The 56,831-nt window shown below is 71.3% G+C and carries 55 protein-coding genes, 2 tRNA genes and 1 pseudogene (2 of these 58 only partly in view); 29 read left to right on the forward strand and 29 right to left on the reverse strand.

Annotation, left to right across the window (positions count from 1 at the left end; genetic code table 11):
* From AWC30_RS07610 to metG, 4 genes are all read right to left on the reverse strand, one after another.
* On the reverse strand, window positions 1-1,130 hold the 5' portion of the coding sequence (locus AWC30_RS07610) for an aminodeoxychorismate synthase component I (protein ID WP_085109587.1). The gene continues 106 nt to the left of window position 1, outside the view; the window shows 1,130 of its 1,236 coding nt (coding positions 1-1,130); the start codon lies at window positions 1,128-1,130; its stop codon lies off the left edge, out of view.
* Window positions 1,131-1,186: 56 nt separating this feature from the next.
* Window positions 1,187-2,299, reverse strand: coding sequence for an NDMA-dependent alcohol dehydrogenase (locus AWC30_RS07615; protein ID WP_085109588.1), 1,113 nt, complete (start codon window positions 2,297-2,299; stop codon window positions 1,187-1,189).
* A gap of 36 nt (window positions 2,300-2,335) precedes the next feature.
* Window positions 2,336-3,889 carry a flavin-containing monooxygenase gene (locus tag AWC30_RS07620; protein WP_085109589.1) on the reverse strand — a complete coding sequence of 518 codons (1,554 nt, stop codon included), beginning with the start codon at window positions 3,887-3,889 and terminating at the stop codon, window positions 2,336-2,338.
* Window positions 3,890-4,011: 122 nt separating this feature from the next.
* A complete protein-coding gene (metG, locus tag AWC30_RS07625; RefSeq protein ID WP_085109590.1) occupies window positions 4,012-5,568 on the reverse strand; it encodes a methionine--tRNA ligase in 1,557 nt (518 codons plus the stop codon).
* A gap of 25 nt (window positions 5,569-5,593) precedes the next feature.
* Between metG and AWC30_RS07630 the strand changes: the two genes are divergently transcribed.
* From AWC30_RS07630 to AWC30_RS07650, 5 genes are all read left to right on the forward strand, one after another.
* A complete protein-coding gene (locus AWC30_RS07630) occupies window positions 5,594-6,451 on the forward strand; it encodes a TatD family hydrolase (protein ID WP_234807980.1) in 858 nt (285 codons plus the stop codon).
* Between the two features lie 132 nt (window positions 6,452-6,583).
* The gene (locus AWC30_RS07635) at window positions 6,584-7,702 is read left to right on the forward strand and encodes a resuscitation-promoting factor (protein ID WP_085109592.1); all 1,119 of its coding nucleotides are present in this window, start codon (window positions 6,584-6,586) and stop codon (window positions 7,700-7,702) included.
* Window positions 7,675-8,577, forward strand: coding sequence for a 16S rRNA (adenine(1518)-N(6)/adenine(1519)-N(6))-dimethyltransferase RsmA (rsmA, locus tag AWC30_RS07640; RefSeq protein ID WP_085109713.1), 903 nt, complete (start codon window positions 7,675-7,677; stop codon window positions 8,575-8,577). Before AWC30_RS07635 ends, rsmA begins: the two co-directional genes overlap by 28 nt.
* Window positions 8,578-8,598: 21 nt before the next feature.
* Window positions 8,599-9,561, forward strand: coding sequence for a 4-(cytidine 5'-diphospho)-2-C-methyl-D-erythritol kinase (locus tag AWC30_RS07645; protein WP_165756459.1), 963 nt, complete (start codon window positions 8,599-8,601; stop codon window positions 9,559-9,561).
* A gap of 249 nt (window positions 9,562-9,810) precedes the next feature.
* Window positions 9,811-11,448, forward strand: coding sequence for a fatty acyl-AMP ligase (locus AWC30_RS07650; protein WP_085109714.1), 1,638 nt, complete (start codon window positions 9,811-9,813; stop codon window positions 11,446-11,448).
* 171 nt (window positions 11,449-11,619) lie between these two features.
* On the opposite strand, the gene pth is transcribed toward AWC30_RS07650, so the two are convergent.
* The 9 genes from pth to AWC30_RS07695 form a co-directional block, all read right to left on the reverse strand.
* A complete protein-coding gene (pth, locus tag AWC30_RS07655; protein WP_085109594.1) occupies window positions 11,620-12,198 on the reverse strand; it encodes an aminoacyl-tRNA hydrolase in 579 nt (192 codons plus the stop codon).
* A 13-nt stretch (window positions 12,199-12,211) separates the two neighbouring features.
* Window positions 12,212-12,877, reverse strand: a complete 666-nt coding sequence (locus tag AWC30_RS07660) for a 50S ribosomal protein L25/general stress protein Ctc (RefSeq protein ID WP_085109595.1) — start codon at window positions 12,875-12,877, stop codon at window positions 12,212-12,214.
* Window positions 12,878-13,022: 145 nt separating this feature from the next.
* Window positions 13,023-13,895, reverse strand: coding sequence for an oxidoreductase (locus AWC30_RS07665; protein WP_085109596.1), 873 nt, complete (start codon window positions 13,893-13,895; stop codon window positions 13,023-13,025).
* Window positions 13,896-13,935: 40 nt separating this feature from the next.
* Entirely contained in the window at window positions 13,936-14,592 is a 657-nt protein-coding gene (locus AWC30_RS07670; RefSeq protein ID WP_109561973.1) for an LpqN/LpqT family lipoprotein, read from the reverse strand.
* The gene (gene arsC, locus AWC30_RS07675) at window positions 14,589-14,960 is read right to left on the reverse strand and encodes an arsenate reductase (glutaredoxin) (protein WP_085109597.1); all 372 of its coding nucleotides are present in this window, start codon (window positions 14,958-14,960) and stop codon (window positions 14,589-14,591) included. The genes AWC30_RS07670 and arsC overlap by 4 nt, the downstream gene beginning before the upstream one ends.
* A complete protein-coding gene (locus AWC30_RS07680; protein ID WP_085109598.1) occupies window positions 14,961-15,941 on the reverse strand; it encodes a ribose-phosphate diphosphokinase in 981 nt (326 codons plus the stop codon).
* Window positions 15,942-16,041: 100 nt separating this feature from the next.
* Window positions 16,042-17,493 carry a bifunctional UDP-N-acetylglucosamine diphosphorylase/glucosamine-1-phosphate N-acetyltransferase GlmU gene (gene glmU, locus AWC30_RS07685; RefSeq protein ID WP_085109599.1) on the reverse strand — a complete coding sequence of 484 codons (1,452 nt, stop codon included), beginning with the start codon at window positions 17,491-17,493 and terminating at the stop codon, window positions 16,042-16,044.
* Between the two features lie 83 nt (window positions 17,494-17,576).
* Window positions 17,577-18,242 carry a chymotrypsin family serine protease gene (locus AWC30_RS07690; RefSeq protein WP_085109600.1) on the reverse strand — a complete coding sequence of 222 codons (666 nt, stop codon included), beginning with the start codon at window positions 18,240-18,242 and terminating at the stop codon, window positions 17,577-17,579.
* Window positions 18,243-18,336: 94 nt separating this feature from the next.
* Window positions 18,337-18,408: transfer RNA gene (locus AWC30_RS07695), tRNA-Gln, on the reverse strand.
* 82 nt (window positions 18,409-18,490) lie between these two features.
* Between AWC30_RS07695 and AWC30_RS07700 the strand changes: the two genes are divergently transcribed.
* The 3 genes from AWC30_RS07700 to AWC30_RS07710 all read left to right on the forward strand — a co-directional run bounded on the left by AWC30_RS07700 (window position 18,491) and on the right by AWC30_RS07710 (window position 23,743).
* Window positions 18,491-19,084 (forward strand): TetR/AcrR family transcriptional regulator, encoded by a 594-nt coding sequence (locus AWC30_RS07700; protein WP_234807990.1) that lies wholly within the window; start codon window positions 18,491-18,493, stop codon window positions 19,082-19,084.
* A gap of 88 nt (window positions 19,085-19,172) precedes the next feature.
* Complete coding sequence (mfd, locus tag AWC30_RS07705; protein WP_085109716.1) at window positions 19,173-22,814, forward strand: transcription-repair coupling factor; 3,642 nt, start codon at window positions 19,173-19,175, stop codon at window positions 22,812-22,814.
* A complete protein-coding gene (locus AWC30_RS07710; RefSeq protein ID WP_085109602.1) occupies window positions 22,811-23,743 on the forward strand; it encodes a nucleoside triphosphate pyrophosphohydrolase in 933 nt (310 codons plus the stop codon). The genes mfd and AWC30_RS07710 overlap by 4 nt, the downstream gene beginning before the upstream one ends.
* Here the strand turns inward: AWC30_RS07710 and AWC30_RS07715 are convergent.
* On the reverse strand, window positions 23,697-24,524 hold the full coding sequence (locus AWC30_RS07715) for an FTR1 family protein (protein ID WP_085109603.1): 828 nt from the start codon (window positions 24,522-24,524) through the stop codon (window positions 23,697-23,699). The two genes, AWC30_RS07710 and AWC30_RS07715, sit on opposite strands and share 47 nt — an antisense overlap.
* A 194-nt stretch (window positions 24,525-24,718) precedes the next feature.
* Between AWC30_RS07715 and AWC30_RS07720 the strand changes: the two genes are divergently transcribed.
* The 8 genes from AWC30_RS07720 (at window position 24,719) to AWC30_RS07755 (ending at window position 31,944) form a co-directional block, all read left to right on the forward strand.
* Complete coding sequence (locus AWC30_RS07720; protein WP_085109717.1) at window positions 24,719-25,432, forward strand: lytic transglycosylase domain-containing protein; 714 nt, start codon at window positions 24,719-24,721, stop codon at window positions 25,430-25,432.
* Between the two features lie 85 nt (window positions 25,433-25,517).
* Window positions 25,518-26,804: a phosphopyruvate hydratase gene (eno, locus tag AWC30_RS07725; protein WP_085109604.1), complete on the forward strand. Its 1,287-nt coding sequence runs from the start codon at window positions 25,518-25,520 to the stop codon at window positions 26,802-26,804.
* Window positions 26,805-26,811: 7 nt separating this feature from the next.
* A complete protein-coding gene (locus AWC30_RS07730) occupies window positions 26,812-27,456 on the forward strand; it encodes an FtsB family cell division protein (RefSeq protein ID WP_085109605.1) in 645 nt (214 codons plus the stop codon).
* The gene (locus AWC30_RS07735; protein WP_085109606.1) at window positions 27,449-27,940 is read left to right on the forward strand and encodes a DUF501 domain-containing protein; all 492 of its coding nucleotides are present in this window, start codon (window positions 27,449-27,451) and stop codon (window positions 27,938-27,940) included. The genes AWC30_RS07730 and AWC30_RS07735 overlap by 8 nt, the downstream gene beginning before the upstream one ends.
* Window positions 27,937-28,884: a Ppx/GppA phosphatase family protein gene (locus AWC30_RS07740; RefSeq protein WP_109561982.1), complete on the forward strand. Its 948-nt coding sequence runs from the start codon at window positions 27,937-27,939 to the stop codon at window positions 28,882-28,884. Before AWC30_RS07735 ends, AWC30_RS07740 begins: the two co-directional genes overlap by 4 nt.
* 85 nt (window positions 28,885-28,969) lie before the next feature.
* Window positions 28,970-29,806 carry a 1-acyl-sn-glycerol-3-phosphate acyltransferase gene (locus AWC30_RS07745; protein WP_109561974.1) on the forward strand — a complete coding sequence of 279 codons (837 nt, stop codon included), beginning with the start codon at window positions 28,970-28,972 and terminating at the stop codon, window positions 29,804-29,806.
* Complete coding sequence (locus tag AWC30_RS07750) at window positions 29,806-30,243, forward strand: SRPBCC family protein (RefSeq protein WP_085109608.1); 438 nt, start codon at window positions 29,806-29,808, stop codon at window positions 30,241-30,243. Before AWC30_RS07745 ends, AWC30_RS07750 begins: the two co-directional genes overlap by 1 nt.
* A 153-nt stretch (window positions 30,244-30,396) precedes the next feature.
* Window positions 30,397-31,944, forward strand: coding sequence for an HNH endonuclease signature motif containing protein (locus AWC30_RS07755; protein WP_109561976.1), 1,548 nt, complete (start codon window positions 30,397-30,399; stop codon window positions 31,942-31,944).
* 8 nt (window positions 31,945-31,952) lie between these two features.
* Here the strand turns inward: AWC30_RS07755 and AWC30_RS07760 are convergent, their stop codons facing one another.
* From AWC30_RS07760 to AWC30_RS07790, 7 genes and pseudogenes are all read right to left on the reverse strand, one after another.
* A complete protein-coding gene (locus AWC30_RS07760; protein ID WP_085109610.1) occupies window positions 31,953-32,633 on the reverse strand; it encodes a response regulator in 681 nt (226 codons plus the stop codon).
* A pseudogene (locus AWC30_RS07765) lies at window positions 32,630-34,441 on the reverse strand (ATP-binding protein); the annotation flags it as partial. The gene AWC30_RS07760 and the pseudogene AWC30_RS07765, both read right to left, overlap by 4 nt.
* A 131-nt stretch (window positions 34,442-34,572) precedes the next feature.
* A complete protein-coding gene (locus AWC30_RS07770) occupies window positions 34,573-34,857 on the reverse strand; it encodes a WXG100 family type VII secretion target (RefSeq protein WP_085109612.1) in 285 nt (94 codons plus the stop codon).
* A 31-nt stretch (window positions 34,858-34,888) separates the two neighbouring features.
* Window positions 34,889-35,185, reverse strand: coding sequence for a WXG100 family type VII secretion target (locus AWC30_RS07775; protein WP_085107179.1), 297 nt, complete (start codon window positions 35,183-35,185; stop codon window positions 34,889-34,891).
* Between the two features lie 83 nt (window positions 35,186-35,268).
* Window positions 35,269-36,408: a PPE family protein gene (locus AWC30_RS07780; protein WP_085109613.1), complete on the reverse strand. Its 1,140-nt coding sequence runs from the start codon at window positions 36,406-36,408 to the stop codon at window positions 35,269-35,271.
* A gap of 44 nt (window positions 36,409-36,452) precedes the next feature.
* On the reverse strand, window positions 36,453-36,752 hold the full coding sequence (locus tag AWC30_RS07785; protein WP_085109719.1) for a PE family protein: 300 nt from the start codon (window positions 36,750-36,752) through the stop codon (window positions 36,453-36,455).
* A 156-nt stretch (window positions 36,753-36,908) separates the two neighbouring features.
* Window positions 36,909-38,150 (reverse strand): PPE family protein, encoded by a 1,242-nt coding sequence (locus AWC30_RS07790; RefSeq protein WP_234807983.1) that lies wholly within the window; start codon window positions 38,148-38,150, stop codon window positions 36,909-36,911.
* Between the two features lie 396 nt (window positions 38,151-38,546).
* Here AWC30_RS07790 and AWC30_RS07795 point away from each other — a divergent pair, with 396 nt between their 5' ends.
* The 5 genes from AWC30_RS07795 to AWC30_RS07815 all read left to right on the forward strand — a co-directional run bounded on the left by AWC30_RS07795 (window position 38,547) and on the right by AWC30_RS07815 (window position 42,465).
* The gene (locus tag AWC30_RS07795) at window positions 38,547-38,861 is read left to right on the forward strand and encodes a DUF732 domain-containing protein (RefSeq protein WP_085109614.1); all 315 of its coding nucleotides are present in this window, start codon (window positions 38,547-38,549) and stop codon (window positions 38,859-38,861) included.
* 86 nt (window positions 38,862-38,947) lie between these two features.
* Window positions 38,948-39,021: transfer RNA gene (locus tag AWC30_RS07800), tRNA-Leu, on the forward strand.
* 351 nt (window positions 39,022-39,372) lie between these two features.
* Window positions 39,373-40,461, forward strand: coding sequence for a YncE family protein (locus AWC30_RS07805; protein ID WP_085109615.1), 1,089 nt, complete (start codon window positions 39,373-39,375; stop codon window positions 40,459-40,461).
* Window positions 40,462-40,525: 64 nt separating this feature from the next.
* Entirely contained in the window at window positions 40,526-41,584 is a 1,059-nt protein-coding gene (locus AWC30_RS07810) for an NAD(P)H-dependent amine dehydrogenase family protein (protein ID WP_085109616.1), read from the forward strand.
* Window positions 41,585-41,610: 26 nt separating this feature from the next.
* Complete coding sequence (locus AWC30_RS07815) at window positions 41,611-42,465, forward strand: patatin-like phospholipase family protein (protein ID WP_085109617.1); 855 nt, start codon at window positions 41,611-41,613, stop codon at window positions 42,463-42,465.
* 23 nt (window positions 42,466-42,488) lie between these two features.
* On the opposite strand, the gene AWC30_RS07820 is transcribed toward AWC30_RS07815, so the two are convergent.
* Both AWC30_RS07820 and lpqV read right to left on the reverse strand, forming a co-directional pair.
* Window positions 42,489-43,550, reverse strand: coding sequence for a patatin-like phospholipase family protein (locus AWC30_RS07820; protein ID WP_085109618.1), 1,062 nt, complete (start codon window positions 43,548-43,550; stop codon window positions 42,489-42,491).
* A 53-nt stretch (window positions 43,551-43,603) separates the two neighbouring features.
* A complete protein-coding gene (gene lpqV, locus AWC30_RS07825) occupies window positions 43,604-43,960 on the reverse strand; it encodes a lipoprotein LpqV (protein ID WP_234807984.1) in 357 nt (118 codons plus the stop codon).
* A 161-nt stretch (window positions 43,961-44,121) separates the two neighbouring features.
* Between lpqV and AWC30_RS07830 the strand changes: the two genes are divergently transcribed.
* Both AWC30_RS07830 and AWC30_RS07835 read left to right on the forward strand, forming a co-directional pair.
* Window positions 44,122-44,610 carry a cysteine dioxygenase gene (locus tag AWC30_RS07830; RefSeq protein WP_085109619.1) on the forward strand — a complete coding sequence of 163 codons (489 nt, stop codon included), beginning with the start codon at window positions 44,122-44,124 and terminating at the stop codon, window positions 44,608-44,610.
* Window positions 44,607-44,999, forward strand: a complete 393-nt coding sequence (locus tag AWC30_RS07835; RefSeq protein ID WP_085109620.1) for a rhodanese-like domain-containing protein — start codon at window positions 44,607-44,609, stop codon at window positions 44,997-44,999. The genes AWC30_RS07830 and AWC30_RS07835 overlap by 4 nt, the downstream gene beginning before the upstream one ends.
* Before the next feature lie 34 nt (window positions 45,000-45,033).
* Here AWC30_RS07835 and AWC30_RS07840 read toward each other — a convergent pair whose 3' ends face one another.
* Genes AWC30_RS07840 through AWC30_RS07855 form a run of 4 tightly spaced genes read right to left on the reverse strand, consistent with a single transcriptional unit; the run spans window position 45,034 to window position 48,962 of the window.
* Entirely contained in the window at window positions 45,034-45,456 is a 423-nt protein-coding gene (locus tag AWC30_RS07840; RefSeq protein WP_133053672.1) for a hypothetical protein, read from the reverse strand.
* 10 nt (window positions 45,457-45,466) lie between these two features.
* On the reverse strand, window positions 45,467-47,128 hold the full coding sequence (locus AWC30_RS07845; protein WP_085109622.1) for an alpha/beta hydrolase: 1,662 nt from the start codon (window positions 47,126-47,128) through the stop codon (window positions 45,467-45,469).
* A 4-nt stretch (window positions 47,129-47,132) separates the two neighbouring features.
* Complete coding sequence (locus AWC30_RS07850; protein ID WP_085109623.1) at window positions 47,133-47,918, reverse strand: enoyl-CoA hydratase; 786 nt, start codon at window positions 47,916-47,918, stop codon at window positions 47,133-47,135.
* A 9-nt stretch (window positions 47,919-47,927) separates the two neighbouring features.
* Complete coding sequence (locus AWC30_RS07855; RefSeq protein WP_085109624.1) at window positions 47,928-48,962, reverse strand: enoyl-CoA hydratase/isomerase family protein; 1,035 nt, start codon at window positions 48,960-48,962, stop codon at window positions 47,928-47,930.
* Window positions 48,963-49,108: 146 nt separating this feature from the next.
* On the opposite strand from AWC30_RS07855, the gene AWC30_RS07860 reads away from it, so the two are divergent.
* Both AWC30_RS07860 and AWC30_RS07865 read left to right on the forward strand, forming a co-directional pair.
* Window positions 49,109-49,957: a Bax inhibitor-1/YccA family protein gene (locus tag AWC30_RS07860; protein WP_085109625.1), complete on the forward strand. Its 849-nt coding sequence runs from the start codon at window positions 49,109-49,111 to the stop codon at window positions 49,955-49,957.
* Window positions 49,958-50,078: 121 nt separating this feature from the next.
* Window positions 50,079-50,936 (forward strand): endonuclease domain-containing protein, encoded by an 858-nt coding sequence (locus AWC30_RS07865; protein ID WP_085109626.1) that lies wholly within the window; start codon window positions 50,079-50,081, stop codon window positions 50,934-50,936.
* Between the two features lie 71 nt (window positions 50,937-51,007).
* Here the strand turns inward: AWC30_RS07865 and AWC30_RS07870 are convergent, their stop codons facing one another.
* Both AWC30_RS07870 and AWC30_RS07875 read right to left on the reverse strand, forming a co-directional pair.
* On the reverse strand, window positions 51,008-52,225 hold the full coding sequence (locus AWC30_RS07870; protein ID WP_085109627.1) for an acetyl-CoA C-acetyltransferase: 1,218 nt from the start codon (window positions 52,223-52,225) through the stop codon (window positions 51,008-51,010).
* A gap of 54 nt (window positions 52,226-52,279) precedes the next feature.
* On the reverse strand, window positions 52,280-53,200 hold the full coding sequence (locus AWC30_RS07875) for an SGNH/GDSL hydrolase family protein (RefSeq protein WP_085109628.1): 921 nt from the start codon (window positions 53,198-53,200) through the stop codon (window positions 52,280-52,282).
* A 186-nt stretch (window positions 53,201-53,386) separates the two neighbouring features.
* Between AWC30_RS07875 and AWC30_RS07880 the strand changes: the two genes are divergently transcribed.
* The 4 genes from AWC30_RS07880 to AWC30_RS07895 all read left to right on the forward strand — a co-directional run.
* Window positions 53,387-54,418 (forward strand): alpha/beta hydrolase, encoded by a 1,032-nt coding sequence (locus AWC30_RS07880; RefSeq protein WP_085109629.1) that lies wholly within the window; start codon window positions 53,387-53,389, stop codon window positions 54,416-54,418.
* 33 nt (window positions 54,419-54,451) lie between these two features.
* Window positions 54,452-55,858, forward strand: a complete 1,407-nt coding sequence (locus AWC30_RS07885) for a cystathionine beta-synthase (protein WP_085109630.1) — start codon at window positions 54,452-54,454, stop codon at window positions 55,856-55,858.
* 78 nt (window positions 55,859-55,936) lie between these two features.
* Entirely contained in the window at window positions 55,937-56,473 is a 537-nt protein-coding gene (locus AWC30_RS07890; RefSeq protein ID WP_085109631.1) for an Rv1078 family RDD domain-containing protein, read from the forward strand.
* 35 nt (window positions 56,474-56,508) lie between these two features.
* Window positions 56,509-56,831, forward strand: the start of a protein-coding gene (locus tag AWC30_RS07895) for a cystathionine gamma-synthase (RefSeq protein ID WP_085109632.1). It continues 847 nt past the right edge of the window; only the first 323 of its 1,170 coding nucleotides appear in the window; it begins with the start codon at window positions 56,509-56,511; its stop codon lies beyond the right edge, outside the window.

The raw sequence follows: 56,831 nt of genomic DNA on the forward strand, positions 1-56,831 counted from the left end.
CCGACACCGAGCACCGCGGTGCCCGCGCGATCGAACTCGACGGTGCGGATGGCGACGTTGAGTTCGCAACCGGCCAGCGGCGAGGCGAACCCGACGGTGCCGCAGTACACGCCGCGGGTGTGCGGCTCCCAGTGGGAAAGCAGCCGGCGGGCACGGAGTTTCGGGGTTCCGGTGACCGAAGCCGGCGGGAAGGTCGCGTCGAGCAGGGCGGCCATCGGGGTCTCGGTGGGCACCCGGGCGCTCACCGTCGACACCAGATGCCACACCCCGGGCGCGGCGTGCACCGCCAGCAGTTCGGGCACGGTGACCGTGCCGGTGCGGGCCAGCCGTCCCAGGTCGTTGCGGACCAGGTCGACGATCATGATGTTCTCCGCGACGTCCTTGGCCGAGGCGGTCAGCTCCGCCGGGTCGCGCTGCAGCGGCAGGGTGCCCTTGATCGGGCTGGAGGTCACCTCCTCGCCGCGCCTGCGCAGGAACAGCTCCGGGGACAGCGACGCCACCGCGCCCCACGGGCCGCTGAGATACGCGGCGCGGGCGGGTTCGCTGCGGGCGACGGCGTCGGCGAAGAAGTCCAGCGGGTCGCCGGTGACGGTGCCGGTGAGCTGGGTGCACACGCAGGACTGGTACACCTCGCCGGCGGAGATCGCCGCCAGGCAGGCCGCGACGCCGCCGTGGTGGGCGGCGCGGTCGGCGCCGGCCCAGGCGATGTGGCACGGCCGCGGCGGCACCGGTCGGGTCAGCGCGTCGGCCAGCCACCCGGGCATCGGGGCGCCGGAGAGGTTCTCGAACCACCAGTGCCCGTCGCGGTCGCGCCGCAGCACGCAGTCGGTCCAGCCGCCTGCGGCTTCCGGCAGCCGCCGCGGCCGGCGCTCGGAACCCAGGTCGGGATAGGACAGGTAGCCGATCCAGCCGCCGCCGACCGCCTCGCCGGGCCCGCCGGCCGGCCCGGGGAACACGGCCGCCGGGTCGACCGGGCGCACCGCGACGCTGGGTGCGATCACCGCGCGGGCGCCGAACCATTCCCCGGTCAGCGCCGCGGGTGCGGGCAGCCCGATCCGGGCGGTGGCGGCCGCCAGCGCACGCAGCACCCCGGCGGGTTCGCCGAGGTCGCCGAGCGGTTGGGTGCGCACCCGCCTAGCTTGCTGGGTTCGGCGGGCAGACGCAAAAAGGCGCGGCGCCGCGACGGTCAGTCGAAGGTGATGACGCCGCGGATGTTCTTGCCGTCGCGCAGATCCTGATACCCGTCGTTGATCCGCTCGAGCGGGTAGCGCTCGGTGATCAGTTCGTCGAGCTTGAGCTGGCCGGCGTCATAGAGCCGCAGCAGGCGGACGATGTCGTACTGGGGGTTGGCCGAGCCGAACAGGGTGCCCTTGATCGTCTTGCCGAACAGCACCATCTCGTCGGCCGAGACGTGCACCGCGTGCTCGGTGAAATCGCCGGTCAACCCGACGACGACCACGGTGCCGCCCTTGCCGATCGCAGCGAACGCCGCCGAGACCACGTCCTCGTGCACCTCGCCGACGGTGACCAGGGCCTGGTCGGCCAGTTGGCCCCAGGTGAGGTCGGTGATGGCGGCCAGCGCCTCCTCGGCGGTGGCGAACGCGTGGGTGGCGCCGAGTTTCATCGCCGCGTCGCGTTTGAACGCGACCGGGTCGACGGCCACCACGTACTTGGCGCCGGCGTGCGCGGCGCCCTGCACGGCGTTGATCCCCACCCCGCCGATGCCGTAGACCACCACCGTGTCGCCGGCGCGCACCCCGCCGGCGTAGTTCGCCGACGCCCAACCGGTGGGCACGCCGCAGCCGGCGAGCACCGCGGTCTCCAGCGGCAGCCAGTCGTCGACCTTGACCACCGAGTGCTGGGAGACCGTCCCGCGTTCGGCGAACGTGCCCAGCATGCAGATCGCCCCGAAATCGGTGCCCCCGGCGTGCCGCCGGAACCCGCCGTCGGGCATGCACCCCTCGAGGATCGTCGCACCCAGGTCGCACAGGCCCTGCTTGCCGTTCGAGCAGTACCGGCAGGTCCCGCAGCTGGGGATGAAACAGCACACCACGTGGTCGCCGGGTTTGACCTTGGTGACCCCGGGGCCGACGTCCTCGATCACGCCGGCGCCTTCGTGGCCGCCCACGATCGGGTACCGCACCGGAAGGTTGGGGCTGGTCAGGTGCAGGTCGGAATGGCACAGCCCGGCCGCGGTGAACTTGATCAGCACCTCACCCTCGCCGGGCCCGTCGAGCTCCAACTCCATGAGTTCGAAGGACTCGCCGGGCGCGTGGATCACTGCGGCGGTGGTTTTCATCGTGGCCCTCCTACGGGGTTGGGGTCGGGTGGTCGGTCAGGACGCGCGGACGGCGGCGGTGGCCGCGGTGAACAGCAACGCCTCGTCGTCGACCGGGTCGACGCAGAGCCGGCGGGTGTCCGCCCGGTAGTCGGGCTCGGCCGACCAGACCCCGGCGGCCGAGGTCCCGCCGTAGGGGAAGACCCGGGCGCCGCGCTTGGCGTAGTTCGACTGCAGATCGATCAGCGGGGTGCGCTCCATCGGGCGGCCGTCGAAGACCGGTTCCACCATTCCGTGGCCGTGGGCGTCCAGGTGGTCCAGCAGGCGGATGAAGTGCCGGCAGATCAGGTCCACCCGCAGCGTCCAGGACAACTGCGCGTACCCGAAGGCGAACACCAGGTTCGGGACCCCGGCGAGCATCGTGGTCTTGTAGACCTGGGTGGCGGGCAGGTCGACCGGGCGGCCGTCGACGCTGAGCGCGATCTTGCCCAGCGGTGTCATGGTGATGCCGGTCGCGGTGACGATGATGTCCGCGGGCAACTCCCGGCCCGACTTCAGCAGGATCCCCGACCGGGTGAATCGCTCGATGTGGTCGGTGACCACCGACGCCCGCCCCGCCTTGACCGCCCGGAAGAAGTCACCGCCGAGGAAGAACGACCGGCCCGGGATCAGGCACAGCCGCTCGGTCCACGGGTCGTAGCGGGGGGTGAAGTGGGTGTCGACGTCGAAGTCCCTCGGCAGTTGCAGCCGGACCAAGGTGATCAGGAACCTCGCCATCGCCTTCGGGAAGCGTTGGCACAGCGCGTAGGTGAGCCGCAGGAAGGCGAGGTTCTTGGCGCGGATGAGCGGATAGGCCCGATCGCGGCCGAGCAGCCGGGTCAGCGTCTTGCCGATCCGGTCCACCCTGGGCCGGGTGAAGTAGTAGCCCGGTGAGCGCTGCAGCATCGTGATGTGGGCGGCCTCGTCGGCCATCGCCGGGACCAGGGTGGCCGCGGTGGCGCCGCTGCCGATCACGACCACCCGTTTGCCGGCGTAGTCGAGATCGGTCGGCCACAGTTGCGGGTGCACGATCGGGCCGGGGAAGTCCTCCTCGCCGGCGAACGCCGGCCGGTGGGGGGTGGCGTAGTCGTAGTAACCGCAGCCGAGGAACAAAAACCGGGCGCTGAACCGGATCGTCTCGCCGCTGCCGGTGTGTTCGGCGAGGATCGTCCAGCGTTGCCGCGGCCGGGAGAAGTCGGCGCTGAGCACCCGATAGCCGAACCGGATGTGGTCGGCCAGCCCGTTCTCTTCCACCGCCTGCTCCAGGTATTCCAGGATGTGGTCGGCCTGCGAGATCGTGGTCGGTCGGGTCCACGGCTTGAACCGGTAGCCGAAGGTCGGCACATCGGAGTCCGAGCGCAGGCCCGGGTAGCGGTGGAAGCTCCACGTCCCGCCGATCGAATCCCGGCCTTCCAGCACGGTGAACGTGGTGTCCGGGCGCCCGGTCTTGAGGTGGTAGGCGGCGTCGATGCCGGAGATTCCGGCGCCGACGATCACGACGTCGAAATCCGCGGTGGCGGTGGCGCCGGTTCCGCGCGCCGTTCCCGGGATAGCCGTGTGTGGGGTAGCCATGGGTGCCGCTCCTGTCCGATCCGCGAACGTGCGCCGGTGCCATCGGGTGTGATGGACGTCATACTACGGCGCGGCGGGGCGGGGGCACACCGGCGCGGCGCGGACCCGCCGTCGCGGGGCGGTCAGTCCTGGTGGCGCGGGAACACCCCGGCGGGGGTGGGCAGCGACCGGCCCGGCTCGAGCCGCCCGCCGATGGCGGCGAAGTCGCGACGGTCCTCGTCCTGGCCGAGCAACCCGAGCAGCCGGCCCGCGGACGCCGGCATCACCGGCTGCACCAGCAGCGCGGCGACCCGCACCACCTCCATGGTGGTGTAGAGCACCGTCGCGAACCGGTCCCGGTCGGCGGCGGCCTCGCTTTTGGCCAGCACCCAGGGCTGCTGGGCGGAGAAGTACTTGTTGGCCGCGCCCAGCATCCGCCAGATCGCCTCCAACCCCAGGTGCATGGCCTGGGCGTCGAAATGAGCCCGGACCTGCTCGAGCAGGCCGCCTGCGGTGGCCAGCAGCGCCTCGTCGTCGGCGGTGAAGGCGCCCGGCTCGGGGACCACACCGCCGAGGTTCTTGGCCACCATCGACAGCGAGCGCTGCGCCAGGTTGCCCAACTCGTTGGCCAGATCGGTGTTGATCCGGGTGATGATCGCCTCGTCGCTGTAGCTGCCGTCCTGGCCGAACGGCACCTCGCGCAGCAGGAAGTAGCGCACCTGGTCGACCCCGAATCGGTCGATGAGGGTGACCGGGTCGATGACGTTGCCCACCGACTTGCTCATCTTCTCCCCGCTGTTGAGCAGGAACCCGTGGGCGAACACCCGCCGCGGCAGCGGCAGCCCGGCCGACAGCAGGAACGCCGGCCAGTACACGGTGTGGAACCGGATGATGTCCTTGCCGATCATGTGCAGGTCGGCCGGCCAGTAGCGGCGGTACAGCTCGGCGTCGGTGTCCGGGTAGCCGACCCCGGTCAGGTAGTTGGTCAGCGCGTCCACCCAGACGTACATGACGTGGTCGGGGTCGTCGGGGACCGGCACCCCCCAGTCGAACGAGGTCCGCGAGATCGACAGGTCGCGCAGCCCGCCGGAGACGAAACTGACCACCTCGTTGCGCCGCACCTCCGGGCCGATGAACTCCGGGTGGGCGCGGTAGTGCTCCAGCAGCGGCTCGGTGTAGGCGGAGAGCCGGAAGAAGTAGGTCTGCTCCTCGGTCCAGGTCACCGGCGCCCCGGTCTCGATGGCCACCCGCACCGCCGGGTCGGCGTCCGACGGGCGGGTCTCGGCCTCGGTGAAGAACCGCTCGTCGCGCACCGAGTACCAGCCCGAGTAGGTGTCCAGGTAGATGTCGCCGGCCTCGACCATCCGCTGCCAGATCGCCTGCGACGCGGCGTGATGATCGGCGTCGGTGGTGCGGATGAACCGGTCGAAGGAGATGTCGAGCCGCTCCTGCAGCCGCTGGAACACGTCGGAGTTCCGGCGCGCCAGCTCCGCGGTCGGGATGCCCTCCGCGGCGGCGGTCTCCACCATCTTCAGCCCGTGCTCGTCGGTGCCGGTCAGAAACCGCACGTCGTAGCCGTCGAGCCGCTTGAACCGCGCCAGCGCGTCGGTGGCGATGTATTCGTAGGCGTGCCCGACGTGCGGATCACCGTTGGGGTAGGTGATCGCGGTGGTGATGTAGTAGGGCTCGGTGGTCGACATCGGGGTCCACCTTATGGTGTGCGGGGTGAGTTCCCGACGCCGAGCCGACCGGGAGGCGCCGCCGGCCCCGCCGCCGCTGGCCCCGCTGGTCGACGCCCACACCCACCTGGACGCCTGCGGCGCGACCGACGCGGCCGGGGTGCGGGCGATCGTCGACCGGGCCGCCGCGGTCGGGGTGCGGGCCGTGGTCACCATCGCCGACGACCTGGACTCGGCGGCGTGGGTGACCCGGGCCGCCGAGTGGGACGACCGGGTCTTCGCGGCGGTGGCGCTGCACCCCACCCGGGCCGACGCGCTGACCGAGACGGCCCGCGCCGAGCTGGAGCGGCTCGCGGCGCATCCGCGGGTGGTGGCGATCGGGGAGACCGGGCTGGACCTGTACTGGCCGGACCGGCTGGCCGGCTGCGCGGCGCCCGCGGTGCAGCGCGACGCCTTCGCCTGGCACATCGACCTGGCCAAGCGCACCGGCAAGCCGCTGATGATCCACAACCGCGACGCCGACGCCCAGGTGCTCGACGTGCTGCGCGCCGAAGGCGCCCCGGAGACGGTGATCTTCCATTGCTTCTCGTCTGGGCGTGCGATGGCTCACAGTTGCGTCGAGGCCGGCTGGGTGTTGAGCCTGTCCGGGACGGTGAGCTTCCGCAACGCCCGTGACCTGCATGAAGCCGTTCCGCTGATCCCGCACGAGCAGCTGCTGGTGGAGACCGACGCCCCGTATTTGACCCCGCACCCGTTCCGCGGAGCCCCCAACGAGCCGTACTGCCTGCCCTACACTGTCAGAGCGTTGGCCGATCTGCTGGATCGGCCGGCCGACGAATTGGCCCTCGCCACCAGCGACACCGCGCGGCGGGTGTACGGCTTGCCGGTACCGGACTTGCTGTGACCTACCACCGTGGAGTTGCCCGGACGGCGATCAATTCGTTACCGTCTTGTTACCTCGTGCCCGCTAGCCGGGCGCTTTTCATGTGCGGCGTCCGAACCACCGGGACACCGCCGAGGCCGGGAAAGTAGCACGTTGAACGTACTCACCAAGCTGCATCAGTCGCCGTCGCCACTGCTGCGCCTCGCGGTCGCGGGGCTGCTGCTGGCCCTCACCTTCGCCGGCGGCTACGCGGTCGCCGCCCAGAAGACCGTGACCCTCAACGTCGACGGCACCCCGATCGCGGTGTCCACGATGAAGTCCCGGGTCACCGACATCGTCACCGAGAACGGCTACGAGATCGGCGACCGCGACGAGGTCTACCCGGCCGCCGACAGCCACGTCGGCAATGACGACACCATCGTGCTGCGCCGCAGCCGGCCGGTGGAGATCTCGCTGGACGGCCAGCACCCCAAGCAGGTGTGGACCACCGCCGCGACCGTCGACGAAGCGCTCGACCAGCTGGCCCTGACCGACGCCGCCCCGGTGGCCGCCTCGCGCAGCAGCCGGGTGCCGATCACCGGCATGGCGCTGCCGGTGGTCAGCCCCAAGACCGTGGTGCTCGACGACGGCGGTCAGCTCCGCGACCTGCACCTGGCCGCGGCCAACGTCGGCGCGCTGTTGGAGGCCGCCGGTGTCCCGCTGGAGCAGCGCGACACCGTGGTGCCGCCCGCCGCCACCCCGATCGTCGATGGCATGCACGTGCAGGTGACCCGCATCCGCGTCACCAAGCTCAGCGAGCGGGTGGCGCTGCCGCCGACCCCGCAGCGCATCGAGGACCCCGAGCTCAACGTCAGCCGCGAGATCGTCGAGGACCCGGGCGCCGAGGGTGTGCAGGACGTCACCTTCGCGGTCGCCACCGTCAACGGCGTGGAGACCGGGCGGCTGCCGGTCGCCAACACCGTGGTGACCCCGGCCCGCGACTCCGTGGTCCGGATCGGCACCAGGCCGGGCACCGAGGTCCCGCCGTCGAAGTTCGGCAGTGCGTGGGATCGCATCGCGGCCTGCGAGGCCGGCGGAAACTGGTCGATCAACACCGGCAACGGCTACTACGGCGGCGTGCAGTTCGACTACGGCACCTGGATCGCCAACGGCGGCCTGAAGTACGCCCCGCGCGCCGACCTGGCCACCCGCGAGGAGCAGATCGCCATCGCCGAGGTCACCCAGGCCCGTCAGGGCTGGGGTGCCTGGCCGGTGTGCAGCGCCCGCCGTTGACCGTCCGGTTTCTCGGCAGGACCGAGATTCGGGAGCTGGCCACCGAGTTGGACCTGCACCCCCGCAAGTCGCTGGGACAGAACTTCGTCCATGACGCCAACACGGTCCGCAAGATCGCGTCGCTGTCCGGGGTGGGCCGCACCGACCATGTGCTGGAGGTCGGCCCGGGCCTGGGGTCGCTGACGCTGGCGCTGCTGGACCGCGGTGCGCGGGTCAGCGCGATCGAGGTCGACCCGGTGCTCGCCGAGCGGCTGCCGCAGACCATCGCCGAACACTCCCGCAGCGAGGCCCGCCGGCTGACCGTCGTGCACCACGACGTGCTCACCGTCGGCCCGGACGCGGTCAGCGGCGAGCCCACCGCGGTCGTCGCCAACCTGCCGTACAACATCGCGGTGCCCGCGCTGCTGCACCTGCTGGTCACCTTCCCGTCGATCCGGACCGTGACCGTGATGGTGCAACTCGAGGTGGCCGAGCGGCTGGCCGCCGAACCGGGCGGCAAGCACTATGGGGTGCCGAGCGTGAAGATGCGCTACTTCGGTGAGGTCCGCCGCTGCGGCACGGTGCCGCCGACGGTGTTCTGGCCGGTGCCGCGGGTGTTCTCCGGGCTGGTGCGCATCGACTGCCACGACACCGCGCCGTGGCCCACCGATGCGGGGTTCCGCACCGAACTGTTCGAGCTCATCGACATCGCGTTCGGGCAGCGGCGCAAGACCCTGCGCAACGCCTTCGCCGACTGGGCGGGCTCGGGCAACGAGTCGGCGCGCCGGCTGTTGGCCGCCAGCATCGACCCGGCCCGCCGCGGGGAGACCCTGTCCATCGCCGACTTCGTCCGGCTGCTGCAGCGCTCGGGCCCGCGGCAAGCCTCGGCGAGCTGACCGGCCGCGCTGGGTAGCCTGTTGCCCGTGTCAGACGGCAGCGCGGCCACCGAATGGGTGCCCACGGGTTCGGTGACGGTGCGGGTGCCCGGCAAGGTCAACCTCCACCTGGCGGTCGGCGCGTTGCGCGACGACGGCTTCCACGAACTGACCACGGTGTTCCACGCGGTCTCGCTCTTCGACGACGTCACCGTGCGCGACGCCGACGTGATGTCGCTGGAGTTCACCGGGGAGGGCGCCGGCGAGTTGCCCACCGGTCGGGAGAACCTGGCCTGGCGGGCCGCCGAGGTGATGGCCGAGCACGTCGGCCGCAGCCCGGACGTGGCGATCCGCATCGACAAGTCGATCCCGGTGGCCGGCGGGCTGGCCGGCGGCAGCGCCGACGCGGCCGGGGTGCTGGTCGCGATCAACGAGCTGTGGCAGCTGGGGGTGCCGCGCGCCGACCTGCACACCCTCGCCGCGCAACTCGGCAGCGACGTGCCGTTCGCGCTGCACGGCGGCACCGCGCTGGGCACCGGGCGCGGCGAGCACCTGGCCACCGTGCTGGCCCGCAACACCTTCCACTGGGTGCTGGCGTTCGCCGCGGGCGGGCTGTCGACACCGACGGTCTTCGCCGAGCTGGACCGGTTGCGCGCCACCGCGGGCGCCGGCTCCGCGCCCGACGACCCGGAACCGTTGCTGGCGGCGCTGACGGCCGGTGACCCGCGGCAGCTGGCGCCGCTGCTGGGCAGCGACCTGCAGCAGGCCGCGATCAGCCTGGACCCGACCCTGCGGCGCACCCTGCGGGCGGGGACCGAGGCGGGCGCGCTGGCCGGGATCGTCTCCGGTTCCGGACCGACCTGCGCGTTCCTCTGCGCGTCGGCGGCCGCGGCCGTCGACGTCGGCGCCGAACTCTCCGGCGCCGGGGTATGCCGCACCCTGCGGGTGGTCAACGGCCCGGTTCAGGGCGCCCGGGTGGTGCCCCCGCCGCCGCCCGCGGTGTGACACGGACCTCAATATCGTGCGGCGGGTTTGTTAGTTACTTAAGAGGAGTTTAAGATATCGTGCGGTGAGGAATGACGATCAGCGCCTGATCGACCCGACCGTCGCGCCGGCGGGAGAACGGTCGTGCCCGGGTGACCGATCTTTCACCGAAGCGAGACTCAACCGCTCCCCAATCGTTGACGTGTGCTGCTCCCGAGCGCGGCCGAAAGCGTGGAGCATGAGAAGCCGGGGGCCGGCCAGGAGGTTGTCGTGAGCAGGTTTACCGACACAATGTTCCGCAATGCCCGCGAGAGCAGCAAGGGGATGGTGACCGGGGAGCCCGACGCCCCGGTCCGGCACACCTGGGCGGAGGTGCACGAGCGCTCCCGCCGGGTCGCGGGCGGGCTGGCCGCGGCCGGCGTCGGCCCCGGTGACACCGTCGGCGTGCTGGCCGGCGCGCCGGTGGAGATCGCCCCGATCGCGCAGGGCCTGTGGATGCGCGGCGCCGCCCTGACCATGCTGCACCAGCCCACCCCGCGCACCGACATCGCGGCCTGGGCGCAGGACACCCTGACCGTGGTCGACATGATCGAGGCGAAGGTGGTGGTGATCTCCGACCCGTTCATGGCCGCTATGCCGGTGCTGCAGGAGAAGGGCCTGACCGTCATCACGGCGACCGATCTGCTCGCCGCCGACCCGATCGACCCGGTGGAGACCGGCGAGGACGACCTGGCGCTGATGCAGCTGACCTCCGGGTCCACCGGATCGCCCAAGGCCGTCCAGATCACCCACCGCAACATCCGCTCCAACGCCGAGGCGATGTTCATCGGCGCCAAGATGGACCCCAGCGGCAACGACGTCATGCTCAGCTGGCTGCCCTGCTTCCACGACATGGGCATGATCGGCTTCCTCACCGTGCCGATGTACTTCGGCGTGGAGCTGGTCAAGGTCACCCCGATGGACTTCCTGCGCGACACCCTGCTGTGGGCCAAGCTCATCGACAAGTACAAGGGCACGATGACCGCCGCCCCCAACTTCGCCTACGCGCTGTTCGCCAAGCGGCTGCGCAAACAGGCCACCCCCGGCCAGTTCGACCTGTCCTCGCTGCGCTTCGCCCTGTCGGGCGCCGAGCCGGTCGACCCCGCCGACGTGGAGGACCTGATCGACGCGGGCAAGCCGTTCGGGCTGCGCCCGGAGGCGATCATGCCGGCCTACGGCATGGCGGAGACCACCCTGGCGGTGTCGTTCTCCGAACTCGGCGACGGGCTGGTCGTCGACGAGGTCGACGCGGACCTGCTGGCCGCGCTGCGCCAGGCGGTCCCGGCCACCAAGGGCCACACCCGCCGGCTGGCCTCACTGGGCCCGCTGCTGGAAGGGCTGGAGGCCCGCATCGTCGACGAGGACGGCAGCGTGATGCCGCCGCGCGGTGTCGGGGTCATCCAGCTGCGCGGTGAGCCGGTCACCCCCGGCTACATCACGATGGCCGGGTTCATGCCCGCGCAGGACGAGCACGGCTGGTACGACACCGGCGATCTGGGCTATCTGATGGAGAACGGCCACATCGTGGTCTGCGGCCGGGTCAAGGACGTCATCATCATGGCCGGGCGCAACGTCTACCCGACCGACATCGAGCGGGCCGCCTGCCGGGTGGAGGGGGTGCGCGCCGGCGGCGCAGTGGCCGTGCGCCTGGACGCCGGGCACTCCCGGGAGACGTTCGCGGTGGCGGTGGAGTCCAACGCCCACCAGAACCCCGAGGAGGTGCGCCGCATCCAGCATCAGGTGGCCCACGAGGTGGTCACCGAGGTCGACGTGCGGCCGCGCAACGTCGTGGTGCTCGGGCCGGGCACCATCCCCAAGACCTCGTCGGGCAAGCTGCGCCGGTCCACGTCGGTGACGCTAGTCACCTGACCGCTGCGCTCGCCCTCGACCGCTGCGCTGGCCCGCGAACGTGTCGCTCGCCCTCGACCGCGCCTCGCTGGCCATCGAGCGTGAACCTATGCGCACGTTCGAGGCCGAGCGTGAACACAGGCGCACGCTCGGCGGTTAGGGGCTCGGCGGCTGGCTACTACGGCCTGGGCACTACGGCCAGGCGTGCACGACGTTCTGGGCGGACTCCAGACCCGACTCGATGAGCAGTTCGGCCGCGTCGGCGGCCTGCTCGCAGATCACCGGCACCTCGGGCCGTTCGGCTGCGGCGAACGGCTGCAGCACGAACGCCGCCGGGTCCATCCGGCCCGGCGGACGGCCGATCCCGATGCGCACCCGCTGAAAGTTCTTGCTGCCCAACGCTGATGCGATCGACCGCAGTCCGTTGTGGCCGCCCTCGCCGCCGCCGACCTTGAGCCGGATCCGGCCGAAATCGAGATCCAGGTCGTCGTGGACGACGATCACGTCCTCCGGCGGCACCGAGTAGAACTTCGCCAACGGGCCGACCTGACGGCCCGACTCGTTCATGTAGCAGCGCGGCATCGCCAGCACCACCGGGCGGCCGGCCACCCGGCCGGTCGCCGCGGACGCGCCGGACCGCTTGTGCGTCGTGAACGACGCACCGATCCGCCCGGCGAGCAGCTCGAGGACCATGAACCCGACGTTGTGGCGGGTCTTGGCGTAGTTCGGGCCCGGGTTCCCCAGACCGACCACCAGCAGCGGCTCGGCCACGACACCCAACCGGTCAGGACTCGTCGGCGGCCTCGCCGGCGGGCTCGGTCTCCTCCGCGGGCTCCTCGCCCTCGACCTCGCCCTCCTCGGCCTCCAGGTCGGCGGCCGTCGGCGCGGTCACGACGTTGACCACCAGGCTCTCCGGGTCGGAGACCAGCGTGACACCCTCGGGCAGCCGGATCTCGCCGGCGACGAACTGGGTCCCGGCCTCGACGCCCTCCACCGACACGACGAGACGCTCGGGAATCGAGAACGCCTCCGCCTCGATCTCGACGTAGCTGGTCTCCTGGGTGACCAGGGTGGCCGGGGCGGCCTCACCCTCGATCTCGACGAGCACCTCGACGACGACCTTCTCGCCGCGGCGCACCACCAGCAGGTCGGCGTGCTGGATGGTGCGGCGGATCGGGTGGACGTCCAACGCCCAGGTCAGCGCCAGCTGCTCGGTGCCCTCCAGGTCGAGGGTCAGCACCGCGTTGGTGCCGGCGTTGCGCAGCACGGCGGCGAACTCGTGGGCGGGCAGCTCCAGGTGCCGCGGCGCCTCGCCGCCGCCGTAGAGCACCGCGGGCACCCGGCCGGCGCGGCGGGCACGCCGGGAGGCGCCCTTGCCGGTCTCGGTGCGCTCCCACGCCTGCAGTTCGTTGGTCTTGTCGGTCGATTTCTTGGTCGTCGATGCGGCCATCGTGTCGCTCCTGTGCGGTCGGGGGCACGGCGCAACAACCTCGAAGGACGGCCCGGTCGGGCCGAGGTCGCCGTCGATAACGGTGATCGGCTCTACTGCCGGCCACCCTCGCCGTGACGCCCGGTCAGGCTAACGCATCGCGGCCTCAGAGCGGAAATTCGACCCCGGTGAGCTGCTCGGAGAGATTCCACAGCGCCTCGGCGGTGCCGCGCCGGCGGGCCAGCGGGCTACGGCCCACCGGCTGGGTGCGCCCGCGGGAGCCGAACCGCGGCCCGACGAAGGTGTCGCCGGCCAGATCCTGGGAGACGGCGTAGAGGGTCTGGCGGGCGCCGAAGGCGGCGTCGGTGGCGAAGAAGCGGTTACCGATCGAGAGCATCATCGTGTCGGACAGCCGCCGCCCGGAGTGGCCCTGCAGGTTGGTGTCGGAGTAGCCGGGGTGGGCCGCCAGCGCGGTCAGCCGCGACCCGACCGCGTCGAGTCGGCGCTGCAGCGCGCTGGTGAACAGCAGGTTCGCCAGTTTGGACTGCCCGTAGGCCAGCCATCCCGAGTAGGGCCGGGCCTTCCAGTTCAGGTCTTTCAGGCTGATGTAGCCCAGGTAGTGCATCATCGACGACACCGTGACCACCCGGTCGGTCAGCTTGGGCAGCAGCAGGTTGGTCAGCGCGAAATGGCCCAGGTGGTTGGTGCCGATCTGGCATTCGAAGCCGTCGGCGGTGAGCGCGAAGGGCACCGCCATCACCCCGGCGTTGTTGACCAGCACGTCGACGCGGTCGACCCCGGCGGCGAAGTCACGCACCGAGGCCAGATCGGCCAGGTCGAGCCGGCGCACCTCGACGTCACCGGCGATGCCGGCCGCGGCGGCCTCGCCTTTGGCGGTGTTGCGCACCGCCATGATCACCCGGGCGTCATGGCGGGCCAACTCGGTGGCGGTCACCAGCCCGAGCCCGCTGTTCGCACCGGTGACGATCACCGTCCGCCCCGCGAACGACGGTAGGTCTGCGGCAGTCCAGTCGGTCATGGCTGCTCACTGTAGTGCCGGGCCGGCCCGACCGGGCCGGTCAGGGGACGGCGACCCGGAACCCGTCGATGATCGATTCGACGTCGTCGGAGTGGGTCACGGTCTCCTCCGCCAAGCTGGTCACGGTCAGCTGCACCAGGTAGCGCTGGGCGACCGGGGCGGCGCCGGTGGCGATCACGATCCGGTTGTAGCTGTGCAACCGCCGGGCCAGGTAGTCGTAGCTGCCCTCGATCGACGAGGAGGGAAAGCCCTGGTAGTCGGCGGTGGAGGCGTCCAGTTCGGTGAAGTTCTCGTTGAGTTGGGCGTCGGCGTTGCCGTGCCGGATGGCCTCGGCGACGTCGAAGTCGCCGTCGAGCTTCATCACCAGCAGGATCGCGACCGGGTAATCGTCGTCCTTGGCGATGACGACCGCCTCCGGTGAGTAGTGCCGGTTGGTCGACTTCGCCCAGCCCGGCGGAGTGGGGATCGACACGGTCAGGTCGGTGAGGTCGGCCGGGTCCACCAACTGCCCCTTGACGCCGTGGTCCTCCAGGTATTCGGCGATCGGGACCGGCCGCTCGCCCGGGTCGTCGGACTCGGTGGTGGTGGTCGTCGTGGTGGTCCAGATCGACTGATAGTCCGGCGGGTGCGAGGAGCATCCGGCCAGCAGCGCAGGCAGCGCCACCGCCGCGAACACGGCGGCCCGCACCGCGGTCACAGGATCTCGCGGACCGCGTCGACCGGACGGGCCAGCCGGGTGCCTTTCGCTGTCGTGACGAACGGACGCTGGATCAGGATCGGGTTGGCCGCCATCGCGTCGAGCAGGGCCTCGTCGTCGGCGTCGGCCAGGTCGAGCTCACCATAGAGCGCCTCGCGGGTGCGCACCGCGTCGCGCACCTCGATGCCGGCGGCGCGGATCATCCCGGCCAGCTCGTCGCGTGACGGCGGGGTCTTCAGGTACTCCACGACGGTGGGCTCCACCCCGTTCTCGCGCAGCATCTCCAGGGTCTTGCGCGAGGTGGAGCAGCGCGGGTTGTGGTAGATCGTCGTGTCGGGGGAATTGGGGGCGTCGGTGGTGTCGGTCATCTATGCGTCTCCGTCGAACAGTCCGGTGACCGAGCCGTTCTCGAACACCGCCCGGATGGTGCTGGCCAGCAGCGGTGCGATCGAGAGCACGGTGAGCTGCGGGAAGCGTTTCTCCTCGGCGATCGGCAGGGTGTTGGTGACGATCACCTCGCGGGCGCCGCACGCGGCGAGCCGCTCGGAGGCCGGGTCGGAGAGCACCCCGTGGGTGGCGGCGATGATCACGTCGCCGGCGCCGTCGTCGCGCAGCAGCTGCACGGCCGCGGCGATGGTGCCGCCGGTGTCGATCATGTCGTCGATCAGGATGCAGGTCTTGCCCGCGACCTCGCCCACCACCCGGTTGGACTTCACCTGGTTGGGCACCCGCGGGTCACGGGTCTTGTGGATGAACGCGAGCGGGACGCCGCCGAGCGCGTCGGCCCACTTCTCGGCGATGCGGACCCGGCCGGAGTCGGGGGAGACCACCACTTTGTCGTGGCCGTTGTAGTTGTCGACGATGTAGTTGCACAGCAGCGCCTGAGCGCGCATGTGGTCCACCGGGCCGTCGAAGAACCCCTGGATCTGATCGGTGTGCAGGTCCACGGTGACGATCCGGTCGGCGCCGGCGGTCTTGAGCAGGTCGGCCACCAGCCGCGCCGAGATCGGCTCCCGGCCGCGGTGCTTCTTGTCCTGGCGCGCGTACGGGTAGAACGGCAGGATCGCGGTGATCCGCTTCGCGCTGCCCCGCTTGAGCGCGTCGATCATGATCAGCTGTTCCATCAGCCAGGTGTTCAGCGGCGCCGGGTGGGACTGCAGCACGAAGGCGTCGCAGCCGCGCACCGACTCGTTGAACCGCACGAAGATCTCGCCGTTGGCGAAGTCGCGGGCGGTCTGTTCGGTGACGTGGATGTCGAGCTCCTTGGCCACCTGCTCGGCCAGTTCGGGATGCGCCCGACCGGAGAAGAACATCAGGTTCTTGCGGTTTTCCATCCAGTCGTAGCTCATGGGCTGCCCCCGGGATTGATGATCGAGCTGACAGGTATCGCGCTCATCCTACGGAGCGCATCCGACGCGGTGCGGCCGGGTCGCGGCCCGCGGCGCCCGCTCATCTCGACCGCTGCGCCTGCTCGGCGGCCTCGGCCGCTGCGCTGCCCGGACGCTTGCGGGCCACCCAGCCCTCGATGTTGCGCTGTGGGCCGCCGGAGACCGCCAGCGCGCCCGGCGGCACGTCGTCGCGCAGCACCGTGCCCGCGCCGGTGTAGGCGCCGTCGCCGACGGTGACCGGCGCGATGAACATGGTGTCCGACCCGGTCCGCACGTGGGAGCCGACCGTGGTGCGCCGTTTGGTCTGCCCGTCGTAGTTGACGAACACACTGGAGGCGCCGATGTTGGACTGCTCGCCGATGTCGGCGTCGCCGACGTAGGTCAGGTGCGGCACCTTGGTGCCCGCCCCGATGGTGGAGTTCTTGACCTCGACGAACGTGCCTACCTTGCCGTCCTCGCCGAGCACCGCGCCGGGCCGCAGGTAGGCGTAGGGCCCGACGGAGGCACCCGCGCCGATCCGGGCCGCCTCGGCGTGGGTGCGCACCACGGTGGCCCGGTCACCGACGGTGACCGCGGCCAGGGTGGTGTCCGGTCCGATGCGGCAGTGCCCGCCGATGCGGGTGCCGGCGTGCAACTGGGTGCCGGGGGCGATCACGGTGTCCCGGCCGATCTGCACGTCGACGTCGATCCAGGTGGTGGCCGGGTCGACGACGGTGACCCCGGCCAACTGGTGGCCGGCCACGATCCGGCGGTTGAGTTCGGCGGACAACGCCGCCAGCTGCACCCGGTTGTTGACCCCGGCGACCAGGGCGGCGTCGTCGACGTGCTGGGCGTGCACCACCTGCCCGGCATCGCGGACGATGCCGATCACGTCGGTCAGGTAGCGCTCGTGCTGGGCGTTGTCGGAGCCGAGCCGGCCCAGCGCCCAGCGCAGCGCGGCGACGTCGAAGGCGTACACCCCGGCGTTGACCTCACGGATCTGGCGCTGCTGCGGGGTGGCGTCGGCCTGCTCCACGATGGCGATCACCTCGCCGTCCTGGGTCCGCAGGATGCGGCCGTAGCCGGTCGGGTCGACCAAGGTGGTGGTCAGCACGGTCACCGCGGCCGGGGCGGTGTGGTGCGCGTTCAGCAGCCCGGTCAGGGTGGCCGAATCCAGCAGGGGGGTGTCCCCGGAGGTCACGATGACCACGCCGTCGAAGTCGGCGGGCAGCGCGGACAGTCCGCACTCGGCGGCGTGCCCGGTGCCCAGCTGCTGGTCCTGGACGGCGACGTCGATGGGTCGGCCCAGCTCGTCGGCGAGCTCGGCGACCACCGGGGCGATGCGCTCCCGGTCGCGGCCCAGCACCACCGCCAGATGGGTGGGCCCCACCGCGGCGATCGAGTACAGCGCGTGGGCCAGCATGGACCGCCCGGCGAGGGTGTGCAGCACCTTGGGGGTGTCGGAGACCATGCGGGTCCCGGCACCGGCGGCCAGCACCAGCACCGCGGTCTCAGCCGGAGTCGTCCGTGTCATGGTCGCCGCTCCTCCTGGTCGCTTCGCGATGGGGACAGCGTGTCATCACCGGCGGGCGGACGGCAAAAAACGGTGACAGCCGGTCACCGCGGGACGGGGACGAAGCCCGCGCCCGGGCCGCCCTTGGCGTTGACGTCGCCGATGATCGCGGTGATTGAGGTGACCGCGGGTTGGGCGCGATCCGGGATCTTGCGGACGACCGAGCTGGCGACGACATGCTTCTCCGGGCACCGGATGCCGCCGGGGAATCCGCCGCGCATCATGCCGACCAGCAGGTCGCCGACGGTCACCGGTGCGCCGCTGTCCCCGGGGTCGCCGCACACATGGAGGAGGACGGTGTGCGGTTCGGGTGCCGGGGCGGCCGACACCGTTACGCAGTCCACCCCGTTGATCCGGCTGTTCTTGCAGGCCTGCTGGCCGGGGGCGGCGTCGGGGCCGATTCCGTCGATCGCGAACCCGGCGAAATCCGGGATCGGGGCCACCTTCGCGGCGTCGAACCTGATCACCGCGTAGTCCAGGCCGGCGTCGGCGGCGGCCACCGACCCCAACGGGTCCGGGGACCACCCGGCGGCCACGACGGCGCCGGGCCCGCCGCAGTGCGCGGAGGTGAGGCCGACCACCTCGCCGGAGCCGTCGTGGCCGATGGTGGTCAGTGTGCAGGGGGTCCCATTGACCGCGATGGCGGCGCCGCCACCGATGAGGACCGGTGTCGCGGCGGCGGCCGGGGCGACGGGCAGACCGGTGCTCATCGCGGTGACCGCGACGAGCGCAGCGAGTCCTCTCTTCAACCGCACCACCGCCCTCCCGTGGTGGCCGACGGCGGGCGGCGCCGCGTGCGCGCAGCTCCGTCGCCAGGACTCGAACCTGAACTCTCAGAACCAAAATCTGATGTGCTGCCGATTACACCACGACGGATCGCATCAGGAACTCTATCGGAGCCGATACGCTGGCCATTGTGGCAGCACCGGACAAGGAGGGGCGCGTCCCGCGGGCCCGGATGACCGGCAGCGAGCGGCGCCACCAGCTCATCGAGATCGCCCGGTCACTGTTCGCCGAACGCGGCTACGACGGGACCTCGATCGAGGAGATCGCGCTGCGCGCGAACGTGTCCAAACCGGTCGTCTACGAGCACTTCGGCGGCAAGGAGGGCCTGTATGCGGTCGTGGTCGACCGGGAGATGTCCGCCCTGCTCGACGGCATCACCTCCTCGCTGACCAACAACCGCTCCCGGGTCCGGGTGGAACGGGTGGCGCTGGCGCTGCTCACCTACGTCGAGGAGCGGACCGACGGGTTCCGCATCATGATCCGCGACTCTCCGGCGGCGATCAGCGCGGGCACCTACTCCAGCCTGCTCAACGACGCGGTCAACCAGGTGTCGTCGATCCTGGCCGGTGACTTCGCCCGCCGCGGGCTGGACCCGGAGCTGGCGCCGCTGTACGCGCAGGCGCTGGTCGGGTCGGTGTCGATGACCGCGCAGTGGTGGCTCGACGTGCGGGAACCCAAAAAAGAGGTGGTCGCCGCCCATCTGGTCAACCTGTGCTGGAACGGGCTGACCCACCTGGAAGCCGATCCGGTGCTGCACGACGAATGACGCCGGCGACCGGTGATTGTGTTCGCCGTCACGCCCGGGTTGCCCACGGCCGCAACGGGAATCATCGCCGCCTACACTGGTGCCCATCATGACCGCACCGGGGCCCGCCAGCCCAGCCACCCCGACCGCCGGGTTGGTGGACCTGGCGCTTTCCGCGCCCACCTTCGCCGAGCTCACCGCCACCGCCGCCGCGGCGCCCGCCGAGCTCACGCTGGTCGGGCCGGCCGGCGCCCGGTTGTTCACCGCGGCGGCGCTGGCCCGCTCCGCGCCGCTGCTGGCGGTGACCGCCACCGGTCGCGAAGCCGACGAGCTCACCGCCGACCTGCACGGTGTACTCGGCGACGCGGTGACGCTGTTCCCGTCCTGGGAGACGCTGCCGCACGAGCGGCTCTCCCCGGCTGTGGACACCGTCGGCGCGCGGATGCTCGTGCTGCGCCGGCTGGCCCGCCCGCAGGACGCCACGCTGGGCCCGCCGCTGCGGGTGGTGGTCACCACCGCGCGCTCGCTGCTACAGCCGATGGCGCCCGGCCTGGGCGAGATCGAGCCGGTCACGCTGCGGGTCGGCACCGAGATCGGTTTCGACGACGTCATCGCCGCGCTGGTGCAGCGCGCCTACACCCGGGTCGACATGGTCGGCCGGCGCGGGGAGTTCGCAGTGCGCGGCGGCATCCTCGACGTCTTCCCGCCGACCGCCGAGCATCCGGTGCGGGTCGAGTTCTGGGGCGACGAGGTCAGCGAGATGCGGATGTTCGCCGTCGCCGACCAGCGCTCCATCCCGGAGATCGAGGTCGACTCCGTGGTCGCGGTGCCGTGCCGCGAACTGCTGCTCACCGACGAGGTCCGGGCCCGGGCGGCGAGCCTGGCCGGCCGGCACAGCGACGCGGCCGCCGCCATCACCGGCGGGGTCAGCGACCTGCTGGCCAAACTCGCCGAGGGCATCCCGGTCGACGGCATGGAGGCACTTCTGCCGGTGCTGTGCCCCACCGAGCTCACCCTGCTCACCGACCACCTGCCCGAAGACACCGCGGTGCTGGTCTGCGACCCGGAGAAGGTCCGCACCCGCGCCGCCGACCTCATCGAGACCGGCCGGGAGTTCCTGGAGGCGTCCTGGTCGGTGGCGGCGCTCGGCGGCGACGCACCCGTCGACGTCGAACAGCTCGGCGGCTCCGGGTTCGTCGACCTGGCCGAGGTGGCCGCCGCGGCCGGCCGGCGCGGCCAGCGGTGGTGGACGCTGAGCCAGCTCGCCGCGGAGTCGGCCGTCGAGCTCGACGTGCGGGCCGCCCCGGTCGCCCGCGGCCACCAGCGCGACATCGATGAGACCTTCGCCATGCTGCGCGCCCACGTCGCCACCGGCGGGGTCGCGGCGATCGTCGCCGCGGGCATCGGCACCGCGCGGCGGCTGGTGGAGCAGCTCGGCGAGGCCGACACCCCGGCGGCGCTGATCGAGGCGGGCGCGGCGCCGCAGCCCGGCGTGGTCGCGGTGTTGCAGGGCACCCTGCACGACGGGCTGGTGATCCCCGGCGCGAACCTGGTGGTGCTGGCCGAGACCGATCTGACCGGCAACCGGGCCACCGCGCGGCCGGGCAAACGGCTGGCCGCCAAACGCCGCAACATCGTCGATCCGCTGGCGCTGACCGCCGGCGACCTGGTGGTGCACGACCAGCACGGCATCGGCAAGTTCGTGGAGATGGTCGAACGGACTGTCGGCGGGGCGCGCCGGGAGTACCTGGTGCTCGAATACGCCTCGGCCAAGCGCGGCGGCGGCTCCGACAAGCTCTACGTGCCGATGGATTCGCTGGACCAGCTGTCCCGCTACGTCGGCGGGCAGGCGCCAGCGCTGTCCAAGCTCGGCGGCAGCGACTGGGCCAGCACCAAGACCAAGGCGCGCCGCGCGGTCGCCGAGATCGCCACCGAGCTGGTCGCGCTGTACGCCAAGCGCCAGGCCGCGCCGGGACACCCGTTCGCGCCGGACAGCCCCTGGCAGGCCGAGATGGAGGACGCGTTCGGGTTCACCGAGACCGTCGACCAGCTGACCGCGATCACCGAGGTCAAGGCCGACATGGAGAAGCCGATCCCGATGGACCGGGTGATCTGCGGCGACGTCGGCTACGGCAAAACCGAGATCGCCGTGCGCGCGGCGTTCAAGGCGGTGCAGGACGGCAAACAGGTCGCGGTGCTGGTGCCCACCACGCTGCTCGCCGATCAGCACCTGCAGACCTTCACCGACCGGATGGCCGGGTTCCCGGTCACCGTCAAGGGCCTGTCGCGGTTCACCGACCCGGCGCAGTCCCGCGCGGTGCTCGCCGGCATGGCCGACGGCGGCGTCGACATCGTCATCGGCACCCACCGGCTGCTGCAGACCGCGGTGCGCTGGAAGGACCTCGGGCTGGTGATCGTCGACGAGGAACAGCGCTTCGGCGTCGAACACAAGGAGCACATCAAGGCGCTGCGCAGCCACGTCGACGTGCTCACGATGAGCGCCACCCCGATCCCGCGGACCCTGGAGATGAGCCTGGCCGGCATCCGGGAGATGTCGACGATCCTCACCCCGCCCGAGGAGCGCTACCCGGTGCTGACCTATGTCGGGGTCTCCGACGACAAACAGGTCGCCGCGGCGCTGCGCCGCGAACTGCTGCGCGACGGGCAGGTGTTCTACGCGCACAACCGGGTCCGCTCGATCGACGAGGCGGCCGCGCGGGTGCGGGCGCTGGTGCCCGAGGCGCGGGTCGCGGTCGCCCACGGACAGATGTCCGAGGAGCTGCTGGAGACCACCGTCCAGGCGTTCTGGAACCGCGAATTCGACATCCTGGTGTGCACGACGATCGTGGAGACCGGCCTGGACATCTCCAACGCCAACACCTTGATCGTGGAACGCGCCGACACCTTCGGGCTCTCCCAGCTGCACCAGCTGCGCGGCCGGGTCGGCCGCGGGCGCGAGCGCGGCTACGCGTACTTCCTGTATCCGCGCGAGACCACGCTGACCGAGACCGCGCATGACCGGCTGGCCACCATCGCCCAGAACAACGAGCTGGGCGCCGGGATGGCGGTGGCGATGAAGGACCTGGAGATCCGCGGCGCGGGCAACGTCCTCGGTGTCGAACAGTCCGGCCATGTCGCCGGGGTGGGGTTCGACCTGTACGTGCGGCTGGTCGGTGAGGCGGTGGAGGCCTACCGGGCGGCCGCCGACGGGCAGGAGGTCGCCACCGAGGAGACCAAGGAGGTGCGCATCGACCTGCCGGTCGACGCCCACCTGCCGCCGGACTACATCCCCAGCGACCGGCTGCGGCTGGAGGCCTACCGGCGGTTGGCCGCCGCGGCCTCCGACGAGGACGTCGCCGCGGTGGTCGACGAGCTCATCGACCGCTACGGCCCGCTGCCCGAGCCGGCGCAGTTGCTGGTCGCGGTGGCCCGGCTGCGCATCCTGTGCCGGGCCCGCGGCGTCACCGAGGTCGGCACCCTCTCGGCGAGCACGCTGCGGCTGGCGCCGCTGACCCTGGCCGACTCCGCACAGGTGCGGCTCAAACGGGTCTACCCGGCCGCCCGTTACCGCGCCACCACCGCCACCGTGCAACTGCCGGTGCCGCGCTCGGGCAGCGGTGTCGGCGCCCCGCAGATCCGGGATCTGGAGCTGGTGCAGATGGTCGCCGACCTGCTCGCGGTGCTCGACGGCAGGCCGCTCGGCGACGTCGACATCACCGGGCTGGCCGGGGCGAAACGGCAGGCGCAGTGACCGTCGTCCTGGTCGATCCGCGACGCCCGTCGCTGGTGCCGGTCGACGCCGTGGCGCTGCTCACCGGCGAGGTCGCCTACACCGAGGAGCTGCCGGTCGTGGTGCCCTGGTCGCTGCCCGCGGCGCGACCGGTCCACAGCGGTGGCGACGCCGCGGTGCTGTTGAGCTCCGATCCGAAGCACCCGGCGGTCGTCGCCCGGCTGGCCGCCGGGGAGACCCTGATCGCGGCCCCGAACCCGCCGACCGGTGAGCGGCTGGTGGACGCGGTCGCCCTGATGGACCGGCTGCGCAGCACCGGCCCGTGGGAGCAGGAGCAGAACCACGAATCGCTGCGTCGGTTCCTGCTCGAGGAGACCTATGAGCTGTTCGACGCGGTCGAGCGCGGCGACTACGACGAGTTGCGCGCCGAACTCGGTGATGTGTTGCTGCAAGTGCTGTTTCACGCCCGGATCGCCCAGGAGGTGTCGCCGGGCGGGTTCACCATCGATGACGTCGCTGATGCGCTGGTGCGCAAGTTGACCGGACGGGCAGCCACTGTGCTTGCCGGACAGCAGGTCTCCCGCGACGACCAACTGGCCCAGTGGGAGCGGAGCAAGGCGGCGGAGAAGCCGCGACTGTCGGTGGTCGACGACATACCGACCGCTCAGCCGGCTCTGGCGTTGGCGCAGAAGGTGATCCGACGGGTCATCCGCGCCGGATTTCCGACCGACCTGATTCCGGAAGAGATCACCCACGTCGTCGTGGCCGCAGACTCCGACGACGTCGAGATCGTCCTGCGCGCGGCCGTGATGACGTTCATGGACGCGGTCCGGCACGCTGAAACCGTTGCGGCGCAAACCGACGCCGCCGACGCCGCGACGCTGGAGTCCGCGCCGACGGTGATCAGCGAGGAGCGCTGGCGTGCGGCGTGGGAGGCGGCGCGGGCTTAGCGGCCCACAGCACGACCGGTACCGCGACCAGATATCCGAGCCAGGCCGCGAACTGCAGTGCGGTCGGCGCCGGTGTGAGGTGCAAGACCACCCGCAGCAGCGCGCCCGGCGCCGTCCACCAGCCCGCCCACCCGCCGGTGTCCCACGCCGCCCCCGACGGCAACCACCCACCCTGTTGCAGCGCACCGATCCCGTCGGCCAGCATTCCGGCGCTCACCGCGACCAGCACCACACCGGTGGTGCGGCGCAGCAGCGGCGTGGTCAACCGCGACGCGACGAACCGGATCCCGGCGCCCAGTGCCGCGGCCGCCAGCAACCCGGCGACCACCCCGGCCCACGGCCGCACCCCGCCGTCGGCGTAACCGGCCAACACCAGGGCCGCCTCGATGCCGTCGCGGCCGACCACCGCGACCACCAGCGCCGGCAGTGCCCAGCGGCCGGCGCGCCCGGCCGCGGCCCGCCACAACACGACCGTCACCAGCGTCACCGCGGCGACGGCCGGCAGGCCGCGGACGGCGGCGGCCGCCGGTTGTGTGACGCTGACCGCACGCGCGACCAGCAGCGTCAACGCCGCGGCGATGGTTGCTGCACCGACCGCCGACGGGAGCCCGGACCGGGCTGCGGGGCGGCGGTGCCGCGCAGCGGCCGCGGCCAGCAAGCCGACGACCACGGCCGCAGCCAGCGCCAGCCGAAAGCCGAGGAAGGCGCCGCCCACCAGCGGCAACAGCAGCTCGACCGGACCCGACCAGGCCGCCTGGCCCGCGCCGGGCAGCGGTGTCATCGGCGCCGGCCGGGCGGCTTGCCGCAGGCCGCGCCGGGAATCCGAACCGGGTTTGCTGACTGCGGTCGGGGCTGCACGAGGTCCAGATTGCCAGCTTGACGCTATACCCTCGCGTGCGGGGGAGGGGTGGCCGAAACCGTGCGACGATGAGCCGACGAGGGGTATGAGGGAGTTCTGTGGGGACGGTGCGTTGGATGCGCGTGGTCGCCGTCATCGGCGCCACCGTGCTGCTGCTGGCTTCCAGTTGCTCCTGGCAACTGAGCGCGCGGCTACCCGACGGGGTACCGCCGCCCCCGGGTGACCCGGTCCCGCCGATCGACACCCACGCCGAGGGCCGCGGCGCCGATCAGCTGTCCGACTGGGCGGCCGAACGCTCCGTGCGGCTGCGCATCCCGGCGACCGCGCTGGAGGCCTACGCCTACGCCGCCCGGGTCGCCGAGGTGGAGAACCCCGGCTGCAAGATCGCCTGGACCACGCTGGCCGGGATCGGGCAGGTGGAGAGCAGGCACGGCACCTACGCCGACGCACGGCTGGCCGGCAACGGCGACGTCGACCCGCCGATCCGCGGGTTGCGCCTGGACGGCACCGGGGGCACCCAGCACATCGTCGACGACGAGGCCGGTGACCTGGCCGACGACGACGGGGTGGTGCGCGCGCTGGGCCCGATGCAGTTCATCCCGGAGACCTGGCGGCTCTACGGGGTCGACGCCAACAACGACGGCGTGATCAGCCCGGACAACATCGACGACGCGGCCCTGTCGGCGGCCGGCTACCTGTGCTTCCGGGGCAAGGACCTGTCCACCCCGGAAGGCTGGCTCGCGGCGCTGCGCGCGTACAACCACTCCGACCAGTACGCGCGTATCGTGCGGGACTGGGCCGCCGCCTACGCGGCCGGACACGCGCTGTAACACCCCGCGGGCTCCAGTCCGTCGCCGCCGGGCCGGCGGCCGCTGCAATACTTGTCGGGCAACCGTCGAAGCAAGGAGAACTTCAGTGTCGATCATCGAGCAGGTCGCCGCCCGCGAGATCCTCGATTCCCGCGGTAACCCCACGGTCGAGGTCGACGTGTTGCTCGAGGACGGCGCCGCGGCGCGCGCGGCGGTGCCCTCGGGTGCCTCCACCGGTGAGCACGAGGCGGTCGAGCTGCGCGACGGCGGCTCCCGCTACGGCGGTAAGGGCGTGCAGAAGGCGGTCAAGGCGGTGCGCGACGAGATCGCCGCCGCGGTGATCGGATTCGACGCCGCCGATCAGCGGCTCGTCGACCAGGCGCTGGTGGACCTGGACGGCACACCGGACAAGTCCCGGCTGGGCGCCAACGCGATCCTGGGGGTGTCGCTGGCGGTGGCCCGTGCGGCCGCCAACTCCGCGGACCTGCCGCTCTTCCGCTACCTGGGCGGACCCAACGCGCACGTCCTGCCGGTGCCGATGATGAACATTCTCAACGGCGGCGCGCACGCCGACACCGGTGTCGACGTCCAGGAGTTCATGGTGGCCCCGATCGGCGCCGCCACCTTCGCCGAGGCGCTGCGCTGGGGCACCGAGGTCTACCACGCGCTCAAATCGGTGCTCAAGAAGCAGGGCCTGTCCACCGGCCTCGGTGATGAGGGCGGCTTCGCCCCGGACGTCGCAGGCACCACCGCGGCGCTGGACCTGATCAGCTCGGCCATCGAGGATGCCGGGTTCAAGTTCGGCGCCGACGTCGCGCTGGCCCTCGACGTGGCGGCCACCGAGTTCTACGGCGACGGCGGCTACGCCTTCGAGAAGCAGACCCGCAGCGCGGCGCAGATGGCCGAGTTCTACGCCGAGCTGCTCGGCGCCTACCCGCTGGTCTCCATCGAGGACCCGCTCTCCGAGGACGACTGGGACGGCTGGGTGGCGTTGACCACCACCCTCGGCGACCGTGTCCAACTCGTCGGCGACGACCTGTTCGTCACCAACCCCGAACGGCTCGAGGACGGCATTGAGAAGGGCGCCGCGAACGCGCTGCTGGTCAAGGTCAATCAGATCGGCACCCTGACCGAGACCCTCGACGCGGTGGCGTTGGCGCACAACAGCGGATACCGCACCATGATGAGCCACCGCAGCGGCGAGACCGAGGACACCACGATCGCCGACCTGGCGGTGGCGGTCAGCTCCGGGCAGATCAAGACCGGCGCACCGGCGCGCAGCGAGCGCGTCGCCAAGTACAACCAGCTGCTGCGCATCGAGGAACTGCTCGGCGACGCCGCGCGTTACGCCGGGGATCTGGCCTTCACCCGGTACGTCCCGGAGACCAAGTAGCCGGTAGATGTCGGAAGCCAAGCGGCGCACACCGGCCTCCCGGCCGGCCCGGGGCGGGGACAAGACCCGGGACCGGTCGCGTCAGCGGGCGATGCCGCGGCGGGTGCGCCCGGAGGCTGGGACGAAACCGGAGGCGGCGGCAGACCCGATCCGGCAGGGCATTGCCGAGGCGGCCGAGGAACGCGCCGAACAGCGGATGGGGTTCACCGCGGGCCGGGCGGCGGTGCTGGCCGTGGTGGTCTGCGTGCTCACCCTGACCACCGGCCCGCCGGTACGCACCTACTTCGCCCAGCGCACCGAGATGAACCAGCTGGCCGCCTCCGAGGCCGCGTTGCGCGACCGGATCGTCGAGCTGCAGCTGCAGAAGGAGAAGCTGGCCGACCCGGCCTACATCGCCGCCCAGGCCCGGGAACGGCTCGGGTTCGTCATGCCCGGCGACGTGCCCTACCAGGTGCAGTTGCCGCCGACCGCCGACGTGCCCGCGGTGCCCGGCGGCGAACCGCAGACGGTGAACAGCGGCGACCCCTGGTACACCGCGCTGTGGCATACCATCGCCGACGCCCCGCACGGCCCGCCCGCCGCGCCGGAGCCGGTCGAGCCGCCGGCGCCGCCGCTTCCGCCGCCCGCACCCCCGGGGCCGCCCGGTGGTTGAGCGCGCCGATCTCGACGCCGTCGCAGCGCAACTCGGCCGCGAGCCCCGCGGGGTGATCGCGGTCGCCTACCGCTGCCCCAACGGCGAACCCGCGGTGGTCAAGACCGCGCCGCGGCTGCCCGACGGCACCCCGTTCCCGACCCTGTACTACCTGACCCATCCGGCGCTCACCGCGGCCGCCAGCCGGCTGGAGTCGGCCGGGCTGATGGCCGAGATGACCGAACGGCTGGGCAGCGACGCCGACCTGGCCGCCGCCTACCGCGCCGCCCACGAGTCGTACCTGGCCGAGCGGGATGCCATCGACCCGCTGGGCACCACCACCTCGGCCGGCGGCATGCCCGAGCGGGTCAAATGCCTGCACGTGCTGATCGCGCACTCCCTGGCCAAGGGTCGCGGCGTCAACCCGCTGGGCGACGAGGCGCTGGCGGCGCTGGCCGACGACCCGGCGCTGGCCGGGATCCTGGACGCGGAGCAGTGGCGGTGAGCGGTCCGGTCGCGGCGATCGACTGCGGCACCAACTCGATCCGGCTGCTCATCGCCGAGCCCGGCGACGCGGGCCTGCGCGAACTGCACCGCGAGATGCGGATCGTGCGGCTGGGGCAGGGCGTCGACGCGACCGGCCGGTTCGCGCCGGAGGCGCTCGAGCGCACCCGGTCGGCGTTGGCCGACTACGCCGGGCTGCTGGCCGACCACGCGGTGACGCGGGTGCGGATGGTCGCCACCTCCGCGGCGCGCGACGTCGGCAACCGGGAGGAGTTCTTCGCGATGACCGCGGCGGTGCTGGGCGCGGTGGTGCCCGGCGCGGTCGCCGAAGTGATCACCGGGGACGAGGAGGCCGCGCTGTCCTTCGCCGGTGCGGTGGGCGAGTTGGACCCGTCGGGTGCGCCGTTTCTGGTGGTCGACCTCGGCGGCGGCTCCACCGAACTGGTGCTCGGCGACGGCCACGGCGTGCAGGCGGCGATCTCCACCGACATGGGATGCGTGCGGCTGACCGAACGGTGCCTGCACAGCGACCCGCCGACCGCGGCGGAGGTCCGCGCGGCCCGCGCGGTGGTGCGCGACCAACTGCAGACCGCGGTGAACGCCGTGCCGGTCGAGCGGGCCCGCACCTGGGTCGGGGTGGCCGGAACCATGACCACTATCGCCGCCGTCGCCCACGGCCTGCCGGCCTACGACCCGGCGGCCATCCACCTGTCGACGGTGGGTCGCGCCGGGGTGGCGGAGGTCTGCGGTCGGCTGGTGGGGATGACCCGGGCCGAGCGGGCGACGCTGGGGCCGATGCACGCCGGGCGGGTCGACGTGATCGGCGGTGGCGCGATCGTCGTCGACGAGTTGGCGGCGCTGCTGGCCGAGCGTGCCGGCATCGCGGAGTTGACCGTCAGCGAACATGACATCCTCGACGGCATAGCCTTGTCGGTAATCGGCTGAACCGGCCCCGCTCCCGCGGCGACCGTGGGAAGGTCGTACGGCAGGGTGGGCGCACCGAACAATCGGTCGGGAGAGGGGAACGGTCGTGGCTGGGCCGCAGGACGATTCGCCGGGGACGCCGGCGCAGATCGCCGATGAACTCAAGGGGCGGGATCCGGAGTTCATCCGCAAGATGTTGCCGCGGTTCTGGCTGTGGGCGCGGATGTACTTCCGGGCCGAGGTCAGCGGCTTCGAGAACGTCCCCGACGAGCCGGTGCTGTTCGTCGGCAACCACAGCGGCGGCTCGATGTCACCGGACACGTTCGTGTTCACGCTGGCCTATCACACCTTCTTCACCGTGGAGGGCAGGCCGCTGGCGGCGCTGGCCCACGACATCGTGGTGCGCACCCCGTGGATGGGGTCGATCGCCCGCAAGATGGGGATCGTGCTGGCCCGGCCGAAGACCGCGGCGAACCTGCTGGCCGCCGGGGCGAACGTGCTGGTCTACCCGGGCGGTGATGTCGACGCGCTGCGCCGCTGGCGCGACCGCAACAAGATCATGTTCGACGGCAGGCAGGGCTTTCTGAGACTGGCGCACAGCGCCGGGGTCAAGATCGTGCCGGTGGTCGCGGTCGGGGGACAGGAGACGTTCTTCGTGCTCAACGACGGCCGCAAGACAGCGCGGATGCTGCGCTTCGACAAGCTGCTGCGGGTCAAATCGGTACCGCTGAGCCTGAGCTTCCCATGGGGGCTGCTGCCCGGCGACCTGCCGCACGTGCCGTTCCCGGCGAAGATCCGCATCGAGGTGCTGCCGCCGATCGACCTGCGGGAACGTTTCGGCGACGAACCGGATTGGGACGAGGCCTACGGCTACGTGGCCTCCACCATGCAGGTGGCGCTGTCGGGGTTGGCCGCCAAGACCGTCATCCCGGTGTTCGGCTGATGGCCACCGTCGTCCGCGCGGTGCGGGTGGCCGCACCCGCCGCAGAGGTGACCAAGGTGGCCACCGATCCGACGGTGGTCTTCCCGATCATGGGCAGCTTCGGCCGGTTCGATTTCATCAGCCGCCACCGCGACGGCAGTGAGCAGTGGGACCTGTACCTGAACGTCGGGTCCATCCACGTCGGCGGCCGGGTGCGGGTCTCGCCGCTGTCGACCGACACGCTGATCTGGCAGTCGCTGCGGGGCACCCGCCAGCGGGCCCGCATCGAGGTGACGCCGGCCGGCGACGGCGCGACGGTCACTATGACCATGCAGGTGTACTTCTCCGGGCGGGTCACCGGCTGGCTGACCGGGCAGCTGGCCCGTGGAATCCTGGCCCGCAACATGGAGGCCGGGTTGCAGCAGTTGCGTCACCACATCGAGTACGGGCCGGGCTGACCGGGTGGCGTCGGGCGCCCAGCCTCCGCGGCGTCGCCGTGCCCAGCCTCCGCGGCGTCGCGGTGCCCCGCCGGATTATCCCCAGTCGGGGTTTCATCCCCGGCGCCACGGTGACCGAAGCACGTGTCGGCGCGGCGGAGTATACTCGAACATATGTTCGATAGTTCATTGGCGGAGCCCGGATCGCTGGCCGGCGTCGACGACGCCGCGCTGATCGAAGCGGTCTCCGGGTGGGCGCAGATCGAGTCGGCGGCCGCGGCGCGCCGACTGGCCGCGATCGCCGAACTGGTGGCGCGCCGCTCGAATCGCCCCGCCGATGCGGGCCGGTGGGCCTGCGACTGTTGGGACGCCACCGCCGCGGAGGTGGCGGCGGCCGCCAACACCAGCCATCGCATGGCGTCGAACCAGATGTACCTGGCGGTGGCGCTGCGCAACCGGATCCCCCAGGTGGGCAAGCTGTTCCTGGACGGCGCCATCAGCGCCCGGCTGGCCTCCACCATCGCCTGGCACACCACGTTGATCAGCGATCCCGCCACGGTGGCGCTGGTCGACACCGAACTGGCCGCGCTGGCGACGCAGTTGGGCCCGCTGTCAGCGGCCAAGGCCGCCACGGTGATCGAGGCTCTGGTCGAGCGGCACGATCCGGAGGCGTTACGCAGGAGCCGAGCCGAGGCTCGGGGTCGAGAGGTGGTGGTCAACATCACCGAGACCCGGTCGGGCGTCACGCCGTTGTGGGGGCGGTTGTTCGCCACCGACGCCGCGGCCCTGGACCGCCGGTTGACCCTACTGGCCCGCGCGGTCTGCGCCGATGACCCCAGGACGCTGGCGCAGCGGCGCGCCGACGCGCTCGGCGCGCTCGCGGCAGGCACCACCCTGGTCTGCCGGTGTGGGCGCACCGACTGCCCGGCCGCTGATCCCCCGGACGACTCCGGCGTCGTGATCCACGTCGTGGCCGAGAGTGCTGCGCTGGAGGCCCGGTCCGACCCGCACATCAACGGCGAGCCGCCGGTCGTGCGCCCGCCTGCCGAGGGCGCGACGCCGGGCGACTGGCCGGCCGCAACTCGCGAACCCGACCCGCCCGCGGTGACAACACCGGCGACGATCGTTGGGGGCGGCAGCATCCCGGCTTCGGCGGTGGCAGAGCTGATCAACCGCGGCGCGGTGGTCCGGCCGCTTTCGCCGCCCGAGGGCGCCGCGGCCGAACTTCGGTACCGGCCCGGTCCGGCGTTGGCGGCTTTCATCCGGTGCCGCGACCTGACCTGCCGGTTCCCCGGATGTGACCGGCCGGCCGTCTACTGCGACATCGACCACGCCGTGGCCTACCCGGCCGGGGCCACTCACCCATCGAACCTCCGTTGCCTGTGCCGAAAACATCACTTGCTCAAGACGTTTTGGAGCGGGTGGCGGGATGTGCAGCAGCCGGACGGCACGATTGTCTGGACGGCTCCGACCGGCCACCGCTACGTCACCCGGCCGGGCAGCGCGGCACTCTTCCCGGGGTTGGTGCGGTCCACCGGGGCGGCGCCCACCGCCCGGGTCGCCGACCCTGCCGATGCCCGTCGGACCCTGATGATGCCACTGCGCAAGCGAACCCGCGCCCAGAACCGGGCCGGATGGATCGCCGCGGAACGCGCCCGCAACGCCGAACAGGCCGGCCGGGCGGAGCCCGGCGCCGACGGAGACAAACCACCGCCGAGCTGACCGGCCGGCTATTGCTCGAAGCGGTAGCCCATCCCGGCCTCGGTCAGTAGGTGACGGGGATGGGACGGGTCGTGTTCGAGCTTGCGCCGCAGCTGGGCCAGATAGACACGCAGATAATGTGTTTCGGTCGCGTAGCTGGGGCCCCACACCTCCCGCAGCAGCTGTTCGCGGCTGACGAGCTTGCCGCGGTTGCGCACCAGCACCTCCAGCATCCCCCATTCGGTGGGGGTCAGATGGACCTCCGCCCCGTCCTTGATCACCTTCTTCGCGGCCAGATCGACGGTGAACGACGCCGTCTCCACCGTCGGCTCGCTCACCTCGGTCGCGGAGGCGGCGCGACGGACCGCGGCCCGCAGCCGGGCCAGGAACTCGTCCATCCCGAACGGCTTGGTGACGTAGTCATCGGCGCCGGCGTCGAGGGCGGCGACCTTGTCCGAGGAATCGGTCCGCGCCGACAACACGATTACCGGCGCGGTCAGCCAGCCGCGCAGCCCGGCGAGCACCTCGATGCCCGACAGGTCGGGCAGCCCGAGGTCCAGGATCACCACGTCGGGGGTGTGGTCGGCGGCGGCTCGCAGCGCGTCGGCGCCGGTCGCGGCGGTGATGACGTCGTAGCCGCGGGCGGTCAGGTTGATGCGCAGGGCGCGCAGGATCTGCGGCTCGTCGTCGATCACCAGCACCCTGGTCATCCGATCCCGCCTTCCGGTGCCGCTGCCAGGTCCACGACGACGGTCAGCCCGCCGCCGGGGGTCTCGGTCGCGGTGATGGTGCCGCCCATCGCCTCCACGAATCCACGCGCCACCGATAATCCCAAACCCACCCCGGAGGTGTTGTCGCGGTCGCCGAGCCGCTGGAACGCGCCGAAGATCTGCTGTTCGGCGCCCGGGGCGATACCGGGGCCGTCGTCGGCCACGGCGATGTGCACCCGGTCGCCGGCCACGGCCGCGGTCAGCCGCACGGTGCTCTCGGGCGCGTACCGCAGCGCGTTGTCGACCAGGTTGGCCAGCACCCGCTCCAGCAGACCGGAGTCGGCCAGCACCACCACGTCACCTCCGCTGACCTCGACCCGGTCGACCCCGGCGAACCCGGTGGCGCCGGTGCCGATGCTGACCAGCGCCCGCTGCACCGTCTCCTCCAGGTACACCGGACTCAGGGTGGGCCGCACCACCCCGGCGGCCAGCCGCGAGGAGTCGAGCAGGTTGCCCACCAGGGCGGTCAACTGGTCGATCGACTCGTCGACCGTGGCGAGTAGTTCGGCGGTGTCGGCGGGGGAGAAGCCGACATCGTCGGCACCCCGCAGGCTCGACGAGGCGGCCTTGGCGGCGGCCAGCGGGGTCCGCAGGTCGTGGCTGACCGCCGACAGCAGAGCGCGCCGCAGGTTGTCGGCCTCGGCGAGCGCTTCGGCCCGGCTGGCCGCAGCGCGCAGTTCCCGCTGGCGGACCAAGCCGGCGGCCTGGTTGGCCACGGCGCTGAGCACCCGACGGTCGCGGGAGTCGAGCCGATGACCGGCCGACAGCAACCAGAATTCGTCGTCACCGACCGGGATGACGGTGTCGGCGGCATCGATCGAGGCGGGCGGATCGACGCCGACACCGACGACCAGGTCCGCCTCACCCGGGCGCTGCCGCAGCATGCTCATGGCCCGCTGGGTATAGGTCTCCCGCACCCGATCCAGCAGGGTCTCGAGGTCCGCGCCGCGCAGCACCGACCCGGCGAACAGGGTGAGCAGGCTGGCCTCCCGCGCCGCTCGCCCGGCGTCGCGGGAGCGGCGGGCCGCCCCGTCGACCAGGATGGCCACGGCCGCCGCCACCACCAGCAGCACCATCTCGGTGACCACGGCGTCGGGTTCGGCGATGGTGAAGCTGCCCCGCGGATCGGTGAGGAAATAGTTCAGCAGCAGGCTGGAGAGCACCGCCGAGACCAGCGCGGGCGCGATCCCACCGGCCAGGCCCACCACGAGCACGCCGACGAAGAACAATGCCGTCTTGCCGCCCACGCCGAGCACCCGGTCGAGGTCGATCAGGATGAGCCCGCAGACGAACGGCGGCACGACCACCGCGGCCAGCCAGGCCGACAGGTGGCGGCGTCGGGACAGCGTGGACGGCCACCGCAGCCCGCGCCGGGACTCCGAGTGGGTGACCATGTGCACGTCGAGGGAGCCGCCGCGTTGAAGCACCGCCGCGCCGATACCCTCCCGGAACAGCCGTTCCCACCGGGTTCGCCGGGAGGTGCCGATGACCAGTTGGCCGGCGCCGACGCGGGAAGCGAAGCCCAGCAGCGCGCCGACGACGTCGTCGTCGACGATGTCGTGCATGGACCCGCCCAGCCGGGTAGCCGCATCGCGCACCTGGCCGAGTTCGGCGGGGCCCGGTGAACCCGACGCGGTGACGACGTGGACCACCAGCAGGTCGGCGCCGCTGCGCTGGGCGATGGCGGCTCCGCGCCGGATCAGTGTCTCCGACTCGGGGCCGCCGGTCACCGCCACCACGACGCGTTCGGCGCCGCGGTGGCCGTTCTCGGCGGTGGGGGAGCCGGTCACGGCACCATCATCCATCGGGGAAGGTTGTTCCGGTCGCACCGCAACGCGGCGGCACGCCGGAGAAGCGTGCCGCCGCGTCGGGTGGGGGGTTACAGCCAGCTGGAGCCGACCGCGCTGTCGGTGGACGCCATGTTGTTGCCGGCGTTCTGCACCTTGATGCCGTGGTCGTTGGCCTGCTGGTAGATCACCTGGAAGTTGCGGCCCAACTGCGCGATGAACTCCTGGCACGCGGCCGAACCGGCCCCGCCCCAGAAATCGCCTGCGGCCAACACATCCCGGATGATCGCCTGGTGCTCGGCCTCCAACGCGGCGGCCTGGGCCTTGATCATCGCCCCGTGGGCGTTGACGTCCCCGAACTGGTAATTGATCGTCATCTGCGTATTCCTTTCAGATTCGAGGCGGTGGTCAGCTGCTCAGGCTGGACTGCGCCGCGGCTTCCTGCTGCTCATAGACATTGGCGTCGCGGACCAGTCCGTCGCGCACCCCGTGGAGCATGTTCACGATGTTGCGGAACGCGGCCTGCATCTGGCCCATCGTGTCCAGTGAGGTCCGCTCGGCGATACCGCTCCAGCCGGCACCGGAGATGTTCTGCGACGACATGAACATCCGTCGCGCTTCGTCCTCCACGGTCTGAGCGTGCACCTCGAAACGCCCGGCCATGTCCCGCATCATCTGCGGATCGGTCATAAAACGAGCTGCCATGGCGGCTCTCCTTTCGTGAGAAATATTGGTGTTCAGTCTTTTTCAGCGTCTGTCAATCCGATCGTCCGATCTCCCTCCCTCGCTCAGACCGCCGGCCGTGGCATCACCGGGTGCGGTTGAGGCCGTACCTCGAACCGCGGCGTCATGCCCATGTTGGTTCCGCGGTTGGCACCGGCCAGCGGTAGACCGCTGAGCAGGTTGCCGTTGGCGGCCGGTGTGGCGGCGCTGCTGCCGGCCGAGGCCAGGCTGGCGGTGGCCGGGCTGACCGACGGAGCGGTGGCGGCCCAGCTCGGCGGCGCGGACAGCCCGCCGAGTGAGACGGCGCGGCCGAGTCCGGCGGTGACCGAACTCGCCGGCGTCCCGGCGGTCAACGAGCCCAGCGTCGCGCCGGCCGGGTTCAGCGCCCCGGTGAACGCCGGCGTCAGCGCCAGGGCACCACCGTCGAGGCTCTGCGTCGCCGAACCCAGCGACGGCACCGACGAACCGGCCGACATGCCCACCGAGGCCACCGAACTCAACATCGACGAGCCGTTGCTCACCGGCGACGCCAGGTTGTTCAGCATGCTCAGTGGGTCACCGGTCGTGGCGCCCTGGCCGGACATCACCGAGCCGACCTGCGACAGAACCGACTGAACGTTGCCGGCCGTTGAGGATGCCTGCGCCTGGGCGACCGAGGCCGCCTGACCGGCGACGCCGGCCTGGTTGGTGTTCTGCTGCGGCGGGGTGAACGGCGTCAGCCGGGTCGCCGCGGCGGCGGCACCGGCGTAGCCGGACATGGCCGCCACGTCCTGGGCCCACATCTCCAGGTAGTGCGCCTCGGTGGCCATGATCGCCGGGGTGTTCTGGCCCAGGATGTTCGTGGCCACCAACGACATCAGCAGAGCGCGGTTGGCGGCGATCACCGGCGGCGGCACGGTGGCCGCGAAGGCCGACTCGTAGGCCACCGCTGCGGCCTTGGCCTGGGCGGCGGTCATCTCCGCCTGCGCGGCGGTGGTGCTCAGCCACTGGCTGTAGGGCAGGCTCGCCGCCGACATCGCCGCCGAGGCCGGGCCCTGCCAGTCAACGGCCAGCGCCGACACCGCGGCGGTGAAGGACGCCAGCGCCGAGTACACCTCGGCGGCGAGTGCGTCCCACGCCGCCGAAGCGACGAACATCGGCCCGGCACCGGGTCCGGCGTAGATCCTCGCGGAGTTGATCTCCGGAGGCAGAACGACGAAGTCCATTGCTCCTCACAAACTTCTCGCGGCTCGTCCCAGAGGGGGTGGTCCTAGCGGGTCGCCGTGGCGTTGGCGGCCTCGGTGGCGGCGTAGGAGGTCGCGCTGGTGGCCAGCGTCGCCACGAACTGCTGGTGGATCGCCGCGGCCTGGGCGGCCACCGCCTGATAGAGCTGGCCCTGCGCAGCGAACTGCGCCGCGGTCAACGCGGACACCTCGTCGGCGGCGGCAGGCACCACACCGGTGGTCGGGGTGGCGGCGGCCGCGTTGGCGCTCGTCATGGCCGTACCGACGCCCTCGAGGTCGGCGGCGGCCGCGGTGAGCATCTCCGGCTGTGCGGTTACGAACGACATGTCTTTCTCCTTCTCGGATCCGGTTCGGATCAACTGCTTCGACAATCCCTCGCCGGTGAGGGGGGTGGTGTGTTCCTTACGGGGTCTTTACGGCGGCGGTGCGGACTTTTACGCGGCGTTGACGGGGGCGCCCGCCCGGTGTGGTCGCGGTCACGGCTAACCCGCCGCCGGGGTGTGCCGGACCACGGTCGGTGGGGTGGGTTTCAGACCGAACCGCGGCGCCGGGGTGTGCCCGAACGGGGCGTGGCCGGCCGCCCCGCTCATGCCCAGGCCGGCCGGGACGGTCATCACCCGGCCATCGGGCCCGATGACCTGGGTGGTGGGCGCGACGGCGGAGGCGAGGGTCGGCGCGGTGGCGTTCATCGGCGGTGCGGCCGCCGCCCAGGTCTGCGGCGCCGAAAGCCCCCCGATCGGGACGGCCTTGCCCATCGCCGCGCCCACCGGTGCGCTGGTGGCCGGCATCGCCTGATGCCAGCCCACGGTGGTGGCCGTGGTGGCGCCGGTCATGCTGCCGCCCAGGGCGCCCAGGTCGCCGAGCGGGCCTTCCGGGGCGAGCAGCGCCCCGAGGCCCCCGAACGGCCCGCCGAGACCACCGGCAGCGTTCTCACCGGTACCGGCGAAGTACCCGATCATGCTGGGCAGCAGGGTGGAGGGGATGTAGGCCAGGGCGGTGGTGAAACCCGAGGCGCCGCTGCTCAGGATCGTCGAGACGCCCGGGTCCGACAGCGCGGAACCCGGTGTCTGGGCGAAGGTTTGCAGCGCCTGCGGGATCGCGGAGACCAATTGGGTGGTGTAGTCGGTGGCCGGGCCGGCGACGGACTGGGTGGTGCTCGCCGCTTGGCGGGCCAACCCGGTCGGGTCGGTGTTCTGCCGGGGCGGGGCGAACGGCGTCATCTGCGTCGCAGCGGCCGAGCCGGCCGCGTAGCCGTACATGGCGGCGGCGTCCTGGGCCCACATCTGGCCGTACTGGGCTTCGCCTGCGGCGATCTCGGCGGTGTTCTGCCCGAAGGTGTTCCGGGCGATCAGCGATCGCACCAACGTGCGGTTCGCGGTCACCTGCGCCGGCGGGACCGTCAGCGCGTGGGCGGTCTCGTAGGCCTCGGCGGCGGCGCGGGCCTGGGTGGCGGCGAGTTTGGTCTGTGCGGCGACGGCCGCCAGCCACGCGGTGAACGGTGCCGCGGCGCGGGCCATCGCGGCAGCGGCGGGCCCGCGCCAGCCGCCACCGGTGAGGTTGGCGATGGCGGCCGTGTACCCGGAGGCCACGCTCTCCAGCTCGGCGGTGAGAGTCTCCCAGGCGGCGGCGGCCGCCACCATCGACGTCGAACCGGCGCCGGAATACATTCTGCTGGAATTCCACTCCGGGGGCAGCGCTCCGAAATCGATACCGATAGCCGACATCGGTGAATCCTTCGCTTGGCTGGCCGGAAACAGCAGGGCCAGCGGTGGATCGGCCGGCCGCGGCGCTGCGGTTGACCGGCGTGACCGTTTCACCCTGCACCAGGAAAACCGCCCCGGCGGACTCGGTAACCGGTATTTAACGCGTGGTCGGCAACTTGTAACACGGCCGACTCGGAACTGGCGTCGAAGCGGTTCCCGGAGTGAGCGCGGCCACTGTCGAAGCGCCGCGTCCGGGTCGGAACCGGTGTCGGACAACGGGTTCGGCGGGGTTGATGACGAGGCCGGTGAAGCGTCGAGTAACAGCTGTGACAGCGCGTAATGGACAGTTAACACGACGTTCGACGCAGGTAACACACGGTAATCCGGAAGTAATCGCGCCGCGCGAGCATGGTTCCCATGAAACGCCACCTGCTCCTCGCCGGCGTCGCCGCGACGATGATCGCGATCGCGGCACCGGCCCACGCCGATCCCACGGCACCGGACACAGGTGACGCCGGGTTCCTGGCGGCACTGGATCAGGCCGGTGTCCACCACAACGGACCGGCCCAGGCGGTCGCCGCCGGCCGAGCGGTCTGCCGATTGATGGACGGTGGTTTGTCGCCGGTCGACACGGTCAACGCGGTGCGTTCGACCAACCCGGGTTTCTCCGTGCAGCAGTCCGCGGTGTTCGCCGGCGTGGCCGCCACCGCCTACTGCCCGCAACACCTCTGACCGGCGCCCTTCCGCGCCTCGGGCCGCGGCGCTCGCGGTACCGTTGCCGTGCGCCGGCCATCCCCGTTGCCTGCGCCGTCGCGGTGGCCCCTATAGCCCAATTGGCAGAGGCAGCGGACTTAAAATCCGCACAGTGTGGGTTCGAGTCCCACTGGGGGCACGCGCAAGCGCCGGATACCGCAACGCGCGCAATCGTGACCAAGTCGGCGCTGTGATCTATCCCTCACCGAAAGCCGGTGGATTGTTGTTTGTGAAACAAAAAGCAGCGCGTTCTCCATTGATGAGCTAGTTAGCTGTTAGGTACCCCGTAGCAGGTGGCACACATTCATATGCATAGCTGACCACTATTGTTGAACATCGATGTCGATAACGGCGAAATCCGTCCTTGTTCCCGAAACGGCAAAAGTGTGACGTACGTTAAATTGACCAGAATTCATCCCGAATTCCGCCATTAGACTCGTCCGAGAACATTTCCGACGCAAGCGAAACGATGGCGAGGATTGTGACTGCTGTGACGAATACCGACGACACCACCGGCGGTGTGGCGCTGGCCGAACCGGTCGCCCACCCGCAGCTGCTGGGGCCGCTGGCCGCGATGGTCCACGACATCGACGCACTGATGGCCCCCGAGCAGGCGCCGCTCGTCACTCCGCCCGCCTTCCACGCGGCGGTGGCCGACCGGATCGGTGCCGCCGGCTCAGCGCCCGCGGCGATGACCCTCAGCCCGGACCGCAGCCGGCTCTACGTCGCCAGCTGCGGAGATGACTCCATCTGGGTGATCGGCACCGACACGTTCGACGTCCTCGACGTCATCACCGGCGTCACCGAACCGTACGCGCTGGCCGCCACCGACACCGCGGTGTTCGCGAGCAGCGGTTCGGCCGCCTGCGACGCCATCACCGTCATCGACGCGGCCACCAACACCGTCGCCGCGACGCTGCCGCAGCCGCGCAACGTCAACGACCTCGCGGTTGCCGGCGAACTGCTGTACGTCACCCGGGCCGACGCGACCGGCGCCGACATCGCGGTGATCGATCCGGCGACCGGCGCCACCGACACCATCGAGCTGACCGATCAGCCGGGCGTGGTCGCCGACTGCATGGCCGTCAGCCCAGACGGCCGCCTGCTCTACGTCGCGGTGCAACAGCCCGCCAGCAGCCGGATCGCGGTCATCGACACCGTCGGCCGGTTCGTCGTCGGCAGCTTCGCCGCCGGCGCGCCGGTGCGCGGCATCGCGGTCAGCGCCGACGGCGCCACCCTCTACCTCGCCGAGTGCGACGCGACCCTGGGCGGCGTCGTGGAGATCCTCGACGCCCGCACCGCGACGGTCATCGACGCGGTGCACCTCGGCGGTCTGCTCACCCACTTGGCGCTCAGCCGGGACGGGCAGCGCGCCCTGGTGGTCAACGGCGACGCGGTCAGCGTGCTGTGCCTGCGGTCGCGCGAGATCATCGGCTCCATCACGACCGGCGGTCAGCCGGCGTGCGTGGTCGCCAGCCGCGACGGCCTCTACATCGCCGACTACGCCGGGGCGGTGACCGCGGTGACGACCACCGCGACCGACCGGCGTGCCCCGGCAAGCCTGCAGCGCGCCGGCTGAGCACCGCTACGCTGAGGGCGCCGACGAGGCGACCGCGGCGTAGCGACTCCGGAAAGGCGACCAGGTGGCATTACGGGTAGTGCAGTGGGCGACCGGTTCGGTCGGAATCGCGGCCGTCAAGGGCATCCTGGAGCACCCCGAGTTGGAACTGGTCGGCTGCTGGGTGCACTCGGAGGCCAAGAGCGGCAAAGACGTCGGTGAGATCATCGACTCCGGGCCGCTCGGTGTCACCGCCACCAACCGGACCGAGGACATCCTGGACCTCGACGCCGACGCGGTCATCTACGCGCCCATGCTGCCCAACGTCGACGACGTGATCGCGTTGCTGCGCTCGGGGAAGAACGTCATCACCCCCGTCGGCTGGTTCTACCCGGGCCGCACGGAGGCCGCCCCGCTGGAGGAGGCGGCCCGAGCCGGCAACGTCACGCTGCACGGCGCCGGCATCGGGCCGGGCGCGGCCACCGAACTGTTCCCGCTGCTGCTGTCGGTGATGTCTACCGGCATCACCTTTCTGCGCGCCGAGGAATTCTCCGACCTGCGAACCTACGGCGCCCCCGACGTCCTGCGGCACGTGATGGGCTTCGGCGGCAGCCCCGAGACCGCGCTGACCGGACCCATGCAGAAGTTGCTCGACGGCGGGTTCATCCAGTCGGTGCGGCTCTGCGTCGACCGACTGGGATTCGCCGCGGAGCCGAAAGTCCGTACCTCCCAAGAGGTCGCGGTGGCCACCGGTCCGATCGACTCGCCGATCGGCACCATCGAAGCCGGCCAGGTCGCCGCTCGGCGCTTCCACTGGGAGGCGCTGGTCGGTGACACCGTCGTGGTGCGGATCACCGTCAACTGGCTGATGGGCGAGGAGAACCTCGACCCGCCATGGACGTTCGGTCCGGCGGGAGAACGCTACGAGATGGAGGTGCGCGGCAACCCGGACACCTTCGTCACGGTCAAGGGCTGGCAGCCGGAGAGTGTCGCCGAAGGCCTGGACAGCAACCCCGGCATCGTGGCCACCGCCGCCCACTGCGTCAACGCGGTACCGGCCACCTGCGCCGCGGCGCCCGGCGTGCAGGGCTTCTTCGATCTCCCGCCGATCACCGGCCGGGCCGCGCCGCATCTGGCCCGCTGAGGAGCACGTCGACAATCGGAGGTGGGATGACTCGCGCACTCGTACTGGCAGGCGGTGGGGTCACCGGAATCGCTTGGGAAACAGGGGTTCTGTACGGAATCCTGGAAGTCGAGCCCGAGGTCGGCCGGCGGCTGCTCGACTCCGATGTGCTGGTGGGCACCTCGGCCGGCTCCGCGGTGGCCGCACAGCTCGGCAGCGGAGCGGCCCTCGCCGACCTGTTCGACCGCCAGGTGGCCGCGGAGTCCGCGGAACTCGACCCGGGCGTGAGCGGCGACGAGGTCGCCGAGCTGTTCCTCGCCGCGATGCTCAAACCGGACTCCTCCACCCGCGACAAGCTGCGCGACATGGGCGCGGTGGCGCTGTCCGCCGAGACGGTCGCCGAACCGGTGCGCCGCGCGGTGATCGCCGTCCGTCTGCCGAGCCACGACTGGCCGGACCGGGCGCTGCGCATCACCGCGATCGACATCGCCACCGCCGACCTGGTGGTGTTCGACCGGACCAGCGGCGTCGAACTCGTCGACGCCGTGGCCGCCAGTTGCTCGGTGCCCGGGGTGTGGCCGCCGGTGACCATCGGCGAGCGGCGTTACATGGACGGCGGCGTGGCCAGCAGCGTCAACCTGGGCGTCGCCCACGACTGCGACACCGCGGTGGTGCTGGTGCCCGCCGGTGAAGACGCCCCGGCGCCGTTCGGGGCCGGCCCGGCCGACGAGATCGCGGCCTTTCCGGGCCGCGCCTTCGGGGTCTTCGCCGACGCCGACTCGCTGGCGGCCTTCGGCTCCAACGTGCTGGACCCGTCGGCGCGGATCGGCGCGGCCCGCGCCGGTCGCGAGCAGGGCCGCCGGGTCGCCGACTCGGTCGGCGCTTTCCTCGAGCTGGACTGAGCGGCCGGGCCGACGCCGCCGACTCAGATGTCGATGGTGGTCACCGTGGGCTGGTCCAGAGCGTAGATCTCCAGCGCGTGAGCGGTCAGTTCGCGGCCCACGTCGATCATCTCCGCGGCGCGGTGGAAGTCCAGGCTCTTGCAGGCCGAGCGCGGCACCTCGATCATCAGATCCGGCGGATAGGCGGCGATGAGGTGACGGGCCAGCGCCGCCTGCGCGATGTCGATGGTGCGGTTCATCACGTCGAAACTGCCCAACTTCGGGGCGGGCGGCGCGGAACCCTCCTCGCCCCCTTCGGCTTTGACCATCTTCTCCTCCGACGGCGGCTCCGCCGGGCCGTCGGAGGAAACGGTCTTGTCGGAGTCGTCGGACTCGGCCAGGGAGATCCCGAACCGGTCGAGCACCGCCCGGGCCGTCGGCCGGTCGAGCAGGGAACGGACCGCGTTGGTGTCGAGGAAAGCGGTGGTGCTGCGCATCACCCGGTTCAGCCAGTCCGAGTCCGGGTTCTCCTCCGGCTCCCCGTCGCCGGCGCCGCTGCCGTTGATGCTGACCGCGATCGTCAGGTCGGCGTTGGTCGCCGCGATCGGCGCCATCGGCACCGGGTCGAGGATCCCGCCGTCGGCGAGGAGGCGGCCGTCGAGGACGTGCGGGGCGATCACGCCCGGGATGGCGATCGAGGCCCGGATCGCCGCATCGACCGGGCCGCGTTGCAGCCACACCGATTTCCCGGCGATCAGGTCGGTGGCCACCGCGGTGTAGGGGATCGGCAGGTCCTCGATGGTGACCTCGCCGAGGATCTCGCGCACGGTGTCGAGGATCTTCTCCGCGCGCAGGATTCCCGCCGCCGAGATCGACGGGTCCAGCAGACGTAGCACCGCACCCTGGGTCAGCTCGGTGGCCCACTCGGTGAATTCGTCGAGCCTTCCGGCGGCGTGCAGTCCGCCGACGAGTGCGCCCATCGAGGACCCGGAGACGCCGACCACCTCGTAGCCGCGGTCCTGAAGTTCGGCGATCACCCCGATGTGGGCGTAGCCGCGGGCCCCGCCGCTGCCCAGGGCCAGCGCGACCCGAGATCTTGACGTCATAGCCCTGCCATCATCGGGTTTTACCCGGCGTGATTCAAAATCGTCGCGGGCCGTTACCCGCAGGCTTCGTCGGCCGCCGCCCGCACCGCCACGATCAGCGCCGACTGCCGCTCGGGGCTCAGGTCGCTCCAGGAGGTGTCCCAGGTCCCGGCATCGGCCTCGCCGGACTCCTGAACCTTCTTCAGATAGGCCTCGATCAGACCGTCCCGGTCGCCGTCCTGGCCGTCCATCCACGCCCTGGCCTGCAGGCATGCCGCGATGTACTCCTCCTCGGTGGAGGCGGCCGGGGCGTTGACCTCGGTGGTCACCCCGTCGGGGGAGACCGCCGCCTCGCCGGGTCCCAGCGGGGCCGGCGGGGCGGAACGGCTGTGGTCGGCTGCACATCCGGTCAGCGCCAGCGATCCGGTCACGATCACCGCGATCGATCGCCCGCAGCGGGAGAACCCGCGGCTGCGGAGGCTGCCGGACTCGGTAGTATCGCGTTCGTGACGAAGCGAGTCGGGCAGTTGGAGTGTTGTCGGTCCTAGACCGTCCCCGTTCCTGTCTCGTTCCTTCATTCCGGGAGTCTCCCATGAGTTCGACCCTCACCGCCGTCCGCTTGCCCGACCTGCTGCGGGCCACCGATTTCGCCGCGGACGACGTCCTGCGCGGCCACCACGACCGTCTGCTGCCGCCCGGCGGTCTGCCCACCGACGACCGCTGGTTCGCCCGCCTGCCCAGCACGCCCGACATCGACCTGTGGCTGATCAGCTGGGTGCCGGGCCATCCCACCGAGCTGCACGATCACGCCGGATCGTTGGGGGCGTTGACCGTACTCTCCGGTGCCCTCGACGAATTTCGTTGGGACAGAACGCGATTGCGTCGACGTCGGTTGCGCGCCGGTGATCAGGCCGCGTTCCCGCACACTTGGGTGCACGACGTGGTCGGCGCCTCCACCGGCGCGACCCTCAGTGTCCACGCCTATTCGCCGCCGCTGAGTGCGATGTCCTACTACGAGATCCGATCCGGGCAGCTGCGCCGAACCCGCACCGAGCAGACCGCCCACCCGGAGGCGTCGTGACCAGCCGCATCGACGCCGTGCTGGACGCCGCCCGGGCCCGGCTGGACCGGCTGGCGCCGGCCGAGGTACCCGCTGCGCTGCGCCGCGGCGCCCATCTGGTGGACATCCGGCCCGCCGCGCAACGGCAACGGGAGGGTGCGGTGCCCGCGGCACTGGTCATCGAACGCAACGTGCTGGAGTGGCGCTGCGACCCGACCAGCGACGCCCGGCTGCCGCAGGCCGTCAACGACGATGTCGAGTGGGTGATCGTCTGCTCGGAGGGCTACACCTCCAGCCTGGCCGCGGCCGCGCTGCTGGATCTGGGCCTGCACCGGGCAACCGACGTCGCCGGCGGGTACCACGCGCTGGCCGCGGCGAACGTGTTGGCCGACCTCGCGGCGCTGCGCTGAGCCGCTCGCCTTACGGCTCGTTGCTCAATCCCCGTTACTCAGGGGCGTCCGGCGCGGAGTGCTTCGGCAGCTTCGGGACGTGCGGAACGTGCGGCACATGGGGCAGGCTGGGGACCTTCGGGTATTTCGTCGGCAGCTTCGGGTGGTGCGGGGGCGCGGCATCCGGCTCGGGCTCGGGCTCGGGCGGCAAGGCATCCTCGGGTGCGACGCAGTCGGGATGCAGCGGGTCGGCGACGCAATCGACCGGAAGTGCGGGAGCGCAGGCCGGATCAGCCGGGTCGAGGTCGCAGTCCGGCATGTCCGGCTCGTCGACGACCACCGGAACAGGCGCCGGCGACGCCTGCGCCGCGGTGGCCGCACCCAACGCCACGCCCAACGCGCCCGAAATCATCAGGGCCGCAGCCGACGTCACAGCCCACACCGGAGCCCACCCGGCCCACTTCACCCGGTTGTCCACGCCGCACACCTTAGCCCGGCGCGTTCAGCAGCGGGCGCAGTCGCTCGGTCTTGTCGTGGGTCCAGCCCGGCGGGCGCAGGATCGCCGCCCACGCATCGGCGACGTCCTGCACGTAGTGGTGGCCGTGGCCGGGTGGCACGTCGAGGGCCACCGCCATATCCGCGGAGACCTGCAGGAACGTCACCACCGGGATCCACCGGATCTCCGGCAGCACGTCGACCCCGTGCTCCTCGGCGAGCCACGCCGGTTTGCGGAACAGCAGGTCGGGGCTCCACCAGGCGATCGGGTCGGAGGCGTGCTGCAGGTAGACCACCCGTGGCTCGTCCCAGGGGGCGTCGGGCCGATGCAGGTCGTCGGGCCGAGCGACGAAGCGCACGTTGCGGCCGTGCTGGTAGGTCGGCAACCACTCCGGCGATCCGGCGTCGCGGTTCTCGGTCAGATCCGTCCAGATCGTGTTCTGGAAGGTCGGGCCGGAGAACAGCGCCCCGTCGGTGCGGGCCAGCACGTTGTTGAGGTTCATGAACGGCGCCTCACCGCCGAACGACCCCAGGCTCTCCCCGAACACCACCAGCTTGGGCCTGCTGTCCTCCGGCATCGCCCGCACCAGGGCGTCGACCGCCTCGAACAGCATGGTGCCGGCCTGCCGGGCGTTCTCCTTGTCGACCAGGAACGACAGCCAGCTGGGCAGGAACGAATACTGCATGCTGACGATCGCGGTGTCGCCGTTGTACAGATACTCCAGCGCGGTGGCCTCCGCCTCGTTGATCCAGCCGGTGCCGGTCGTGGTCGCCACCGCGACCACCTTGCGGTTCAGCCCGCCGGTGCGCTTCAGCTCCCGGGCCGCCAACTCGGCGGCCGCGGCCATCCCGTCCGCAGAGTTCAACCCGGCGTAGACCCGGATCGGCTCGGTCGCCGCGGACCCGTTGAACGCGGAGAGTTGCTGCACCGACGGGCCGCTCTCGACGAAGATGCGGCCCTGGTGCCCGAGGGACTCCCAGGTCACCAGCGAGCCCGGCCCGCCCGAACGCAGCGGGCTGGTCGGGGCGGCGCTGTCGGGGTCCATCTCGTCGTTGACCGAGGCGAACGTGGTGTTCATGGTGTGCATCGCGGTGCGCACCACCACACCGTTGAGCAGCGCGATCGACAGCGCCACCAGCAGGCCGACCGCGACGACCTTCGACACCCGCGGCGGGGCGACCCGGTTGAGCTGGCCCACCAGGAACCGGAACAACCGCCGGGTCAGCTGACCCCCTTCGACGAGTGCGAACAGCACCAGCACGGACAGCACACCGGTGAGCGGGTAGCTCAGCCGGCCCAGGTGCGGCACCCCGATCAGGTCCCGCAGCCGGTCCTGCCAGACGTGGAACCAGACGATGGAGGCCACCATCCCGACCGCGCCGACCCCGGCCAGCACCAGCCAGGCCCAGCGCGGCGCGGACGGGCTGGACTGCCGTGACCGCAGGTAGCGCACCAGCCACACCGCGAACACGCCGAGGCCGTAGCCGATGGCGCCGGCGCCACCGCTGACCAGCCCCTGGAACAGCGGTCCACGGGGGAGCAGCGACGGGGTCAACGACAGCCAGATGAACACCAGCCCGACCGCGGTGCCGGTGAAGGTGTAATGCCGGACCCACCAGGCGGGCTTGGCCGGCGCGGCCTCGGTCGCCGTCACCGGGTCAGCGGTGGGTGAAGTTCGCCGGGCGCTTCTCGGTGAAGGCGGCCATTCCCTCGGACTGGTCCTCGGTGGCGAACGCCGAGTGGAACAGCCGCCGCTCGTACAGCAGGCCCTCGGCCAGCGTGCTCTCGAACGCCCGGTTGACCGCCTCCTTGGCCATCATCGACGCCGACAGCGACATCCCGGCGATGGTGGCGGCCACCGCCTTGGCCTCGTCGAGCAGGTCGTCGGCGGGGACCACCCGCGAGACCAGCCCGCTGCGTTCGGCTTCGGCCGCGTCGATGGTGCGGCCGGTCAGGATCAGGTCCATCGCCTTGGCCTTGCCGATCGCGCGGGTCAGTCGCTGGGAGCCGCCCATCCCGGGCAGCACGCCGAGCTTGATCTCGGGCTGGCCGAACTTGGCGGTGTCGGCGGCGATCAGCAGGTCGCACATCATCGCCAGTTCGCAGCCGCCGCCGAGGGCGTGCCCGGCGACCGCGGCGATCGTCGGGGTGCGCACCGCGGCCAGCTTGCCCCAGGCGGCGAAGAAGTCGGCGGCGAACACCTCGGCGAAGCTCAGCTCCGCCATCTCCTTGATGTCGGCGCCTGCGGCGAACGCCTTGGCGCTGCCGGTGATGATGATCGCGCCGACGCCCGGGTCGTTGTCGAGTTCGGTTGCCGCGCCGGTGACTTCGGCCATCACCTGACTGTTGAGGGCATTGAGCGCTTTCGGGCGGTTCAGCGTGATGGTGGCGACCCGGCCGTCGCGTTCCACCAGGATCGTCTCGTAGGTCTTCTCAGCGGACATGGTTCCTCCTTATAGGGCCAGGTCGGGTTGCGCCGGAGCGAAATACGCCTCGACGTCGGCTTCGGTCACCTCGGCCAGGGTGGCCGGCGCCCACTGCGGGTTGCGATCCTTGTCCACCAGTTGCGCGCGGATGCCCTCCACCAGATCGTGGGAGCGCAGCGACGCGCAGGACACCCGGAACTCCTGAACCAGCGCCGCCTCCAGGCTGTCGAGGGTGCGCGCCCGGCGCACCGCCTCCAGCGTCACCGACAGCGCGATCGGGGAGCGGGTGTCGATCAGCTCGGCGGCCTTGGTGGCGTCGGCATCGGAGTGCCCGCGCAGCGCGTCGAGGATCGCGGTGACGCTGTCGTGGGCGAAGCACTCGTCGATCCAGTCCCGCTGTGCGGCCAGCGGACTCGGCGGAGGCGTCTCGGTGAAGCGGTCCAGTGCCGCGGCCACCCCGTCGGCGGTGATGGCGGCGGTGAAGTCGGTGAGCCGGTCGTGGGGCACGTAGTGGTCGGCGAAGCCGAGCGCGATCGCGTCGGCCCCGGAGAACGGGGCGCCGGTGAGCCCGGCGTACAGGCCCAGGCCGCCGGGGGCGCGGGAGAGCAGATAGGTGCCGCCGACGTCGGGGATGAAGCCGATGCCGACCTCGGGCATCGCCACCCTGGAGGTGTCGGTGACGACCCGGGTGTTGGCGTGCGCGCCGACGCCGACGCCACCGCCCATCACGATGCCGTCCATCAACGACACATACGGTTTGGGGAACCGGCCGATCGCCGCGTTGAGCAGGTACTCGTCGTGCCAGAACGTGCGGGCGGCGGCGCCGTCGGCCTTGGCGCTGTGATAGATCGCCACCACGTCGCCGCCGGCGCACAGGCCGCGCTCACCGGCGCCGTCGAGCACCACCGCGCGGATCGCATCGTCGCGCTCCCACTCGCCGAGCACCTCGGTCATCACGTCGACCATGGTCTGGTTCAGCGAGTTGATCGCCTTCGGTCGGTTCAGGGTCAGAAAACCGACACCGTTGTCAACTCTGGTCAAGATGTCGTCGTCTACCGTCACACCATCGCAATCTAGATCCTTACCGCCCCCGGTTCGACCGCGGGTAAGGTCTAGCTGTGAACGGCCCGGGAACCAGCCTTGGCCGTCGATCGTTGACCAGCTGTTCGTCTAACCCGAACATCAGGCCATAGGAGAGGAATCCGACGGTGCGGGAGTCCAGTAACCCGGTATTTCGTTCGCTGCCCAAGCAGCAGGGCGGATACGCGCAGTTCGGCACCGGCGCCGCCGGTGCGGCACAACAAGTGCAGCTAGGCCAACAACTCGGCTACCAACAGCAGGCGCCCTACACCCCGCAGACCGGTGTCGCGCGGCCGATGACCATCGACGACGTGGTCACCAAGACCGGGATCACCCTCGGGGTGCTCTCCGCCGTCGCCGTCGTCTCGTACTTCCTGGTGCAGTCCAACATCGGCCTGGCCACCCCGTTCACCTTCATCGGTGCGTTCGGCGGGCTGGCGCTGGTGCTGGTCGCGACCTTCGGTCGCAAGCAGGACAACCCGGCGATCGTGCTGAGCTACGCCGCCCTGGAGGGGCTGTTCCTCGGCGCGATCTCGTTCCTGTTCGCCAACGTGATGGTCTCCGGCGCCAACGCCGGGGTGCTCATCGGCCAGGCGGTGATGGGGACCTTCGGGGTGTTCTTCGGGATGCTCGTCGTCTACAAGACCGGCGCCATCCGCGTCACGCCGAAGTTCACCCGCATGGTGGTCGCGGCGCTGTTCGGCGCGCTGGTGCTGATGCTGGGCAACCTGGTGCTGCACCTGTTCGGCATCGAGATGGGGCTGCGCAACGGCGGCCCGCTGGCGATCATCTTCTCGCTGGTCTGCATCGGTATCGCCGCGTTCAGCTTCCTGATCGACTTCGACGCCGCCGACCAGATGGTGCGCGCCGGGGCGCCGGAGAAGGCCGCCTGGGGCATCGCGCTGGGGCTGACGGTGACGCTGGTCTGGCTGTACATCGAGATCCTGCGCCTGCTCAGCTACTTCCAGAGCGACTAGCTTCCACCACCTCACCGTCGACTCTGCGCTGACCACGCACAAGTGCGAGTAGCACCCGTGGTCACCGCAGAGTCGACGTGTATCCGGGGAGGTTGTCCGACCGTGGCGGCACCATGCCGGCATGACGGGGGTGGGCCGGCGGCCGTTCCTCGGCTCGGAGGCCCGGGCCGGGGGCCTGCTCAGCTGGTATGAACTGGGCCGGTACTACACCGCGCTCTTCCCCGACGTCTACCTCGACAAGCGCGTCGCAGCGACGCTGGCCGATCGCATCGTCGCCGCCTGGCTGTGGTCGAGACGACACGCGGTGATCGCCGGTGCGGCCGCGGCCGCGCTGCATGGCGCCAGATGTGTCGATGCCGACACCGACGTCGAGTTGATCTGGCGTAACGCGCGGGCACCCGAGGGCGTCGTCACCCGGGCGGACGCGCTGCTCGACGGTGAGGTCCGCCGACTGCGCGGGCTACCGGTGACCACGGTCGAGCGCACGGCGTTCGACCTCGGCAGGCGCGGGAGCTTGGTCGCCGCGGTGGCGCGACTCGACGCGCTCGCGAACGCCACGCACGTCGACGCCGACGACGTCAGACGGCTGGTCGGCCGACACCCGGGCGCCCGCGGGTTGCGGCAACTGCACTGCGCCCTCGATCTCACCGACGGCAATGCGCAATCGCCCAGGGAGAGTCGGCTGCGGCTGCTGCTCGTCGAAGCGGGCTTTCCGCCACCGCGGACCCAGATCCCGGTCCTGGGCGCCGACGGCTACCCGCGCTACTACCTCGACATGGGGTGGGAGGACATCATGCTGGCCGTCGAATACGACGGCGAGCAGCACCGGGTCAGCCGCGAGCAGTTCCGCAAGGACGTCGAGCGTGCGGAGTTCCTACACCGGCGGGGCTGGACGCTCATCCGGGTGCTGGCCGACCACCGCGACAGCGAGATCGTCTGGCGGGTTCGGCGCGCCCGGGCCGCGCTGACTCTGCGTTGAGCAGACAAAAGTGCGAGTGCGTTGTGTGCTCAGCGCAGAGTCGTGGGTGATGCCCGGGCCGCGCGGGTGGCTCAGGAGAGCCGTTCGAGCACCATCGCCATGCCCTGACCGCCGCCGACGCACATCGTCTCGATGCCCAGCGTCTTGTCGTGGCTGGTCAGGTTGTTCAGCAGGGTCGCGGTGATGCGCGCGCCGGTCATCCCGAACGGGTGGCCGAGCGCGATCGCGCCGCCGGAGACGTTCAGCTTGTCCAAATCCATGCCCAGCTCGCGCGCGGAGCCGAGGACCTGCACCGCGAACGCCTCGTTGATCTCATAGAGGTCGATGTCGGAGATCGACATGCCCGCGATCCGCAGCGCCTTGCGGACCGCTTCGATCGGACCCAGGCCCATGATCTCGGGGGACAGGCCGCTCACTCCGGTGGACACGATCCGCGCCAGCGGGGTCAGGCCCAGCTCCTTGGCCTTGGTGTCGCTCATGATCAACAGCGCGGCCGCACCGTCGTTGAGCGGGCAGGCGTTGCCCGCGGTGATCGTGCCGTTGGGCCGGAACACCGGCTTGAGCTGCGACACCTTCTCGTAGGTGGTGCCCGCGCGCGGGCCGTCGTCGGTGTCGACGACGGTGCCGTCCGGCAGGGTCACCGGGACGATCTCCTTCGCGAAGTGGCCGTTCTTGATGGCCTCCTCGGCGCGGTTCTGGCTGCGCACCCCCCACTTGTCCTGCTCTTCGCGGCTGATCCCGGTGTGCAGCACGACGTTCTCGGCGGTCTGGCCCATCGCGATGTAGACGTCGGGGATGTTGCCGTCGTCGCGCGGGTCGTGCCACTCGGTGGCGCCCTCGGCCTGCTTGGCGGTGCGGGCCTGCGCCTCGTCGAACATCGAGTTCTTGCTGTTGGGCGCGCCGTCGGCGGCCCCGACACCGAACCGCGACACGGTCTCCACCCCGGCGGAGATGAACACGTCGCCCTCGCCGGCCTTGATCGCGTGGAACGCCATCCGGGTGGTCTGCAGCGACGACGAACAGTAGCGGTTCACGGTGGTGCCGGGCAGGAAGTCATAGCCGAGCTCGACGGCCACCGCCCGCCCGATGTTGTAGCCGGCCTCCCCGGCGGGCTGGGCGCAGCCCATCATCAGGTCGTCGATGTCGCGAGGGTCCAGCGCCGGCACCTTGTCCAGGGCGGCGCGCACCATCTGCGCGGCCAGGTCGTCGGGCCGCATGCTCACCAGCGACCCCTTGTTGGCGCGACCGATCGGCGAACGCGCGGTTGAAACGATGACGGCTTCCGGCACGATGGCTCCCTCCGTATGGGTCAGCCCGAAACTTGGGTGGAACCGAATCTATCGCTACCGCTCGGCGCTGCTGGCCACGGGGCAGCCGGCCAGCGGGTGACGCGCCGGCCGCGCCGGGGCGACCGCCGCGCGCCGCGGAGCCGGTTCGACGGCCGGGGGCGCCACCGCGGCGCGCGCCGCGCGCCGCAACGGGTCGCTGATCAGCGCGTAGCCAGCCGCCGACGGGTGATAGCGGTCGGGGGACAGCAGATGCGGGGCCCCGACGAACCGGCGTGCCAGGAGCTCGGCGAGCGGCACCACGACCCCGCCGGCCTCGGCGACCGCCACCGCCTGCGCCTTCGCCAGTTGCAGCCCGCGGGCGCGGGTCACCCAGCGCAGCGGCTGCGGGATCGCGGTGATGACGCCGAAATCGGGGCAGGTGCCGACGATGACGGCGGCGCCTTTGTCGCGCAGTTGCCGCACCACCAACCCCAGCCGGCGGGCCGAGGCGGCGATGCCGTTGACGGCGGTCACGTCGTTGGCGCCGATCAGGATCACCGCCACGTCCGGTGGCGGGCCTGCCACCAGCATGGCGTCGACCTGCCCGCACAGGCCCTTGGAGGTGGCCCCGACGATGGCTTTGGTGGACAGCTGGACGCGTCCGCCGGTCCAGTCGGCCAGGTCGCGGGCGATCAGCACCCCAGGGAGTTCGTCGGGGCGCCGGCAGCCGTACCCGGCGGCGGTGGAGTCACCGAACAGCATCAGGTGCAGATCGACGTCGTCGCCGCGCTGGAAGCGGCGCACCGGCCCGCCGCCGCGCCGGTAGACGCCGTCGGCACGGGGCGGCGGCGCCCAGGCCCTCGGGATGACCTGGCGCGCGTGGTCGGCCTGGCCGGTCAGCAGGGTCCGGGCCCCCACGAAGGCGGTGCCGGTGGAGGCGAGTGCACCCGCTGCGGCCAGCGCGACCGTAGATCGACGCGGCGCCCGTTTGTCCACGCCGTCAGTCTAAGAAACCTTTATGACATCTCTGACCAGCAACGATCACAGTCCAGAGCAAAAGTGATATCGAAACAGACTCGCTGGTTGTTGAAATAATTAATTGTGTCAGGCTAAGTTTGGCCGGGCTGGCCCCCGAGGGCTGGGCCGGGGGACACGGACTACATCGGCGTAGGAGTGTGACGCATGACCGCACCCAGTGAAGCAACCGTCATCCCGAGCCGGCTGCGCCGGCACGCCTACCCCGCCAGCGACGGCCTCCCGGTCGAGGTCACCGAGAGCGGCCCCAGCCTGCAGGCACGCGTGGTCGCGCTGGCGACCCGGATGACCATCCGCCCCACCCTCGCGGTCTTCGGCAACTTCCCGCACCTGCCCTGGCCCTGGGAGCTCGTCGACTTCGTCGCCAAGGCGCTGCTGCCCACCCCGGGCACGGTGCGGGTGACGGTGGACCTGCCGCACTGCGACGCCCAGTTGGTGCGCGCCGCCGGCGTGCTGCCCGCCGACGGCAACCGGCGGGTGGTGCTCTATCTGCACGGCGGCGCCTTCCTGACCTGCGGTGCCAACTCGCACAGCCGGGTGGTCAACGCGGTCTCGCAGTTCGCCGACTCCCCGGTGTTGGTGGTCAACTACCGGCTGATCCCCAAGGCGTCGATCGGTCAGGCCCTCGATGACTGCTATGACGGCTACCGCTGGTTGCGGCTGCGCGGCTACCAGCCCGACCAGATCGTGGTGGCCGGCGACTCCGCGGGCGGTTACCTGGCGATGGCGCTCGCCCAGCGGCTGGCCGCCGAGGAGGAGCAGCCGGCCGCACTGGTCACGCTGTCCCCGCTGCTGGAGCTGGACAAGAAACCCAAGCAGGCCCACCCGAACATCAAGACCGACGCGATGTTCCCGGCGAAGGCCTTCGACGCGCTGCTGTCGCTGGTCAGCCGCGCCGCCGCCAGGAACGTCGTCGACGGTGAGCCCGAGCAGCTCTACGAGCCGCTGGACCACATCACCCCGGACCTGCCGCGCACCCTGATCCACGTGTCCGGATCGGAGGTGTTGCTGCACGACGCGCAACTGGCCGCCCGCACGCTGGCGGCGGCCGGGGTGCCCACCGAGGTGCGGATCTGGCCGGGCCAGATCCACGACTTCCAACTGGCGGGCGGGTTCGTCCCGGAGGCGAAGCGCTCGCTGCGGCAGATCGGCGAATACATCCGCGAAGCCACCGGCTAATCGGCGTCCGCAGCGACCTGGGACGATGGGGCCATGCGGATAGCCCCTCACATCAGTGAACTCATCGGCGACACCCCCCTGGTTCAACTGAATTCGGTGGTGCCGCCCGGGGCGGGGCGGGTGGTCGCCAAGATCGAATACCTCAACCCGGGCGCGAGCTCCAAGGACCGCATCGCGGTGAAGATGATCGACGAAGCCGAGGCCGCCGGGCTGCTCAAACCGGGCGGCACCATCGTCGAACCCACCTCCGGCAACACCGGGGTGGGCCTGGCGCTGGTGGCCCAGCGGCGCGGGTACCGCTGCGTGTTCGTCTGCCCCGACAAGGTCAGCGAGGACAAACGCGACGTGTTGCGCGCCTACGGCGCGGAGGTGGTGGTCTGCCCGACGGCCGTGCCACCGGACCACCCGGACAGCTACTACAGCGTCTCCGACCGGCTCACCGCCGAGATCGACGGCGCCTGGAAACCCGACCAGTACTCCAACCAGGCCGGCCCGGCCAGCCACTACGAGACGACCGGGCCGGAGATCTGGGCCGACACCGACGGGCAGATCACCCACTTCGTTGCCGGGATCGGCACCGGCGGCACCATCAGCGGCACCGGCCGCTACCTCAAGGAAGTCTCCGCCGACCGGCCGGGCGGCCCGGTCAAGGTCATCGGCGCGGACCCGGAGGGGTCGGTGTACTCCGGCGGCACCGGCCGGCCCTACCTGGTGGAGGGGGTCGGCGAGGACTTCTGGCCGAAGGCCTACGATCCGGCGATCCCCGACGAGATCATCGCGGTCTCCGACTCCGACTCCTTCGACATGACCCGGCGGCTGGCCCGGGAGGAGGCGCTGCTGGTCGGCGGCTCGTGCGGGATGGCGGTGGTCGCCGCGCTGCGGGTGGCCGAGAAGGCCGGTCCGGACGCCCTGGTCGTGGTGCTGCTGCCCGACGGTGGCCGCGGCTACATGTCGAAGATCTTCAACGACGAATGGATGTCCTCCTACGGGTTCCTGCGGTCCCGCCTCGACGCGACCACCCGCGAGCCCACCGTCGGCGACGTGCTGCGCGGCAAATCCGGTGTGCTTCCGGACCTGGTGCACACCCACCCGTCGGAGACCATCCGCGACGCGATCGGAATCCTGCGCGAATACGGCGTCTCGCAGATGCCGGTGGTCGGCGCCGAACCGCCGGTGATGGCCGGGGAGGTGGCCGGCAGCGTCTCCGAACGCGAACTGCTCTCCGCGGTGTTCGAGGGACGCGCGCATCTCGCCGACGCCGTCGACAAGCACATGAGCCCGCCGCTGCCGCTGATCGGCGCGGGGGAGTTGCTCGGGGAGGTCGCCGAGGCGCTGCGCGAGCAGGACGCGGTGATGGTGGTCGAGGAGGGCAAACCGGTCGGGGTCATCACCCGCCACGATCTGCTGGGTTTCCTGTCCGAGGGCACGCGCCGCAGATAATGCCGCAGGGCGGGTGCGGGCCGCGCTAATCTGGCACTCCGTCGCACCGACTCATCGCACCGACTCCGAGGAGCGCGCATGACCTACCCGCCGCCGGGCAACTACCCGCCGCCAGGGGGCTACAGCGCATCCGGTGCGGTGGGCAACCTGCCGCAGTCGGCGTACACGTCGTGGGCCACCCGGGTGGGGGCCTACCTCATCGACGCCGTCCCGCCGCTGGTGGTGTACGGGCTCGCGTGGGGATTCGCGACGGGCACCGCCGACAAGCAGTGCTATTCGACCGGCTACGGCAAGGCCTGCGCGGTGACCTACACGACGGGGGGCAGTGCGCTCCTCCTCCTCGCCGGGCTGGCGGTGTTCGTCTACGCCATCTGGAACTTCGGTTACCGGCAGGGCACCACCGGGTCGAGCATCGGCAAGTCGGTGCTGAAGTTCAAGGTCGTCGGGGAGGCCACCGGCCAGCCGATCGGCTTCGGGCTGTCGTTCGTGCGCCAGATCGCCCACGCCATCGACGGCGTCATCCTGTGCATCGGCTACCTGTTCCCGCTGTGGGACCAGAAACGGCAGACCCTCGCCGACAAGATCATGTCGACGGTCTGCCTGCCGCGGACCTGACCCGGCCCCGGCCCACCGGCTAGGCTGGGTCGGCGATGAGTGAACAACGTTCGACCCGACGATCGCCGGGCCTGTCCACCACCGCCATTCACGCCGGCTACCGGCCGGATCCGGCCACCGGCGCGGTCAACGCGCCGATCTACGCCAGCAGCACCTTCGCCCAGGACGGGGTCGGCGGCATGCGCGGCGGCTACGAGTACGCCCGCACCGGCAACCCCACCCGCACCGCGCTGGAGACCGCGCTGGCCGCCGTCGAGGCCGGCCGGTACGGCCGCGCCTTCGGTTCGGGCATGGCCGCCACCGACACCGCGCTGCGGGCGCTGCTGCGCCCCGGCGATCACCTGATCATCCCCGACGA

It is taken from the genome of Mycolicibacillus trivialis (assembly GCF_002102395.1).
In the GTDB taxonomy this organism is placed as follows: domain Bacteria; phylum Actinomycetota; class Actinomycetes; order Mycobacteriales; family Mycobacteriaceae; genus Mycobacterium; species Mycobacterium triviale.

Coding starts and splice junctions, on each gene's coding strand:
- AWC30_RS07770 (WP_085109612.1), bottom strand. CDS start 34,857: ATGACGATCAATTACCAGTTCGGGGACGTCAACGCCCACGGGGCGATG.
- AWC30_RS07760 (WP_085109610.1), bottom strand. CDS start 32,633: ATGACCAGGGTGCTGGTGATCGACGACGAGCCGCAGATCCTGCGCGCC.
- AWC30_RS07890 (WP_085109631.1), top strand. CDS start 55,937: ATGACCTACCCGCCGCCGGGCAACTACCCGCCGCCAGGGGGCTACAGC.
- AWC30_RS07620 (WP_085109589.1), bottom strand. CDS start 3,889: ATGGCTACCCCACACACGGCTATCCCGGGAACGGCGCGCGGAACCGGC.
- glmU (WP_085109599.1), bottom strand. CDS start 17,493: ATGACACGGACGACTCCGGCTGAGACCGCGGTGCTGGTGCTGGCCGCC.
- AWC30_RS07775 (WP_085107179.1), bottom strand. CDS start 35,185: ATGGCAGCTCGTTTTATGACCGATCCGCAGATGATGCGGGACATGGCC.
- AWC30_RS07780 (WP_085109613.1), bottom strand. CDS start 36,408: ATGGACTTCGTCGTTCTGCCTCCGGAGATCAACTCCGCGAGGATCTAC.
- mfd (WP_085109716.1), top strand. CDS start 19,173: ATGACCGCACCGGGGCCCGCCAGCCCAGCCACCCCGACCGCCGGGTTG.
- AWC30_RS07820 (WP_085109618.1), bottom strand. CDS start 43,550: ATGACGTCAAGATCTCGGGTCGCGCTGGCCCTGGGCAGCGGCGGGGCC.
- AWC30_RS07880 (WP_085109629.1), top strand. CDS start 53,387: ATGACCGCACCCAGTGAAGCAACCGTCATCCCGAGCCGGCTGCGCCGG.
- AWC30_RS07615 (WP_085109588.1), bottom strand. CDS start 2,299: ATGAAAACCACCGCCGCAGTGATCCACGCGCCCGGCGAGTCCTTCGAA.
- AWC30_RS07690 (WP_085109600.1), bottom strand. CDS start 18,242: ATGAGCACCGGTCTGCCCGTCGCCCCGGCCGCCGCCGCGACACCGGTC.
- metG (WP_085109590.1), bottom strand. CDS start 5,568: ATGTCGACCACCGAGCCCTACTACATCACCACCGCGATCACCTACCCC.
- AWC30_RS07700 (WP_234807990.1), top strand. CDS start 18,491: ATGACCGGCAGCGAGCGGCGCCACCAGCTCATCGAGATCGCCCGGTCA.
- AWC30_RS07850 (WP_085109623.1), bottom strand. CDS start 47,918: ATGTCCGCTGAGAAGACCTACGAGACGATCCTGGTGGAACGCGACGGC.
- AWC30_RS07785 (WP_085109719.1), bottom strand. CDS start 36,752: ATGTCGTTCGTAACCGCACAGCCGGAGATGCTCACCGCGGCCGCCGCC.
- AWC30_RS07750 (WP_085109608.1), top strand. CDS start 29,806: ATGGCCACCGTCGTCCGCGCGGTGCGGGTGGCCGCACCCGCCGCAGAG.
- AWC30_RS07865 (WP_085109626.1), top strand. CDS start 50,079: ATGACGGGGGTGGGCCGGCGGCCGTTCCTCGGCTCGGAGGCCCGGGCC.
- AWC30_RS07755 (WP_109561976.1), top strand. CDS start 30,397: ATGTTCGATAGTTCATTGGCGGAGCCCGGATCGCTGGCCGGCGTCGAC.
- AWC30_RS07720 (WP_085109717.1), top strand. CDS start 24,719: ATGCGCGTGGTCGCCGTCATCGGCGCCACCGTGCTGCTGCTGGCTTCC.
- AWC30_RS07790 (WP_234807983.1), bottom strand. CDS start 38,150: ATGTCGGCTATCGGTATCGATTTCGGAGCGCTGCCCCCGGAGTGGAAT.
- AWC30_RS07885 (WP_085109630.1), top strand. CDS start 54,452: ATGCGGATAGCCCCTCACATCAGTGAACTCATCGGCGACACCCCCCTG.
- AWC30_RS07660 (WP_085109595.1), bottom strand. CDS start 12,877: ATGGCCGCATCGACGACCAAGAAATCGACCGACAAGACCAACGAACTG.
- AWC30_RS07665 (WP_085109596.1), bottom strand. CDS start 13,895: ATGACCGACTGGACTGCCGCAGACCTACCGTCGTTCGCGGGGCGGACG.
- AWC30_RS07680 (WP_085109598.1), bottom strand. CDS start 15,941: ATGAGCTACGACTGGATGGAAAACCGCAAGAACCTGATGTTCTTCTCC.
- AWC30_RS07815 (WP_085109617.1), top strand. CDS start 41,611: ATGACTCGCGCACTCGTACTGGCAGGCGGTGGGGTCACCGGAATCGCT.
- AWC30_RS07830 (WP_085109619.1), top strand. CDS start 44,122: ATGAGTTCGACCCTCACCGCCGTCCGCTTGCCCGACCTGCTGCGGGCC.
- AWC30_RS07715 (WP_085109603.1), bottom strand. CDS start 24,524: ATGACACCGCTGCCCGGCGCGGGCCAGGCGGCCTGGTCGGGTCCGGTC.
- arsC (WP_085109597.1), bottom strand. CDS start 14,960: ATGACCGACACCACCGACGCCCCCAATTCCCCCGACACGACGATCTAC.
- AWC30_RS07730 (WP_085109605.1), top strand. CDS start 26,812: ATGTCGGAAGCCAAGCGGCGCACACCGGCCTCCCGGCCGGCCCGGGGC.
- AWC30_RS07795 (WP_085109614.1), top strand. CDS start 38,547: ATGAAACGCCACCTGCTCCTCGCCGGCGTCGCCGCGACGATGATCGCG.